Consider the following 55051-nt stretch of genomic DNA (forward strand, 5'->3'; position numbering starts at 1 on the left):
AGATCGAGAATGTCGGCGGCCACATCAACGCCTACACGGCGCGTGAGAACACCGCCTATTACTGCAAGGTGCTGAAGGAGGATGTGGGCCTCGCCGCCGACATCATCGGCGACATCCTCTGCCACTCGACGCTCACCGCGGAGGAACTCGAGCGCGAGCGCGGCGTGATCCTGCAGGAGATCGGCCAGGCGAACGACACGCCGGACGACATCATCTTCGATCACTTCCAGCATGCCTGCTTCCCCGACCAGGCGATGGGCCGGCCCACGCTCGGCACGGAGGAGATCATCGCCAAGATGCCGCGCGAGGCGCTGACGCAATACATGGCGCGGCATTACGGCCCCTCGCGCATGGTCGTCGCCGCCGCCGGCGCGGTGGATCACGACGCGCTGCTGGAGATGGTGGGCGAGCATTTCCGCGACCTGCCCGCCGTCACGCCGCATGCGCCCGAGCCCGCGCGCTATGCCGGCGGCGAGTTCCGCGAGGAGCGCGAGCTGGACCAGGTGCACCTGGTGCTGGGCTTCCCCTCGACCCACTACACCGACCCGGACCACTACCCGGCCATGCTGCTCTCCACGCTGCTGGGCGGGGGCATGTCCTCACGCCTGTTCCAAGAGATCCGGGAGAAGCGCGGCCTGGTCTATTCCATCTATTCCTTCGCGCACCCCTATGACGATGCCGGCATCTTCGCGCTCTACGCCGGCACGGGCGAGGACCAGGTGGCGGAGCTGCTGCCCGTCGCGATCGAGGAACTGCGCCGCGTGCAGCTGGACGTGAATGAGGATGAGCTGAACCGCGCCAAGGCGCAGCTGCGGGCTTCCCTGCTGATGTCATTGGAATCCACGGGCAGCCGCTGCGAGCAGATCGCGCGGCATCTGCAGGTGCATGGCCGCATCATCCCGACCGAGGAGACGAAGCGGCGCATCGCCGCCGTCACGGTCGAGGATGTGCGCCGTGCCGCGACCCGCATCTTCCGCGGCAAGCCGACGCTCGCGACCATGGGGCCGATCGGCAAGGTGATGCGGCTCTCGGAGATCGCGGAGAGGATGGCGGCATGAGCAACCAGGCGGTTCTGAACGCCCTGCTGGAGGCCGCCCGCCGCGCGGGCGCCGAGCAGGCGGATGCGCTGCTGGTGCATTCCGCCTCGCTCTCGGTGCAGCGCCGCCTGGGCGCCATCGAGGAGCTGGAGCGCGCGGAGAGCACCGATCTCGGCCTGCGCGTCTTCATCGGCAAGCGTGTCGCCATCGTCAGCGGCACGGATGCCTCGCCCTCGGGGTTCGCGGCGCTGGCGGAGCGTGCGGTGGCCATGGCGCGCGTGGTGCCGGAGGATGCGATGGCGACGCTGCTGGACGCGCCCGCGCCGCAGATCAGCCTCGACCTCGGCGATGCGCTGGAGCCCGATGCCGATGCGCTGCTGGCCCGCGCCGCGCTGGCGGAGGAAGCGGCCCTTGCCGTGCCTGGTGTGACCAACAGCGAGGGCGCCTCGGCCGGCTGGTCGCGCGGGACGCGGGCGCTCGCGACCTCCCGCGGCTTCTTCGGGGAATATGCCCGCGCCTCGCATTCCATCTCCGCCACGGCGCTGGCCGGCACCGGCACGGGCATGCAGCGCGACTATGACTACGCGAGCGCCGCGCATCTCGCTGACCTCGATGACGCGGCGCTGCTCGGCCGCCGCGCGGGGGAGCAGGCGGTGGCCCGCCTGAACCCGACGCGGCCGAAGAGCGCGCGCATCCCCGTGGTCTATCACCCGCGCGTCGCCTCCTCGCTGCTCGGCCATCTGGTCAATGCGATCAACGGCGCCTCCATCGCGCGCGGCACCTCCTTCCTGAAGGATGCGATGGGGCAGCAGATCCTGCCGCGCGGCACCTTCGTCATGGATGACCCGCTGCGCCCGCGCGGCCCGCGCTCCCGCCCCTTCGATGGCGAGGGCCAGCCAGGCCAGCGCCGCGCGCTGATCGAGGATGGCGTGCTCACCACCTGGCTGCTGGATGGCCGCAGCGCGAAGCAATTGGGCCTTGGCACCACCGGGCATGCCTCGCGCGGCACGGGCGGCCCGCCCGGGCCCGCGCCGACCAATCTCTGGCTGGAGCCGGGGGCGGAGACGCCGGAGGCCCTGATGGCGGACATCAAGGAAGGTCTCTACGTCACCGAGCTCATCGGCATGGGCGTGAACGGCATCACGGGCGACTACTCGCGCGGCGCGGCCGGCTTCATGATCCGCGACGGAAAGCTGGCCGAGCCGGTGGGCGAGATCACCATCGCGGGCAAGCTGCCGGAGATGTTCCTCGCCATCCGCGCGGCCAATGACCTGGAGTTCCGGCGCGGCACGGATGCCCCGACCATCCGCGTGGATGGAATGACGCTCGCGGGCGCCTAGACCCTGCTGAGAGGATGATTCAGCGTTTCGGCGATTCCGCCTCAACGCATCATGCTCTAGCCCAGCAGAAGATCCCGCGCCTCGTTCACGCGGCTGGCCAGCCAGTCGCTGCCACCGCGATCGGGATGCGCCGACTGCATCAGCCGGCGATGCGCGGCGCGGATCTGCTCCTCGCTCGCACCCTCCTGCAGCCCCAGCACGGACAGCGCCTCGGCCCGTGTCATCTTGCCGCCCGAGGGTGGCGGCGGGGGCGCCACGTCGCGCCATTCGGGGTCGGTGCGGTCGAGCCAGGCTTCGATCAGCGGCACGCTTTCCGCATCCATCGCCTGGCAGTCGCTGAGTAGCGTCATGAGCTCGGCGCGGTCCATGGAGGCGAGGTCCCGCCCCTGGAAGGCGCCGCGCCGCACCCGCCCGGACATGGCGCCGCTGCCGAGATCAAGCCGCATCTCCAGCGTCTCGGTCTCGACGCCGCTCGCCTCGCCGCCCTCGGCCGGGCGGCCGAAGGTCTGGCGCGCGCGCCAGCCGCGCCAGGCCTGGACCAGCGCCGGGCCGAACATGATGAGCGCCCAGAGCGCGTTCGCGCCACGGCCCGTCAGCAGCATGGCGGTGACGCCGACGGCGCCCAGCGTGCCCAGGCCCCAGACCAGCGCGGTCTTCACCGCGGCGGGGCGGGCATGGGCGAAGGCGTAGAGCAGGACGAGAACGGCGAGCAGAAGCGCGGCGCCGAGGGCGATGGCGAACATGGCTCAGCCCTTGGGCGCGGGAAGCTGGCCGGCGATGCGCTGCGCCTCGCGCCCGGGCAGCCGCGTCAGCGCCGCCCGCCCGCCGGCGGCGAAGACGGCGACGGCGCGCAGCAGGGCGCGCAGCGCCTCTGCGCTGCCGGCATCGAAGGGCGCCCAGGCGCCGCCCGAGAGCTTGGCGATCTGGCGGAAGCCCTGCTCGGCCGCGCGGTCATTGCCCTCCTGGAAGCAGAAGATGGGCGTGCCGTGCAGGCCGAGCTGCCCCGCGAGGTGGCAGATCGGGTCCACCGCCTCCTCCAGCGCGTCACCCACCAGGACCAGGGCATTCACGCGCTCGGTTTTGGTTTCGCGCAGCGCATGTTCCAGCACGCGCAGCACCTGGGTCTGCCCGCCCAGGACGGTGACGCCGGACATGCGGCGCGCGAGTTCGGCCGTGTCGGTCAGGAAGGGGGTGGCCGCGAATTCCATGTAGCCGCGCCAATAGGCGAGCTGCACGGCAAGGCCGCCCAGGTCCCGCGTGGCGGAGAACATCTCGGATTGCAGGTGGCAGGCCGTGTCCCAGGCGGGCTGGCGGGAGGCGGTGGCGTCCACCGCGAAGATCAGCCGGCCGCGCCGGGCCGAGACGGGGCGGACGGCCGGCAGCGACTCCACCTTGGCGAGGAAGGCGGCGACGGCGGCATTGGCGGGCTTGGCCGGGAGCTGGCTCATGCCCTCCAGATGGGCCATGGGGGCCGGTTTCGCCAGGGGCGGCGTGGCAGCGTGCGAGGCGACTGGCGCCGCGCCGTGCGGCCGCGCTAGCCTTGCGGCATGCGCCATCTGCTCCTCGCCGCCCTCCTCTGCCTGTCGCCCGGCCTCGCCCGCGCGCAGGAGCCCGCCGCCGTCACGCAGCTCCGCCGCATGCTGGGGCCCGAGGTGACGCTGAGCTTCGACCGCGCGACGGCGACCGATGTCGCCGGCAGCGCCGTGCTGAGCGGCGCCGTGTTGCGCCGCGCGGCCGAGACCATCCGGATCGGCGAGGCCCGGCTGGAGGGGCTGCGCGAGGACGGGGTGGCCCGCCTCTCACTGCGCGGCGTGACGATGGAGGGCGGCGACCTGCCGCTGACGCTGGACCGGTTGGACCTGGAGGGCGTGACCGTGCCGCGCCCGGCCCCCGGCAAGACGCTGATGCCCAGCGAGGTCCGGGTGGACCTGCTCCGGCTGGAGGGCTGGCGCAGCGCGGGCGAGGTGCCGGTGAACATCGGCTCCATCGCCATCGAGAATTTCGGCGGCGGCCGCACCGGCCAGGCCAGCGTCACGGCCATCGAGGTCCGTGCCGGGATGGGCTTCGCCGACCGGCTGACCATCGCCCGCGTCGCCTATTCCGGGCTGGACGCGGCCGAGCTTCTGACGGCGAGCATCGAGCAGCGCGCGCCGCGCTGGGAGGCGGGCCGGCAGAGCCTGGAGATCGAGGGCGTCACCCTCAACCAGGGCGGTGAGGCGCTGGCGCGGCTCTCCGGCCTCACCCTGCGCGGCGAGATCGCGGCGGACCGCGCCCATTCGGGCGATGTGGCGCTGCGCGGGCTGGAGGTGATGCCCGCGCCGCCGCATGCGGAATGGATGCAGCGCCTGGGCTATTCGACCATCGCGGCCGAGGCGCGGCTGCGCGGCGCGCATGACGTGGCGCGCCAGGTGCTGGAGCTGCGCGAGTTCGACATCGAGCTGCGCGATGTGGGCGAGCTGCACCTGGATTTCCGTGCCGACCGCGTGCCCGAGGGCATGGGCGTGGCGACCGCGCCGAATGCGCGGCTGATTGGCGCGCGGCTGCGCTATGCCGATCTCTCGCTGTTCCGGCGCTGGCTGGCGACCCAGGCGGCGCAGGAGCGCATCAGCGAGGCGGCGCTGCGCCAGCGGCTGATCCAGCAATCCGCCGCCGCCCTGCCGGGCCCTGCGCTGGCCGAGGCGCGGGCGGCGCTGGCGCGCTTCCTGCGCGGCGAGGCGACGGTGCTGGAACTGGCCTCGCGGCCGCGGGCGCCGCTGGCCTTCTCGCTGGTCACGGCCAAGCCGCAGACCAGCCTGGAGGGCTGGCGCGACATGTTCGGGCTGACGCTGACGGCGCGCTGACCGCGCCTGCGGCAGCCGCCGGGCGCGGGTCACCCCGCGCCGAACATCGCCAGCACCGCGGCGATGGCCAGCATCTGCACGAGATTGGCGATGACCGAGAGCCGGTGCATCCGGTCGAACTCGCGCTTGGCGTTGGCGTCGCCGGCCTGGGCGAGGTCGGAGGCCTGGTTGATGCGCCGCATCAGCACCTGGCGCAGCCAGAAGGTGAGGCCGGCCGAGGCCGCCATGATGCCTGCCGCCTCCTTCGCCAGCGGGAAGAGCGCCACGGCGGCGGCGGCCGAGCAGGCCAGCACCCAGAGGTAGTAGTTGGGGAAGAGGGCGCGGATGAAGCGCCCCGCATGCTCGAAGGGCAGCTTGGTGAAAACCATGGGCGCCACCACGGCCGCGAAGAAGACCATGCCGCCCAGGGCGAGCGAGAGCGAGAAGAGCGCGATGAGCGCGAGCGTCGTTTCCATGGCCGCCACCTGGGGTGTTTCGCGGAAAGAAAAAGGGCGCGCCCCTCACGGAAGCGCGCCCTGACGTGTTCCCAAGCCCATCCGGCCGCAACGCGGCCGGCGCCGCCCAACCGGGCGCTGTGTTCAGCGCACCCGTGGCGCGGCGAAGCCAAGCGCGCGGAGCGCGCGCCCGGCGTTTGAGGGCTTAATACCTATACGCTTCGGCCTTGAAGGGGCCGGAGGCCGGCACGCCGATGTAGCTCGCCTGGTCGGCGCGCAGCTTGGTCAGCTTCGCACCCACCTTCTCGAGGTGCAGCATCGCCACCTTCTCGTCCAGGTGCTTCGGCAGCACATAGACCTTCTTCTCGTAGGCGCCCGGCTTCGTCCAGAGCTCGATCTGCGCGAGCGTCTGGTTGGTGAAGCTGGCCGACATCACGAAGGAGGGATGGCCCGTGGCGTTGCCCAGGTTCACCAAGCGGCCCTCGGAGAGCAGGATGATGCGCTTGCCGTCGGGGAACTCGATCTCGTCCACCTGCGGCTTCACATTGTCCCACTTGTAGTTGCGCAGCGCGGCCACCTGGATCTCGCTGTCGAAGTGGCCGATGTTGCAGACGATGGCGCGGTGCTTCATCGCGCGCATGTGGTCGGCGGTGATGACGTCCACATTGCCCGTCGCCGTCACGAAGATGTCGGCCTTGGGTGCCGCGTCTTCCATGGTGACGACCTCATAGCCCTCCATCGCGGCCTGCAGCGCGCAGATCGGGTCGATCTCCGTCACCTGCACGCGGCAGCCGGCATTGCGGAGCGAGGCGGCGGAGCCCTTGCCCACATCGCCATAGCCGCAGACCACGGCGACCTTGCCGGCCATCATCACGTCCGTGCCGCGGCGGATGGCGTCCACCAGCGACTCGCGGCAGCCATAGAGGTTGTCGAACTTCGACTTCGTCACGCTGTCGTTCACGTTGATGGCGGGGAAGAGCAGCTTGCCCTCCTTCGCCATGTTGTAGAGGCGGTGAACGCCCGTCGTCGTCTCCTCGGAGACGCCCTTGATCGCCTTGGCGAGCTTGGCGAACCAGCCCGGCTTCTCGGCCAGGCACTTCTTGATCAGCGCGAAGAAGACGGTCTCTTCCTCATTCGTCGCCTTCTCCAGGAAGGCCACGTCGCCCTGCTCGGCGCGCAGGCCGTAATGGACCAGCAGCGTCATGTCGCCGCCATCGTCCAGCAGCATGTTGGGCTCGCCGCCATCACCCCATTCGAGGGTCTTGCGGACGTAGTCCCAGTATTCCTCCAGCGTCTCGCCCTTCTTGGCGAAGACCGGCACGCCCGCGGCGGCGATGGCGGCGGCGGCGTGGTCCTGCGTGGAGAAGATGTTGCAGGAGGACCAGCGGACATCGGCGCCGAGCGCCGTCAGCGTCTCGATCAGCACGCCGGTCTGGATGGTCATGTGCAGGCAGCCGGCGATGCGGGCGCCCTTGAGGGGCTGGGCATTGCCGTATTCCGCGCGGGTCGCCATCAGGCCGGGCATCTCGTCCTCGGCCATGTTGAGCTCCTTGCGGCCCCAATCAGCGAGCGAGAGATCCTTGACGATGTATTCAGCGGCGACCGGCATGCGGTGGCTCCTCATGGAATAGGTGTGGGTGCGGCGGGCCGTAGCATGGCCCGGCCAGCATGCCTAGAGGCATAAGGATATCTTTATGCCTTCTGAAGGCGTCCGCTACTCCAGCCGCGTCCCCGAGACCCGGACCAGCTCCGCATGGCGCCTGATCTCGGCATCCAGCAGGGTGGTGAGCCGAGCCGGCGGGCCACCGATGATGTCCAGCCCCTGGGCGGTGAAGCGCGCCCGGCTCTCGGGCTCGGCCAGGATCTCATTCACCAGGGCGTTCAGCGCCTGGACGATGGGCGCGGGCGTGCCTTTGGGCAGCATCAGGCAGAACCAGCTGCCGAATTCCATCCCGGGCATGCCGAGTTCGGCCATGGTCGGCACGTCCGGCAGCACGGCGGAGCGCTGGTCGCTCAGCACCGCGATGGGCGTGACCTGCCCCGCGCGCACCTGGGGCGCGGCACCGGTGACGAGGTTGAACATCACCTGGATTCGGCCGGTGAAGAGATCCGTGAAGCCCTGCTGGATGCCGGCATAGGGGATATGCACCATCTCCGTCCCCGTGGCCTGGCGATACAGCTCGCCAGCCAGGTGCATGGAGCTGCCATTGCCGGAGGAGCCATAGGAAAGCCGCCCCGGATTGGCCCGCACATAGGCGGTGAAGGCCGCGAGGTCGCGGATGCCGAGGCTGTTGTTCACCACCAGGATGTTGGGAACATTGCCCAGCAGGATCACCGGCTCGAAATCGCGCTGCGGGTTGAAGGCGAGGTCGCGATACAGCGCCGGGCTGGTGGCCATGGTGCCGGCCCAGGTGAAGAGGATGGTGTGGCCATCCGGCGCCGAGCGCGCGGCGGCGGTGGCGCCCACATTGCCGTTGGCGCCCGGGCGGTTGTCCACCAGGGTGCGCTGCGGCAGGCGCTTGTCCATCTCCTGCGCCAGGATGCGGGCCAGCGTATCCGCCGTGCCCGCGCCGCCGGCGGCGGGCAGGATGATGCGCAGCGGCCGCTCGGGCCAGCCGGCAGGGAGCGTGACATTGGCCTTCGCGGCGCCAGGCATGGCGGCGAGACCGGTGAGCATGAGGCGGCGCGACGGGAAGGGCATGGCGGTCGGTGTCCCCTGGGATGATGGCGATTTCATGGGGGGAGCGCATCTTTCCGCATCCGCGCGCGCAGCGCCACATGGACAGCGCGGCGGGTGGGTGACACGATGAATGCCGCAATGCAGCAAAGTGGCGCCGCATGAACCAGACGACGCGGATCATCCCCCGCAACATCCCCGGGGGTCTCGCACGGCACGAGGCGCAGGTGGCGCGGGATCTCGAGATGCTGAACCTGCCGCCGCGCGCCTGGGTGCCGCCGCTCGCGCGGGACGGCGTGGATGTGCGGGACGTGGTGGTGATCGGCGCCGGCATGAACGGCATCGCCGCCGCCGGTGCGCTGATCTTCAAGGGTATCCGGAACATCGCCGTGCTGGAGGAAAGCGCGCCCGGCCAGGAAGGCCCCTGGGTGACAACAGCGCGGATGGACACGCTGCGCTCGCCCAAGACGCTGCCGGGCCCCTGCTTCGGCATCCCCTCGCTTACCTTCCGCGCCTGGTATGAGGCGAGCTTCGGCCTCGAGGCCTGGGAGGCGCTCTACAAGATCCACAACGCCACCTGGCAGGATTACCTGAGCTGGCTGCAGCGCGTGCTGCGCCTGCCCGTCAACCATGGCGTGCGCGTCACGCGCATCAGCCCGGCCGAGGGGCTGCTGCGCCTCACGCTCTCGGATGGCCGGAGCATGCTCGCCCGCCGCGTGGTGATGGCGACGGGCCGCGCCGGCGCCGGTGGCCTGCATCGCCCGAATTTCGTGGCACCGGACCTCTTCCCCGAGCTGGCCGCGCTGGCCCCCACGCCGATCGATTTTGCCGCGCTCCGTGGCAAGAGCCTCGGCCTGATCGGTGGCGGCGCCTCGGCCTGGGACAATGCGGCGACGGCCTTGGAGCAGGGCGCCGCCGAGGCGCACATGTATGTGCGCCGCGCCACCCTGCCGCAGATCAACAAGGGCCGCGGCAGCGCCGGCCCCGGCTTCCACATGGGCTGGGACGCGCTGAGCCTGGAGGAGCGCTGGAATCTCATCGTCTACATGCATGACGCGCAAGCGCCGCCGCCGCATGAAACGGTGAAGCGCGCGCTGAAGCTGCCGGGCTTCCACATCCATCTTTCCAGCCCGACGAAAAGCGCGCGGCGCGGCGGCCGGGGCGTGGTGATCGAGCTGGCGGACCGCGAGGTCACGCATGACTTCCTCATCATCGGCACCGGCTTCGTCGTGGACATGGACCGCGTGCCGGAGCTGGCGGATTTCGCGCCGCACATCGCCCGCTGGCAGGATCGCTACACGCCGCCGGAGGCGCTGCAGCGTCCGGAAATGGCGGCCTTCCCCTTCCTCGGCCCCGGCCTGGAATTGCAGCCGCGCGATGCATCCGCCCCGCCGGAGCTGGGGCTGATCCATCTGATGAATTACGGCGCGCATGCGACCCATGGCGGCATCGCGAGCGACATTCCGGGCGTTGCGGTGGCGGGTGAGAAGGTCTCCACCGCCATCCTGCGCCATCTGTTCCAGGCCGAGATCGGCGCGCTGCGGCGCGAGCTGGAGGCCTTCGACGAGCCGGAGCTGGAAGGCACGCCATTCTTCGTGCCGCGATAACAAGAGGAAGTGGCCATGCGGGATCTGATTGACGAGTTGGCGGGCATCACGCCCGGCAGCAGGCTGGACGGGTTGCGCGCGCTGCGCCCCGATGTGCGCGCGAGCCTGGCCGGCTACGAGGCCGCGATCTTCCAGGGCGCAAGCGGCCTCACCACCGCCGAGCGGCACGCGGTGGCGCGCCATGTGGCCGAGCTGAACGCGGAAGCCGCGCTGGCCGCGCATCATCAGGCCCGCGCCGGAGGGTCGCCGCGCCTTCCCGTGCTGCTCGACTACGCGACCCTGATCACCCGCACGCCCGACCGCGCCTCGCCCGAGGCGATCGGCACGCTGATGGCCGCCGGCCTCGCGCCGCGCGACGTGGTGATGCTGGGGCAGCTCATCGCGCATGTGAACATGCAGGCCCGGCTGCTGGCCGGCCTTCGCCTGCTGGAGGACGCGGCATGAAGAGCACCCATGATTTCGGCTTCCCGATGCAGAGCCTGAACTGGAAGGCCTGGGCACCCGTTCTCGACATCGCCAAGGCCACGCCGGACGAGATCAAGGTGCTGGAGGAGAGCCACGCCAAGGCGAAGGAGAACCCCTACTACCTGCTGCTGGTGCAGGAGGCGGAGGTGCTGCGCCAGCGCTCCAAGCTGTTCAACACCATCATGTATGGCCCGCGCGGCGCCTCCCGCGCCGAGCGCGAACTGGCCGCCACCGCCGAATCCCGCCTGAATGGCTGCCCCTATTGCGCCAGCGTGCACGCGCTGCGCTACGTGCAGATGAAGGGCGACGCCGACCTGATGCAGCGGCTGATGAAGGATGGCGTGGAGGTGGAGATGCCCTCCCGCCCGCGCGCCATCGTGGATTTCTCCGTGAAGCTCGCCGCCACGCCTTCCGCCGCCAGCAAGGAGGACGTGCAGCGCCTGCGCGATGAAGGGATGGAGGATGCCGAGATCCTCGACATCATCCTCTCGGTCGCCATGTTCGCCAACGCCAACCGCCTGATGCAGACGCTGGGCGAGGCGGTGATGCCATGAACGAGCTGACGCAAATTGCTCACCGGGTTCTTCCCGCCGGGCATTTCGGCAACCTCGCGAGTGACCTCGCCATGGTGCGCGGCGAGGGCGCCCATGTCTGGGACAGCGAGGGCCGCGAATACATCGATTACCTGCTCGGTTCCGGCCCCATGTTCGTGGGCCACGCGCATCCGGAGGTGACGGCAGCGGTGATGGCGCAGGTGCCGCTCGGCACCACCTTCTTCGCCAATAATCCAGCCGGTATCCAGCTCGCCGCGCGGATCGTGGATGCGATGGCCTGTGCGGACCAGATCCGCTTCGTCAGCTCCGGCTCTGAGGCGGACATGTATGCGATGCGCGTGGCCCGCGCCTTCCGCGGGCGGGAGAAAATCCTGAAGTTCGAGGGCGGCTATCACGGCATGAGCGACCACGGGCTGATGAGCCTCTCGCCCAAGCGCGCCGCCAATTTCCCGCAGGCCATCCCGGACAGCGCCGGCATCTCCGCCCGGGTGCGCGATGAGGTGCTGGTGGCGCGCAGGAATATTACGGCGTGACGCCGGATCTCTGCACGCTCGGCAAGATCATCGGCGGTGGCTTCCCGCTCGCCGCCATCGCCGGCCGCGCCGACATCATGGCGCATTTCGACCGCGCGCGTGTCGGCGATGACGGCTTCCTGATGCAGGTGGGTACGCTCTCGGGCAATCCGGTCGCCTCGGTCGCGGGGCTGGCCACGCTCGACATCCTGCAGCGGCCCGGTGCCTATGAGGGCGCCTTCGCGACGGGGCATGCGCTGATGGACGGGCTGACGCGGCTGCTGCGCGATGCCGGCCTGCCCGGCCAGGTGGTGGGCGAGCCGGTGCTGTTCGACGTGGTCTTCGCCGAGGGCGAGATCCGCAACTATCGCGACATGCAGCGCGCGGATGCGAAGCTGGCGGGCCATTTCAACCGGCATCTGCGGCAGGCCGGAATCCTGAAGGGCGACAGCAAGTACTACATCTCGCTCGCGCACACGGCGGACGACATCGCGGCGACGCTTGAGGCCTTCCAGGGCGCGGTGCGCGCGCTCTAGCCGAGCAACTCCGCCAGGAGCGGGTTGGGGAAGCGGCGGCTGCGCGTGATCGCGTAGAACCCCTCCACCAGCCCCGGCACCTGGCAGCGCTCCACCAGGATTCCCTGGCGCAACTCGTCCCGCACCACCACGGGCGGGACGAGTGCGACGCCCGGGCTTTCGCGCGCCAGCAGGCGGAGCATCGCCATGTCATCCACCTCGGCCAGGATGATGGGGCGGATGCCGGCCTGGTCCAGCAGCAGGTCGAAGCCCGCGCGGATGGAGCTGCCCAGCGCGGGCAGCAGGATGGGCGTCTCGCGCAGGTCGTCGGGGAAGCGGAAGGGCCTGGCGCGCCTGGGCTTGCGGCCGACCAGGCTGACCGACTGCTCGTCCAGCAGGCGGCTGGTCCAGTCCTTCTCGGCATCGCGCGCGACCGGCGCATTGGAGAGGACGGCGTCGAGGGTGAGGGCATCGAGCTGCGCCAGCAGGTCGCGCAGATGGCCGGAATGCACCACCAGCTCCACATCGCCACGGCCGATCAGCGGGCGCAGCAATTCGAGCTGGAAGTTGCGCGAGAGGGTGGTGATGGCGCCGATCCGCAGCACGCGGCGAGCGTCGGGGCCGCGGCCCTTCAGCGTGTCCAGCAGCTCATCGCCCGTCCGGAAGATGGTCTCGGCATGGTCGAGCGCGATGCGCCCGGCCTCGGTGAGTTCCAGTCGCTTGCCGACGCGCGTGAAGAGCTTCTGGCCGAGCTGCGCCTCCAGCGCGGAGAGCTGCGTGGAGAGCGCGGATTGCGCGACATTGAGGCGCTGCGCCGCGCGCGTCAGCCCGCCCTCGCGTGCGATGGCCCAGAAATAGCGCAGGTGGTGGTAGTTCAGGCCGGTCATTCATCGTTCTCCTGAACCGAACGATACCATCCAATCTTTGAATTTTCCAGAAGCATTGCACCCAGTTAACGAGACCCCCGTCTGACTTCGGAGGTTTCCCGCATGCCCTGGATCGCCGCACTGGCGCCCGCCCTGCTTGTCCTCGCCGCAGCCCTGCCCGGTGATTCGCGACGCCGCGTCACCCTCGCGGCCATGGGCGCCTTCGCGGCCGCGCTCATCGTGGCGCTGGGCCTGATGCTGAACGGTGGGGCCAGCGGTTTCCTCCTGCATCTCGATGCCGTCTCGGGCGTGATGCTGCTGCTGGTCGCCTTCATCGGGATGATCGTGACGCTCTACAGCCGCCGCTATCTCGACGGCGATGCGGGCCAGGCGCGCTTCTTCCGCTGGCTGGGCTATACGCTCGCCTCCGTGCTGGCGCTCACCATCTCGGGCAACCTGCTCTTCTTCGCCGCCGCCTGGATCGCGACGAGCTTCTGCCTGCACCGGCTGCTGGTCTTCTACCCCGAGCGGCATGGCGCGCAGCTCGCCGCCCGCAAGAAGTATGTGGCGAGCCGCCTCGGCGATGTCGCGCTGATCGCGGCGCTGCTGCTCATCCTCGGCCGCTTCGGCACGCTGGAATTCGGCGCGATCTTCGCGGCCACGGCGGCGCTCTCGGGCAGTGATGATCCGGGCATCGCGATTCACCTCGCGGCCGTGCTCCTCGCCTTCGCGGCCATCGTGAAATCGGCGCAGTTCCCGTTGCATGGCTGGCTGCCCGAGGTGATGGAAACGCCGACGCCGGTCTCGGCGCTGCTGCATGCCGGCATCATCAATGCGGGCGGCTTTCTCATCGTGCGCATGGCGGACCTCGTGGCCCTCTCGGCGCAGGCGCTCGACCTGCTGCTCGTGATCGGCGCCGTGACGGCGATCTTCGGTGCGGCGGTGATGCTGACGCAGACCAGCGTGAAGGTGGCGCTCGCCTGGTCCACCGTCGCGCAGATGGGCTTCATGATCCTGCAATGCGGCCTCGGCGCCTTCGCCGCCGCCATGCTGCACATCGTGGCGCATGCCATGTACAAGGCGCACGCCTTCCTCTCCGCCGGCTCGGTCATCACGGAGCGCAAGCCGGGCGCGCAGCCGCCGCTGCCGCTGCGCATGCTCATCCCCGCGCTGGCGGTCGCCGTGCTCATGGTGCTGGTGGTGGGTGCGCTCTTCGGCATGCCCTTCCTGGAGAAGCCCGGCGTGGCCGTTCTGGGTGCCACGCTGATGATGGGGCTGACGCCCATGCTTGCCGGCGCGCTGATGGCGCGCGATGAGGCGCGCTTCGTGGCGCTCCGCGTCGGCGGCTTCGCGCTCGCCGTCTGCGTCGCCTATTTCGCGCTCCAGGCCGGTGCCGAGTGGCTGCTCGCCGCGGCCCTGCCGGAGCAGACCGTGCCGCGCGGCCCCTTCGCGCTCTTCTGGGCCGCCTTCACCGTCCTGGCCTTCGCCACGCTGCTGGTGCTGAACGTGCTGCGCCGGCGCGGCCGCGCAGGCCCCGCGTTGCAGGCCTTCTACGTCCATCTGTTCAACGGGTTCTACGTCAATGCCTGGTGCAACCGCCTGGTGGCGAGGCACTGGCCGCTCAAGGGAGGCGTGTGATGACGATGATGGTGACGACGCTGCGGCAGGCCGCGAACCGCATCGCCCCGGTGTGGCCGCTGGCCGATTTCGTGGCGGTGAACCCCTTCCTCGGCCTCTCGGAACTGCCCTTCGGCGCGGCCCAGGCCATGCTGGGCCAGGTCAGCGGCCGCCCCGCCTTGCCCGAGCGCGCGGTCTTCGCTGAGGCCCTCGCGCGCGGCCGGATCACCGAGGCCGACCTCGCCGCTGCCATCGCGGCGGCCAGCGCCAGCCTGACGCCCGATGAATTGCGCGCCGTCGCCCAGCAACCCCGCCCGCCGGCCCCGCTCTCGCCCGCCGCGATGACGGTGAGCGACGTGCTGGACGCGACCCTCGGCACCGACTGGACGCGCGTCACGACGGAGGAAATCGCGAAATGGCTCGCCGCCTGGGCCGATGACGGCCAGGCGAGCTGGGGCATGCCCTGGCGTGGCCAGCCGCTCTACGCCGCCTGGCGTGCCGCGGCCCGGCATGACCGCGCGCCGGAGGTGGCGGGCCTCACCGGGTTCCGCGCCCTCATCGCCTCGCTTCCGGCAGATGCGACAGAGAGTGCGGCAGCGAGCCTCGCCGCCCTCGGCATCGCGCAGCCCGCCGCCTATCTGCACCGCGCTCTGCTCGGCCTTGCTGGCTGGGGCGCCGCACTCCGGCAGCGGGGCTGGATGCGTGAGCTGGACGGCCAGGCGAATGACGGCGTGATCGAGCTGCTCGCCATCCGGCTCGCCTGGGAGCAGGCGCTGCACGCGCATCACACCCAGCCCGCCTTCCGCGCGGCCTGGCAGGCGCGGCTGAACACGCCCGAACCCGCCGCCCCCGATCTCGCGGCCGACCTCCTGCTGCTCGACGCCTATGAGCGCGGCTACCGGCGGGAGCTCGGCGGCAAGCTCGCGCAGCGCAAGTCGCGCGCGGCACCCGCCCCGCTGGTGCAGGCCGCCTTCTGCATCGATGTCCGCTCCGAGGTGTATCGCCGCGCGCTGGAGGAGGTGACCCTGCAGGCCGAGACCATCGGTTTCGCCGGCTTCTTCGGCTTCGCGCTGGAATATGTGCGCCTGGGGGACGCGAAGGGCGCCGAGCAATGCCCCGTGCTGCTCAAGCCCGGCCTGGTCATCTGCGAGGCGGTGCAGGGCGCCACCCCGGCCGAGGAGGCGGAGCTTGCCGCGCAGCGCGGCCTGAAGCGCCGCGCGGCCGATCTGTGGAACAGCTTCCGCAACTCCGCGGTCTCGTCCTTCGCCTATGTCGAGACCGCAGGCTTCCTCGCCGCGCCGGAGCTGGTGCGCGGCACGCTGGGGCGGAGCACGCCCAAGGCCGATGGGCTGGACCCCGCGCTGCTGGCGCGGCTCGGTCCCAGCCTGGAGGCGCGGCCCTGGCAGACGCGCGCGCATGGCTTCGCCAGTGCCGCCCGGCTGGATGCGGCGGAGGCGGTGCTGCGGGCGCTCTCGCTCACGCATGATTTCGCGCCCCTCGTGCTGCTCGCGGGCCATGGCAGCAGCACCGTGAACAACCCGCATGCCGCCGGCCTCGATTGCGGCGCCTGCGGCGGCCACACGGGCGAGAGCAATGCCCGCGTGGCGGCGGCCGTGCTGAACGACCCGGCGGTGCGCGCCGGCCTCGCCCCGCGCGGCATCGTCATCCCGCCCGGAACGCGCTTCCTGGCCGGGCTGCACGACACGACGACCGATGAGGTCACGCTCTACGACGCCGACATGACGGACCCCGCCGTCCGGCAATTGCGCGCCTGGCTGGACGAGGCCTCGAAGCGCGCGCGGCGCTTCCGGGCCGGCAGCCTCGGCATCAGCGGCGCGCCGGATGCGGAGATCGCCCGCCGCAGCACCGACTGGTCCGAGGTGCGGCCGGAATGGGGGTTGGTGAACAACGCCGCCTTCATCGTCGCGCCGCGCAGCCGCACCCAGGGGCTCGACCTCGAGGGCCGCGCCTTCCTGCACTCCTATGTGTGGCAGGAGGACAAGGGCTTCGGCGTGCTGGAGCTGATCATGACGGCGCCCATGGTCGTCGCGAACTGGATCAACCTGCAATATTACGGCTCCACCGTGGACAATGCCGCGATGGGGTCGGGCAACAAGGTGCTGCACAACATCACCGGCCGCCTGGGCGTGCTCGAGGGCCAGGGCGGCGACCTGCGCGTGGGTCTGCCGATGCAATCCCTGCATGACGGCACGGCGTGGCGGCATGAGCCGATGCGCCTGCACGTCGTGATCGAGGCGCCGGAGGCGGCGATGGAAGCCATTCTCGGCAAGCATGCGGGCGTGCGGCAACTGGTCGAGAATGGCTGGCTGCACCTCTTCTCCCTCGGCGAAGATGGCGGCATGCGCCGGTACCATGGTCCGGGGCGCTGGCTGGCGGATTGAGACGGCAGGGGCCGGGGGGAACCTCCTGGCCCGCTTGCCGCGGGGGGCGGCGCGGGGCATAGGCTGCCGCATCCATGCCGGCCTCGCTCATCCTCAACCACCTCCTGCTGGTCCTGCCGCTGGTGGGTCTTTCGGCCCTCGTCGTGATGGCGATGATCCGTTGGCCCATCCTGGACGTGCCCAATGCGCGCAGCGCGCACACGGTGGTCACGCCGCGTGGCGGTGGCCTCGGCCCTGTGCTAGCCTTCGTGGTCGGCATGGTGGCGCTCTACCAGATGGCGGATTTCGCGCGCATCGCCGAGCGGCAGTTCATCGGCGTCATCCTCGCCGCCATCGCCATCGCCGCCGTCGGGCTGCTGGACGACATGCGCGATCTGTCGGCGCGGCTGCGCCTCGTCTGCCAGTTCGGCGCGGCGATGGTCGCGGTGCTGTCCGGCCTCGTGCTGCACCGGCTCTCCCTGCCCGGCATCGGCGTGGTCGAGCTGGGCTTCCTCGGCACGCTCATCACGCTGTTCTGGATCATGGGCTGCACCAATGCGGTGAACTTCATGGACGGGCTGGATGGGCTGGTGGCCGGCACGCTGGTCATCGCCTGCGCCGCGCTGGCCGCCATCGCACTCAGCCTGGGCGGCGGCTTCATCTATGCGGCCTCGCTCTTCCTCGCCGCCGGCTTCCTGGGTTTCCTGCCCTTCAACCTGCACCGCGCGCGCATCTTCATGGGCGATGTGGGCAGCCAGTTCGCGGGCTTCATGCTGGCGGTGCTGGCGGTGGCCGCCGCCGGCTTCGAGCAGAGCCAGGTGAGCTTCCTCATCGTGCCCCTGCTCGTCTTCGGCCTGCTCTTCGACGCCGGCTTCACCCTGCTGCGCCGCGCCCTGATGGGTGAGCGCGTGGGCGCCGCGCATCGTTCGCATCTCTACCAGATGGCGCAGCGTGCGGGCGTGCCCGTGCGCGTGGTGGCCGGGATGCATTGGGGCTTCACCCTGTTCCATGCGGCGCTCGCCGTCTGGTTCCTGAACGTGCCCGCCGAGGTGAAGCCGCTGGTCGGCGCGCCGGCCCTCGCCGTGCAGTTGCTCTGGGCCGGCTATGTTCTGCACCGCATGCGCCGCGCGGGTCTCGGCTGGCGAAGCTGAGCTTGGTTGATCTAGCCTGGGCGCCCACAGCGCGGAGGGCTCCAGCATGGCACAGGCGGTTTCAGACGAGGCGACCCATCCGCTCGATCCGCTGACGCCCGACGAATTCCGCAGCGCCGCCGCCGCCGTGCGCGCCGCCCATGACCTGGGCGCGGGCATGATGTTCGAGACCATCACCCTGGAGGAGCCGGGCAAGGCAGAACTCGCCGCCCCCCGGCCTTGCCCGCGCATCGCCTTCGTCTGCGCCTTCGACCGCACGGATGGCCGCGTCTTCGAGGCGCGGGTGGATTTGCGTGCCAATCGCGTCCTCGCCTGGACGCCGCGGCCGGGTGTGCGCCCGCGCATCCTCTTCGACGATATCCTGCTGGTGGGCCGCGTCGCCCGTGCCGATCCGCGCTTCCTGGAAGCCCTGGCCCGCCGCGGCATCACAGATGTGGAGCGGGTGCAGGTGGACCCCTGGTCCGCCGGCAATTACGGCCTGCCGGACGAGGAAGGCCGCCGCCTCTCGCATACCTTCTGCTGGCTGCGCAGCAGCGCCGATGACAATGCCTATGCCCATCCGATCGAGGGGCTCTGCGCCGTCATCGACCTCGACCGCGCCGAGGTGCTGCGGGTGGATGACTACGGCGTGGCCCCCGTGCCGATGGGTGACCGCAACTACGCCGCCAAGTTCCGCGACAGCTTCCGCGCCGACATCAAGGCGCTGGACATCACCCAGCCCGAGGGACCGAGCTTCACCGTCACGGGCCATGAGGTGCGGTGGCAGAAATGGCGCTTCCGCGTCGGCTTCAACGCGCGCGAGGGGCTGACGCTCCATGCCATCACCTATGAGGACCAGGGCCGCCTCCGCCCCGTCATGCACCGCGCGGCCCTCTCGGAGATGGTGGTGCCCTATGCCCATCCCGGCGGTGGCCATTTCCGCAAGAACGCCTTCGACGTGGGCGAGTACGGCTTCGGTGTGCTGGCCAATTCGCTGACACTCGGCTGCGACTGCCTGGGCGCCATCCGCTACTTCGACGCCTGGCTGAACGACAGCAAGGGCGACCCCTATCGCATCGAGAACGCCATCTGCCTGCACGAGGAGGATCACGGCATCCTCTGGAAGCACACCGACCTGTTCACCGGGAAGGTGGAGGTGCGGCGCGCGCGTCGGCTCGTCATCTCCTCCATCTCCACCATCGGCAACTATGAATACGGGCTCTTCTGGTATTTCCACCAGGACGGCTCGATCCATTTCGAAGTGAAGGCGACCGGCATCATGAACACCGCGGCGCTCATGCCGGGCGAGCAGCCGCGCTTCGGCACCATGGTGGCGCCGGGCGTTTATGCGCAGCTGCATCAGCATGTCTTCAACATGCGCCTCGACCTCGATGTGGACGGCACGGCCAACCGCGTGGTGGAGCTGGACACGGTGGCCCTGCCGATGGGCGCGGAAAACCCCCATGGCAATGCCTTCATGGTGCAGGAGCGCGTGCTGGCGCGCGAAAGCGAGGCCCAGCGCATGGCCGATTTCGCGACCTGCCGCAGCTGGCGCATCGAGAGCATGACGGCGCGCAACGAGATGGGCGCCCCCACCGCCTATCGCCTGCTGGCGCGCGACGTGCTGCCCACCTTCTCGCACCCGCAGGCCATGGTGACGCGGCGCGCCGCCTTCATGACGCGCCACCTCTGGGTCACCGCCTTCGACGCGGAGGAGCTCTTCGCCGCCGGGCGCTATCCGAACCAGAGCGCCGGCGGCGACGGGCTGCCCGCCTATGTCGCGGCGGACCGGCCGCTGGATGGGCAGGATCTGGTGATCTGGCACAGCTTCGGCCTGCACCACATTCCGCGCCCCGAGGATTTCCCGGTGCAGCCCGTCATCACCTGCGGCTTCACCCTGCATCCGGACGGCTTCTTCGACGAGAACCCGGCGCTGGACGTGCCGCCCTCCCGCAGCACGACGAGCTGCTGCGCGGGATGAGTGGTTGCGGTGCTTCCCCGGGCCAGCGAGACTGGCCCGGGGAGAAACCTGAATGATCAGCCCGGGCAGTATCGAGACCCGCTATTCCTGGGTGATCGCGGGCGCCACGCTGGCCATGCTCTCGCTCGCCGCCGGTGGCCCGATGACGGTGGTGATCGGCCTGGTTCCCATTGCCGAGACGCTGGGTTCCGGCCGTTCGCTGCCCTCGCTCGCCACCTCGCTCGCCTATTTCGGCACGGGGATCGGCGGCGTGCTGTGCGGGCTGCTGGCCGGGCGCTTCGGGCAGCGCTTCGTCGCCATGATGGGCGGCGTGGCCATTTTCCTGGGCCTGGCCCTCGCCTCTTTGGCGGAAACCTGGTCGCTGCTGCTGGGCATCGGCGTGGGGGTGGGGCTCTTCGGCAATGGCGCGCTGTTCCCGCCGATGATGGCCTATGTCTCGCTCTGGTTCGACAAGAGGCGCGGCACGGCGCTGGCCCTCGTCTCCTCCGGCCAATACATCGCGGGCTTCCTCTGGCCGAGCGTCTTCGAGCGCAGCATCGCGGCCTTTGGCTGGCAATGGACCATGCTGGTCTATGGCGCGCTGGCCTCGGCCGTGATCGTGGCGACCGCGGCGCTGCTGCTGCGCCCGCCGCCCGTGCAGCCGAGCGGGCCGGGCACGCTGCGCGCCGTGCCGGGGGCGCGCGTGCTGGGCATGTCGCCCAACCTCGCGCTGGGGCTGATCGCGCTGGGCAGCTTCCTCTGCTGCATCCCGATGGCGATGCCGGCCGCGCATCTCGTGGCCTTCTGCGGCGATCTCGGCATCGCCAGCTCGCGCGGGGCGGCCATGCTCTCCGTGCTGCTGCTGGCCGCCTTCCTCTCGCGGCAATTCTGGGGCTGGCTCTCCGACAGGCTGGGCGGCCTCTGGACCGTGCTGCTGGGGGGCCTCGCGCAGACAATCGGCATGATGGGCTTCCTCGTCACGCAGGACGAGGCCGGGCTGTTCTTCGCCGCCGCCGCCTATGGCCTGGGCTTCGCCGGCCTGGTGCCCGCCTATGTGCTGGCGGTGCGCGAACTGTTCCCGGCGGTGGAGGTGACCTGGCGGGTGCCGGCGCTGCTGCTGTGCAGCCTCTCGGGCATGGCCTTCGGCGCCTGGCTGGCGGGCGTGATCTATGACGGCGTGGGCTTCTACGCCGCCGCCTGGTGGGCGGGCATCGCCTTCAACATCGCGCAGATCGCGCTGGTGGGCGCGCTGATCCTGCGGATGCGGCGCGTCGCGGGGGCATGACGTGCCCTCCGCGCTGACGCATCCCGCCCGGCTGGTGCCCCTGGCCTTCCTGCTCGTCATCATGCTCGGCACCGCGCTGCTCATGCTGCCGGTGGCGCGGGCGGACGGGGGCGGGGCGCCCTTCGTCACGGCACTGTTCACCGCCACCTCGGCGCTTTGCGTCACCGGCCTCATCGTGCAGGACACCGCGACCTACTGGTCCGCCTTCGGGCATGTGGTGATCCTCGCGCTGGTGCAGGTGGGCGGCTTCGGCATCATGAGCGCGGCCACGCTGCTCAGCATGTTGGTGACGCGCCGGCTGCGCCTCAGCACGCGGCTCACCGCCCAGGCGGAAAGCCGCGCGCTGGCGCTGGGCGATGTCACCGCCGTGCTGCGGCTGGTGGCGGTGGTGGCGCTGGTGGCGCAGGCCTCGCTCGCCACCATGCTCGCGCTGCGGCTGCGCCTCGCCCATGGCGAGGCCTGGGAGGATGCGCTCTGGAACGGCGCCTTCCACGCGGTCTCGGCCTTCAACAATGCGGGTTTCTCCACCTATTCCGAGGGCATGGCGCGCTTCGCGCTCGATCCGCTGATCCTGCTCCCGGTCATGCTGGGCGTCCTGCTGGGCGGCATCGGCATGCCGGTGCTGCACGATATCCGCCGCGCCCCGCGCACGCCCGCGCGCTGGTCGCTCCACACCAAGCTGACGCTGGCGGGCTCGGCGCTGCTGCTGCCGATCGGCTGGGCCGCCACCCTGCTCTATGAATGGGGCAATCCCGCCACGCTGGGCGCGCTCGACCCCGCGGCGCGGGTGCTGAACGCCGGCTTCCATGCGGTGATGATGCGCTCGGGCGGGTTCAATGCCGTGGATGTCGGCCAGATGACCGACCAGACGCTCGGCGTCACCTCCGCCCTGATGCTGATCGGCGGCGGCAGCGCAGGCACGGCGGGGGGCATCAAGATCACCACCTTCGTCATCATGCTGCTGCTCATCCTGGCCGAGGTGCGGGGCGAGCCGGACAGCGTCGCCTTCGGCCGCCGCGTCTCGCCCGAGGTGCAGCGCCAGGCCGTGACCGTCGTTCTGCTGGCGGTCGGCATGGTGGGCCTCGGCACGCTCCTGCTGCTGAGCCTGGCACAGGTCCATCTGCGGGATGCGATGTTCGAGGTGGTCTCCGCCTTCGCCACCGTGGGCCTCTCCACCGGCATCACGGGGCAGTTGCCGCCCTCGGCGCACTTGTTGCTGGTCGCGTTGATGTTCGTGGGCCGCGTCGGCACCATCACCGTGGCGACGGCACTGGCCCTGCGCGGCCGCCGCAACCCCTTCCGCTATCCAGAGGAGCGCCCCATCGTTGGCTGAGGATCATTCCGACAATGGCGTCGTCGTCATCGGCCTGGGGCGCTTCGGCGGCGCCGTGGCGGAATCGCTCGTGCGCCTCGGCCATGACGTGCTGGCGATCGACCAGAACGAGGAGCTGGTGCAGTCCTGGTCGGACCGGCTGACGCATGTGGTGCAGGCCGACACGACGGACAGCGAGACGCTGCGGCGCCTGGGCGTGCAGGAATTCGGCCGCGCCGTGGTCGGCATCGGCACGGACCTCGAGGCGAGCGTGCTGACCGTGCTGGCCCTGGCCGAACTCGGCGTGGGGGACATCTGGGCCAAGGCGCTGGGGCCCAAGCATGGCCGCATCCTGGAGCGCACGGGCGCGCATCATGTGGTCTATCCCGAGGCGGAGATGGGCGAGCGCGTGGCGCATCTCGTCACCGGCCGCATGATGGATTTCATCGAGTTCGACGACGGCTTCGCCATCGTGAAGACGCGTGCCCCGCGCGAGGCGGTGGGCCGCACGCTGGAGGAATGCCGGCTGCGCTCGAAATACGGGATCACCGTCGTCGGCGTGAAAAGCCCACGGACGGATTTCGTGCACGCGCAGCCCGGCACCACCATCGCCCGCGACGATCTGTTGATCGTCTGCGGGCCGACCAAGCTGGTCGAGGCTTTCGCCGCCCTGACCTGAGGGCTACAGCGCCTGCAGGCGGTCGTACTGCGCGCGCGTCCAGCCCACATTCTCGTTGTGGAGCGGCACGCAGGCGGCGCGGAAGGCCGCGCGGTCGGGCGTCTGCACGGTCTTGCCCTGGGCGCGGAACCAGGCGGCCAGCTCCTGCTCCTGCGTGCGGATCGCCGCACCGCAGCGGTCGGCCGCCTGGGCCAGCACCTCGCGGAAGATGCCGCGCTCATTCTCGTTCAGGCGCCGCATCAGGCCGCCGCCGATGATGGTCAGCAGGCTGTCGGTGATGTGGCCGGTGAGCGAGATGTGGCTTTGCACCTCGAAGAACTTCTTGGCCTGGATGGTGGGCAGCGGATTTTCCTGCGCGTCCACCGTGCCGTTCTGCAGCGCGAGATAGACCTCGGCGAAGGCGATGGGCGTGGCGTTGGCGCCGACCGCGCGCGCGAACATGAGGAAGGAGGGCGCCTGGGGCACGCGCAGCTTCAGGCCGCGCATGTCGGAGGGCTGCATGATGCTGCGGTTCGCCGTCACCATGCGGTCCCCGTAATAGGTCAGCGCCACGGCATGATGGTTGGTCTGCCGGTCATAGCCGGCCACCAGCTCGCGGTGCAGGTCGCTGCCGCGGTAGGCCTGGAAATGCGCGTAGTCGCGCAGCGCATAGGGCGCGTGGCTGATGGCGATGGGGCGGAAGCTGGCGCCGGCGAAGGCCACGCCGGTGTAGATCATGTCCACCGTGCCCAGCGTCAGCGCCTGGTTGATCTGCGGCTCATTCCCGAGCGCCGAGGCGGCGAAGACCTCGATGTTCCAGCGGCCATTGGTGCGCTGCTGGATCTGCTGCGCGGCCCAGAGCGCCTCGGTATGATAGGGCTCGTTCACCTCATAGACATGCGCCCAGCGCAGGCGCGTGCCCTGCGCCAGCGCGGCGTTGGAGACGAAGGGGGCGGCGAGGGCCGAGAGGCCCAGCGAACGACGGCTGATCATGGAAACTTCCTCGGGTTGGTTTTTTCTGGACGAGATGCTGCCGGTTTTCATGCGTCTTTCGCAATGGGGAATCGCAGGGCAGGATGGTCCAAAGCCTTTGGGAGAGATGGCCATGGATGCCCCGGTGATCCGCCTGCATGAGGAAGATGGCGTGGTGATCGCGCGCCGCGCGCTGCCGGAGGGCACGCCGGTCGCGCCCAATGTGGTGGCGCGTGCGCGCATCCCGGCGGGGCACAAGGTGGCGGTGCGCGGGCATGCGCCGGGGCAGGAGATCCGCCGCTACGGGCAGATCATCGGCTTCGCGACGCAGCCCATCGCGCCCGGCGAATGGGTGCACACGCAGAACTGCGCGATGGGCGATTTCGCGCGCGACTATGCCTGGGGCGTGGATGCGCGGCCGACCGAGCCGGTGGCGGTGCCGGAGCATTTCATGGGCATCCGCCGGGCCGATGGGCGCGTGGCCACGCGCAACTACATCGGCATCATCACGAGCGTGAATTGTTCGGCCCATGTGGCGGACCTGATCGCGCGCAGCTTCACGCGCAATCCCTTCACCGATGGGCCGGACCCGCTGGCCGAATTCGGCGCGGTGGATGGCGTGGTGGCGCTGACGCACAAGACCGGCTGCGGCATGACGGAGGGCGAGCCGCTGCGCGTGCTGCGCCGCGTGCTGGCGGGCTTCGCGCGGCATCCGAACTTTTCCCATGTCATCGCCATCGGGCTGGGGTGCGAGGTGAACCAGCTGGGCGGGCTCTTGGAGGAACAGCGCCTGGCCGGGCGGCTGCGCACGCTGAACATCCAGGAGAGCGGCGGCACGCGGCGCACGGTGGAGGCCGGGATCTCCTTCGTGAAGGAGGTGCTGGGCGAGGCCAATGCCGTGCGGCGCGAGCCGGTGCCAGCCAGCGCGCTGAAGGTCGCGCTGCAATGCGGCGGCTCGGACGGGTATTCGGGCATCACCGCCAACCCGGCGCTGGGGGCGGCGAGCGATCTGGTGGTGCGGCATGGGGGCACCGTGATCCTCTCGGAATCGCCCGAGACCTATGGGGCGGAACATCTGCTGACGCGCCGCGCCGTCTCGCCCGAGGTGGGGCAGAAGCTGGTGGATGTGATGCACTGGTGGGAGGCCTACACCGAGCGCGAGGGGGCGGAGATGAACGCCAACCCCTCGCCCGGGAACAAGGCGGGCGGGCTGACCACCATCCTGGAAAAGTCGCTCGGCGCCATGGCCAAGGCGGGGACGACGAACCTGGTGGATGTGGTGCGCTATGCCGAGCCGGTGACCGCACCCGGCTTCGTCTTCATGGACACGCCGGGCTACGACCCGGTGGGCGCGACGGGCCAGGTAGCCGGTGGGGCGAACCTGATGTGCTTCACCACCGGGCGCGGCAGCGTGTTTGGCTGCAAGCCCGCGCCCTCCCTCAAGCTCGCCACCAACACCGCCATGTTCCGCCACATGGAGGAGGATATGGACATCAATTGCGGGACGGTGCTGGACGGGGGGGAGAGCGTTTTGGAGTGCGGGGAACGTATTTTCCGGCATATGCTGGCGACGGCCAGCGGCGCGCCCACGAAGAGCGAGGCGCTGGGGTTTGGCGATGCGGAGTTCGCGCCTTGGGTGTTGGGGGCGACGATGTGAGTGAGGGTTATCGGCCGGAGTATCTCGAAGGCTTGAACCTGCTGGCTCGGGCCTGCACCCTCCTGGCCGAACGCGGCCTGCCGTTACCGATCCTGGTCGGCGGCGCGGTGGTGGAGTTTGATACGGCGGGGCAGATCCACACGGGCGATTTTGACGTGCTTTCCTCTCTGGATTCCGAACTGCGCGAGGCCGTTCTGGCCGTCGGCTTCGTCGAGGAGAATCGTCCGGGGCGGCGGCTTGGCGGCTTCTATCATCCAACACTGCCCTTGGGTCTGGAGGTGGTGTCGAAGGCTTATTTCGACGGGCATGGTGACCGGACGCGCATCCGGCTTATCGAGATGCCGGGCGGCAGCGTCCCGATGGCCCCGACCGAGGAACTCATCGCCGACCGCCTTGGCCAATGGATTGCCTCGGATCGGCGGGATATGGAGCTGCTCATCCAGGCCAAGACCATGTTCGCCCTGGCATCGGGCCTGGCGGAGGACTATCTTGACCAGCGTATCCGGCAGGACACGGCCGGGACCATGACCCTGTCGGAGTTCCTCTCCCTTGACCCTGAAGCGCATCACCCCTGAGCAGCGCTGGGCGGAAATCTCCGCCAAGCTCGCCGCCGGCGTGCGCCTTCCGCCGCCGGAGGTCATGCGCAACAGCGGCCGTCGCCGCACGCCCGAGAAGAAGGCGCTGTTGGAGCGCATCGCCAAGAACCGCGAGAACCAGCCCGGCTAGGCACCCAGCCCCCCGCTGGCTAGCCTTCCCGTATGCAAGAAAAACTCACCGTCCTCGAACCCGAATCCCTCTACCCCGACACGCTGCTGGAGCAGCGCGTGATGGGGGACACCGTCCGCATCCTCCAGGGCAACGCCAAAAAGGCGCTGATGGAGCTCCCGGATGAGCTCTGCGCCCAGGCCGATGGCCTGATGACGCTGCGCCTCGCCGTCCCCCGGGAGGCACTGGAGAAATTCCCCAAGCTCAAGGTCGTGATCCGCATGGGCGTGGGTTATGACCGCGTGGACCGCGCTTATTGCGCCGAGCGCGGCATCACCGTCTGCAACATCCCCGATTATGGCACGCAGGAGGTGGCGGATACGGCCGTCACCCTCGCCGCCACGCTGCGCCGGGGCATTCCGCTTTATCACGACGCCATGCGCGGCCCCTCGCCCTGCGCCTGGGGCGTGATCCAGAACCCCATCGTCCGGCGCTTCGATGTGCAGACCTTCGGCGTGCTGGGCCTGGGGCGTATCGGCACCGCGGCGGCGCTGCGGGCCAAGGCGCTCGGCTTCCGCGTGGTTTTCTACGATCCGCATCTGCCCAATGGCGCCGACCGCGCGATCGGCGTGACGCGGCTGGAAAGCCTGGAGGCGCTGATGGAGGCAAGCGACGTGCTCTCCATCCACACGCCGCTCACGCGCAACACGCGCGGCCTGGTGGGCGCGGCGGAGCTGGCGCGGCTGAAGGAGGGCGCGGTGGTGATCAACACCGCGCGCGGCCCCATCCTGGATCTCGATGCGCTGGAGGCCGGCCTGCGCTCGGGCCGGATCGCGGCGGCGGGGCTGGACGTGCTGCCGGTGGAGCCGCCGGTGCCGGAGCCGCCCTTGCTGCAGGCCTATCGCGCGGGCGAGGATTGGCTGCGCGGCCGCCTGATCATCCTGCCCCACATCGCCTTCCACAGCCCCGAGGCCTGGGATGATATTCGTTTGAAGAGTGCCGAGACGATGCGTGACGTCCTGGTCCGCGGCCTCCGCACCAACGTCATCCCGCCTGATTCGGATTGAATGAAGGTCGAGGAAACTAAGTTTCCTCGTGGGGTTTAAGGGGCAAAGCCCCTTATTGCCTGTACCCCGGCGGTTTCTGCCGCAGCGTCAGCCCCGGCAGGATCGCGATCAGGCAGAGGATGCCCACGATCAGGAAGGCGTCCCGGAAGCCCAGCATTTGCGCCTGGGCTTCCACCATGCGCGTCATGAAGTCGTGCGCCGCGTCGCGCCGGATCACTTCCGGCAATCCGCCCTGGGCGTAAAGGTTTTCCAGCAATCGGCGCGCTTCCAGCGTGGCGCTGCCGCCATCCACCAGCGGCCCGAGGGTTTCGGCATGCAGCTGCGTGCGGCGTTCGAGATAGACGGCGAGGAGGTTGGTGCCGAAGGCGCCGCCCAGCATGCGGAAGAAGTTGATCGCCCCCGCGCCCTGGCCGAACAGGGCGGGCGGCAGCGCGCGCATGGCGCCCACATTCATGTTCGGCATGGTGAGGCCGAGGCCCACGCGCCCGATCAGGATCCAGATCGCCAGTTCCCAGAAGGGCGTATCGGTGCCGACCAGGCGCATCAGCCAGCAGGAGAGGGCGAAGATGCCAAGCCCGAGGCAGACCGGAATCCAGGGCGGCACGAAATCCGCCATGCGCCCGGCCATGAGGAAGACGAAGGCCACGACCAGGCCGCCCGGCATCATGATCAGGCCCGAGCGCGTGGGCGTGTAGCCCTGCACCACCTGCACCAGCAGCGGCAACAGGTAGGTCGAGCCGAAGATGGCGCCGCCATAGATGAAGGCGACCAAGGCGGCCGCCGCGAAGCCGCCATGGCGGAAGACGCGCAGGTTCATCAGCGGCGCGGGCGTGATGCCCTGCCAGATCAGGAAGGCGAGGATGGCGACGAGCGCCACGGCGAGCTGGCCGATCACGCGGTCGGAATTCCAGCCATCATGCTGCCCGTCGGTGAGACCCGAGAGCAGCGTGCCGATGGCGATGGCGAGCAGCGCGCAGCCCAACCAGTCGAATTGCCGCGCGGCGCCGGTCGCCAGCCGCCCCGGCATGAAGAAGGCGCTCATCAGCAGGCCGAGCGCCGCGGTGGGCAGGCTCAGGAAGAAGACCGCGTGCCAGGAGAACTCATCCACCAGGAAGCCGCCCAGCGCCGGACCGATGGCGGGCGCCATGACGACGCCGAAGCTGAAGAGGCCCATGGCGGTGCCCCGCCGCTCGGGCGGGAAGACGAGGAAGATCACCTGCATGGAGAGGGGCTGCAGCAGGCCGGCGGCGGCCCCCTGCGCCACGCGGCAGGCGACCATCACGCCCGTCGAGGTCGCGATGCCGGCCAGCATCGAGGCGATGATGAAGACGGTGATGGCGAAGCCGTAGGTGCGGCGGAAGCCGAAGCGTTCCACCGCCCAGGCGTTCAGCAGCATGAAGCCGGTATTCGCGGCCAGGAAGCCGGTCGAGAGAAGCTGCCCCTCCTCATACCCCATGCCCAGCGCGCCCACGATATCGGGCAGGGCGACGACGACGATGGTGGAGGAAAGGATGGTGGAGATGGTGCCGGTCAGCGCCGTCAGCGTCACCCACCAGCGGAAATTCGGCCCGTAGCGGGCGAAGAGCTCCTCGACGGTGGGGCCGTCCTTCACCCGCGCGCTTCGCCGGTCACGCGCACCAGCATGCCCGGGCGCAGCAGGCCGGGCGGCGGCGGGGGATCAAGGCGCACGCGCAGCGGCAGGCGCTGGGTGATGCGGGTGAAGTTGCCCGAGGGGTTGGCGCTGGGCAGCAGGGCGAATTCGCTGGTCGCGGCCTCCACCATGCGGTCCACCACGCCGGCGAAGACCTGTCCGGGCCAGGCATCCACGCGGACCGTCACGGGCGAGCCGGGGCGGAAATGCCGCACGTCGGTTTCCTTGACATTGGCCTCGATGCGGATCTGCGCGGGGCTGTGCACCATGATGATGCGCTGCCCGGCCAGCACATATTCGCCGGGGTCCATGAAGATGCGGTCCACCACGCCGTCGAAGGGCATGCGGATGGTGCGGTCGGCCACGTCGAGGGCGGCGCGGTCGCGGGCGGCGGTCATCTCGCGCTCCTGGGGCCCGAGCGATTCGAGCTGGCGCGCGATGACCTGCATCTCCTCCCGGGCGGCCTGGGCCAGGGCCATCAGCGCCTCGGCGTTGCGGATCTCGGCGGCAGCGGCGATGGCGCGCTGGCGGGCGGCGTGCAGGGCGGCGCTCAGCATCTCGACGCGCTGGCGGGTGCCGGCGCCGGTCTGGATCAGGCGCTCGGCGCGGCCGAGCTCGGCCTCCGCGAAGTCGCGCTCGGCCTCGGCGGCGGGCAGGGTGGAGCGCGCGGCGTCGAGCTTGGCCAGTGCGGCGGCGTGCTGGCTGGCGGATTGCCGGTCCACCATGGCGAGGCGCGCCTCCAGCTCGGCACGGCGGGCGGCGATGCCGGCGAGGCGGGCGTTCAGCTCCTCGACGGCCAGCGTGGCTTCGCGGGCATCAATCTGCACGAGCAATTCGCCCTCGCGCACGGAATCGCCGGCGGTGACGGGCAGGGCCTGCACCCAGCCGGGGACGCGGCTGGCCAGGATGACCATGTCGGAAGCGACACGGGCGTCATCGAGGACGACATGGGTGAACTGGAAATGGAGCCAGCGGGCGCCGAAGCCCAGGCCGATGAGCAGGGCGAGCGCGGCACCCGCAAGCCGCACCCGCCGGCGCAGCGCCATCCCCCTGATCTGCCCGACGCCGCCGCGTGTTGCGCGGTCGGCCGGCCCGATATCCATCGCCGCATCCTTCCTGGCGCGCAGTCGCGCGACCCTGGCGCGCGCGGGGCGCGACCATTCGGCAGCATAGGCACGCTTTGGTTGTCAGGACAATTCAGCGCCGCGCTTTAAACGCGGCCGCCAGCGTGCCGTCATCCAGCACATCCAGTGCGCCGCCCATGGGCACGCCCTGCGCGAGCCGCGTCACCGGCACGCCCAGCGGGCGCAGCCGGTCGGCCAGGTAATGCGCGGTGCTGGCGCCCTCGACCGTCGCGGGCAGGGCCAGGATCACCTCGCGCACGCCGGGCAGGCTCGCGCGTTCCAGCAGCGGCGCGATGGAGAGTTCCTCCGGCCCGATTCCCGCGAGTGGCGAGAGCGTGCCGCCCAGCACGTGATAGAGGCCGTGATGCGCGTGCGCGCGCTCCAGCGCCCAGAGCTCACCCACACCTTCCACGACGCAGATCAGGCCCTGGTCCCGGTCGGGCTCGGTGCAGATGCGGCAGGGGTCGGAGGCGTCGAGGTTGCCGCAGCGCGAGCAGGGCTTCACCGCCTCCGCCGCCGCGCGCAGCGCATCGGCCAGCGGCAGCATGCGCGTCTCGGGCGCCATGAGCATCCGCAACGCCGCCCGCCGCGCGCTGCGCCGGCCGAGGCCGGGCAGCTTCGCCAGCAGCTGAATCAGATGCTCAACAGGATCATTCGGCCGCACAGCCCACCATCCCAACCAGCCCCCTCACCGCGGGCGCAGCCTGCCTTCCGCCCCCCGGTGCCCCGAAGCGGCTCCGCCGCGAGGGCGGAACTCAGTCCCCAGGATCAGCGCCAACCCGGGGCCCCCGGAAAATCGCGCAGCGTTTTTTGGGGAATATCAGAAGGGAAGCTTCAGGCCGGCCGGCAGGCTCATGCCGGCGGTGGCCTTCTGCATCTCCTCCGCCATCATCGCCTCGACCTTCTGCTTGGCATCGCCATGGGCGGCGACGATCAGGTCCTCCAGCACCTCGCGATCCTCGGCCGTCATCAGCGAGGGATCGATGGAGATGCGGCGTAGTTCGCCCTTGCCGGTCAGCTTCACCTTCACCATCCCGGCGCCCGCTTGGCCCTCGACCTCGGTGGATTCGAGCTTGGCCTGCATCTCCGCCATGCGGGTCTGCATCTGCTGGGCCTGCTTCAACATATTGCCGAGATTCTTCACTCAATCCTCCTCTGGAAGGTCAAACCCCGCGGATTCGGCCTCGGGCGGCGCGAATTCGGGGAAATCGGGTTCTTCGTCCCGGATGATGGGCTTCAGGCCGTATTCATCCACGGTCTCGTCGCGCACCGCGTCGATCTGCGCGCCGGGAAAGGCCAGCAGGATGGCCTGGACGATGGGATGGCTCTGCGCTGCCGAACGCCGGTCGGTCTCGGCCGCGCGGGATTGTTCGGCCAGCGTCGGCTCGCCCTCGGCATTGCTCAGCGCGACCGTCCAGCGGGCGCCGGTGCGCTCCTCCAGCAGGGCCTTGAGCTGGGCACCGAGGTCGCGCGGCGCCTGGGGGCGCACGCGGATCTCGACCTGACCGGGCGCGACGCGCACCGGGTGCACGTCATGCAGCAGATGCGCGTGCAGCAGCGCCTGGTTGGCGGCCGAGGCGATGGCCGCGATCTCGCGCCATTGCGTCGGCTGGGGGAGGGCGGCCGGGGCGGGCGCGGCGCTGGCCACGGCCCCGCCGCCCGCCATCATCCGCATGCCGCCGCCGCCACCCGTGGGGGCGGGCGCACCGCCGCCGGCCGGCACGGCGCCGCCCGATTCGAGTCGCTTCAGGATCTCGCCCGGCGTCGGCTGCTCGGCCGCATGGGCGAGGCGGATCAGCACCATCTCGGCCGCCGCGCGGCGGTCGGGCGCGGCCAGCACCTCCTCCAGGCCCTTCAGCAGCATCTGCCAGGCGCGGGTCAGCATGGGGACGGAGAGGCGCGCGGCGAGGGCGGTGCCGCGCACGCGCTCATTCTCCGGCAGGCCCATATCCTCGGCCAGGGCCGGGATGGCGGCGAAGCGCGTGAGCAGGTGCGTCTGCTCGAGCAGGTCCTGCATGATGGTCAGCGGCTCGGCGCCGCGCTCATGCCCCTCGGCCATGCGCTGCATGGCGAGCGGCAGGTCCGCGTTCATCACCGCTTCCAGGATGTCGAAGACCAGGGCGCGGTCGGCCAGGCCCAGCATGTCCCGCACGGATTCGGTGGTGACGGCGCCCGAATCGCCCGCCAGCGCGATCGCCTGGTCGAGCAGGGAGAGGCCATCGCGCACCGAGCCATCGGCGGCGCGGGCCAGCATGGCGACGGCGCCCTCTTCCAGGCTCGCCTGCTCCTTCGCTGCGATGTTGTGGAAATGCCCGCGCAGGCGCTCTTCCGGCACGCGCTTCAGCGAGAAGGTCTGGCAGCGGCTGCGGATGGTGATGGGCACCTTCCGCAACTCGGTGGTGGCGAGGATGAAGGTAATGTTGGGCGGCGGTTCCTCGAGCGACTTGAGCAGGGCGTTGAAGGCCTGCTCCGTCAGCATATGGACCTCGTCCAGGATGAAGACCTTCTGGCGGCCCTGCGCCGGGCGGAAGCGCAGCGCCTCGCGCAGTTCGCGCACATCGTCGATGCCGCGGTTGGAGGCGGCGTCCATCTCCACCACGTCGGGGTGGCGGTCGGCCAGGATGGCGACGCATTCGGGGCAGACGCCGCAGGGGTCGGCCGTCGGGCCGCCCTTGCCGTCCACGCCCACGCAGTTCAGCGCGCGGGCGATGATGCGGGCGGTGGTGGTCTTGCCAACGCCGCGCACGCCGGTCAGCAGGAAGGCGTGGTGCACGCGGCCGCGCGCGAAGGCGTTGCGCAGCGTGCGGACCAGCGCCTCCTGCCCGATCAGGTCGTCCAGCACCTGCGGGCGGTATTTGCGCGCCAGCACGCGATAGGGCGTGGGCTTGGCGGCGGGCGGTGGTGCGGCGATCACCGGCGCTGCGGGCGGCGGCGCGGCGGCGGGCGCGGGCGGTGGATCATCGAAGCCGAAGAGGCCCGGCCCCTCGGGCGGGGGCGGCTCGGGCAGGCCCTCCTCGGGGCTGGGTTCGCCGTAGAGATCGCTGGGCATCATCCAACCGGGGGTGCGAGAGGGGGTGGAAGGCCGGCGGCGACCCGAGCAAGAACCCGTTACGGCTGCTTCCTTCCGGACCTGACCGGGTTGGCGAGGAGCCCGTCCGCACCGACCTTCCGGGATGAGATATAGCACGCGCCGCCCGGCTTGCATCCCGGGGGGCGTAACCTTTGCGGCGCCCCGTCCGTAGTCCGGACATTCCCTTGCGAAGGCTGCCCCCGATGCTCATCCGCCGCGCCCTCTTCGGCCTCCTCCTCGCCTCCCCCGCCGCCGCGCGCAGCTTCGCCGAGCGCGGGGTGGCGGTGCGGGGCACCGATGTCGTCGCCTATTTCACCGAGGGCCGCGTGGTGCGCGGCCGCGCCGAGCATGCCGCCGAGTGGGACGGGGTGCGCTGGCTCTTCGCCTCGGCCGCGAATCGCGATCGTTTCCTGGCCGACCCGGCCGCGCATGTCCCGGCCTATGGCGGCTTCTGCGCCTGGGCCGTGGCGCAGGGCTACACCGCGCCGACCGACCCCCATGCCTGGCGCATCGTGGAGGGGCGGCTCTTCCTCAATTACGACGCCTCGGTGCAGCGGCGTTGGGAGCGGGACATTCCGGGCTTCATCGCCCGCGCCGATCTCAACTGGCCGCGCCTGAACCAGGCCGGGTAGGCAGAAGGCCAAGCCCGCCGCAGGATGCCCCCGCTTCAGGGAGAGACATCCATGCCGAGCCTCGAGATCGACGGCTATCCCATTTCCTATGCCGAGGCCGGCGACCCGGCCGCGCCACCGCTGCTCCTGGTGCATGGCACGCTGGGCGACCAGCGCAGCTTCGCGCCGCAGATGGAGGCGCTGGGCGCCGCCTATCATGTGATGTCGCTCAGCATGCGCCACGCCTGGCCCGGCCGCTGGGAGGAGGGCGGCGACTTCACCATCGACCGCCATGTGGCGGATGTGGCCGGCTTCATCGGGAAGCTCGGGCGTGGGCCGGTGCGGCTGCTCGGCCATTCGCGCGGCGGGCATATCTCCTTCCGCGTGGCGGAGCGGCACCCGCAGCTCGTGCGCGCGCTCGTCCTGGCCGAGCCGGGTGGCGAGCTGGATGAGAGCCTCGGCGGCAAGCCCGCGAGCGGCAAGCAGGCCGGCGGCTTCGCGGCCGCCGCCGCCCTGGTCGCGGTTGGCGACGAGGAGGGCGGACTGCGGATGGTGGCCGAGCAGACCGGCGGCCCCGGCGCCTGGGAGCGCCGGCCCGAAGTGCGGAAATATCTCGGCCGCGACAATGCCCGCACCCTGCTGGGCCAGCTGCACGAACGCCGCGCGCCCTATTCCCGCGCCGCCGCGCAATCCATCGCGGCACCCACGCTGCTGCTCGGCGGCGCCGACAGCCAGCCGCAATTCGGCGTGATCCTCGATGCCCTGGAACAAGCCATGCCCAAGACCCGGCGCGTCACCATCGCGCGCGCCACGCATGGGCTGAACCACGACAATCCGGAGGATTTCAACGCGGCGGTGCTGGCCTTCCTCGCGGCGAACTGAAGCTCATCCGCCGCGCGTGGCGAGGATGGCGGCCGCCAGGTCCTCGCCCGCCCAGCCCACCGACTTGAAGAGCGTGATCTGCGCCGCATCCGTCCGGCCGGGATGCGCGCCGCGGCAGAGATCGGCCAGTTCCGCCACGACATGGGCGCGGGTGACGTGCCCCTCGGCGATGGCCTGCACCAGGTCGCCCGCCTCGGCCAGGCCGCCCGCATAGGTGTCCACCACCACCAGCGCGCGCGCGACGGCGGCCCCGTCCACCTCGCGCAGGTCAGGCCGGTAGGCGCCCACCAGGTCGAGATGCGTCCCCGGCGAGAGATCGGCGCCCTGGACCAGGGGCGTGGCCGAGAGGGTGGCGGCGGAGATGATGTCGAAGCCCTGCGGGTCGGGCCGCGCCACGGCATGGGCGGGCAGGCCATGCGCCGCGAGCCGGCGCGCCAGCGCCTCCGCATTGGCCGCGCGCGGCGACCAGATGGCGATCTCGCTCAGCGGGAAGCGCGCCGCATAGGCCTCGGCCAGCGCGGTGGCGACGCGGCCGGAGCCCAGCAGCAGCAGGCGCCGCGAATCAGACCGCGCGAGGTAGCCCGCGGCCAGCACCGAGGTGGCGGCGGTGCGCCGGTCCGTCAGCTCGCCGCCATCGAGCAGCGCCACGGGCTGGCCGGTGATGGCGTCGGAGAGCAGATAGGCCGCATGCACGGCGGGCAGCCCGCGCGCCCCGTTGCCGGGCGAGACATGCACGATCTTCACGCCCGAATGGGTGGCGCTGGTGGCGGGCATGAGCAGCAGCGTGCCCGATTCCGGCAGCGGGTGGGCATGGCGGAGCGGTGCCTGGCAGCCGGTGGCGAAGATGTCCCGGATCGCCTCGATCAATGCGGGCCAGGGCAGGCGAGCGGCGATTTCAGTCTTGTCAAGATGCTGCACCGCATGGCTCCTGTCGAATGCGCGATTGATCCCGGACGCTTCCTAGCGCAGCATCCGCCTTGCAACGAGCCGCCTAGCGAAGGCGGCATGAGGTCTGGGAGTTCCGAAATGATGCCGATGCGGCGCAGCCTTGCCACCCTGGTCGGTGTGGCCACTACCATCTTCGCGGCGGCCCTGCCGGCCCAGGCCCAGGCGCCCGCCGCCGCGCCGGCCGCCCCCGCCGCCGCCGCGCCCGCGGCGAGCACGCTGGACGCGATCCGTGCCCGCGGCACGCTCGTCTGCGGCGTCAGCACCGGCCTGGCCGGCTTCTCGCTGCCGGACAGCCAGGGCAATTGGCGCGGCTTCGACGTGGATTACTGCCGCGCGCTGGCCATCGCCATCTTCAATGACCCGACGAAGGTGCGCTTCGTGCCCACCACCGCCCAGGTGCGCTTCACCGCCCTGCAGTCGGGCGAGGTGGACATCCTGAGCCGCAACACGACCTGGACGCTGAGCCGCGACACCTCGCTCGGCTTCGATTTCGCCGGGATCAACTTCTTCGACGGCCAGGGCTTCATGGTGAAGCGCAGCCTGAACGTGCAGAACGCCCGCCAGCTCGATGGCGCGACGATCTGCGTGCAGCCCGGCACCACCACCGAGCAGAATCTGGCCGACTGGGCGCGCGGCGCGCGGGTGAACATCCGCCCCGTCGTCATCGAGCGCCTGGAGGACAACGTGGCCGCCTACAATGCCGGCCGCTGCGACGCCTACACGACCGACGTCTCGGGCCTCGCCGCCATCCGCGCCACGCAGCAGAACCCCAATGACCACGTCATCCTGCCCGACGTGATCAGCAAGGAGCCGCTCGGCCCGCTGTATCGCCATGGCGACCAGCGCTTCGGTGACCTGGTGCGCTGGCTGCATTTCGGCCTGATCGGCGCTGAGGAGTTCGGCATCACGGCGGCGAACGCGCAGCAGATGCTGGCGAGCGACCCGCGCCCCGAGGTGCAGCGCATCCTGGGCCGCACGGGTGAGCTGGGCCGCATGCTGGGCGTGGACAACGCCTGGATGCTGAACGTCATCCGTGGCGTCGGCAACTACGGCGAGATCTTCGAGCGCAACCTGACGCCGATCGGCCTGCAGCGCGGCCGCAACGCGCTCTGGACCACGCCGGGCGGCCTGCAATACGCGCCGCCCTTCCGGTGACCTGAAACCGGCTGCGCCGGAGGCGGAATTGCCTCCGGCGCAGGCAGATCCGTTGCCATCCGGCCCGGGTGGAGATTCCTTCATGTTTCAGGCGGTGCGTGTTCTGAGACACTTCCCGCCCATGCCCCGGCCCCGGCCGGGGCGCCTTCCACCCGCAAGGCGGAAGACCGCCACGGGTTTCATTTTTCAGGGATAGGGCAAACATGTCCGGCGTCACCGATCCACGCCTGCTGCGCAAGGCGCCGCCCAGGCCGATCCGCCTGTCCTGGGCGGATGAGCGTTTCCGCAACATCATCTGGCAGGTGCTGGTGGTGGGTGGCGTCTTCGGCGTCATCTACTGGCTCTGGTCCAACACCAGCTACAACCTGGAGGTCCGCCGCATCGCGACGGGCTGGGACTTCCTGTGGCGCGAGGCGGGCCTGCCGATCGGTGAGAGCCTGATCGAATACGACCCCTCGATGTCCTATTTCCGCGCGCTCCAGGTGGGCGTGCTGAACACGCTGAAGGTCGCGCTGATCGGCATCGTGCTGGCGACCATCCTGGGCACGCTGCTCGGCATCGCCAGGCTTTCAAAGAACTGGATGCTCAACAAGTTCGCCGCTGCCTATGTCGAGATCGTGCGCGACCTGCCGCTGCTGCTGCAGCTGCTCTTCTGGTACGCGCTGCTGCAGGGCCTGCCGGGCCCGCGCCAGGCCCTGAACCCGGTGGATGGCGTGTTCCTGTCGAACCGCGGCCTGAAGCTGCCCTTCTTCGTCTGGGAGAGTGCCCATTCCTGGGCGTTGCTGACGATGGTGGCCGGTGTGGTGGCGACGCTGCTCTACCGCCGCTGGGCAAGGGCCGAGCAGGCGAAGGACGGGCAGGCGCGGGCGGTCTGGCCGGCGGCGGTGGCCTTCACCATCGGCGCGCCGATCGCGGTCTGGGCGGCGATGGGGGCACCCTTCACGCCGGACGTGCCGGCGCTGCGCGGCTTCAACTTCCGCGGCGGCATCGATGTCAGCCCCGAATTCTTCGCCCTGCTGCTGGGCCTCACGCTCTATACGGCGGGCTTCATCGCCGAGATCGTGCGCGCCGGCATCCAGGCGGTGAACCAGGGCCAGTGGGAGGCGGCGGAGGCGCTGGGCCTGCCGCGCGGGCGGGTGATGAGCCTGATCGTGCTGCCGCAGGCGCTGCGCGTGATCATCCCGCCGATGACCAGCCAGTTCCTGAACATCACGAAGAACTCGTCGCTCGCGGTCGCCATCGGCTACCAGGACATCGTCAGCATCGCGAACACGACGCTGAACCAGACCGGCCAGGCGATCGAGGGCATCGCCATCATCATGCTGGTCTATCTCACGATCAGCCTGAGCATCAGCCTTTTCATGAACTGGTACAACAAGCGCATCGCGCTGGTGGAGCGGTGACGAGGATGACAAACCAGCGAGAATCCGGCCGCACAGCGGCCGGCGCCGCCCACCCGGCCGTCATGCCGGGTGCACCTGCGGCGCGGCGAAGCCAAGCGCGCGGATGCGCGCGCCCGGCGTTTGAGGGCCAAAAGCAATGAGCCAGATCACGGCGGGCACCACCCTGCATTCCTCGACCACCGCGCGCACCGCGCCGGTGAGCCTCGTCGGTCCCATCGCCTGGATGCGGACCAATCTCTTCGCCAACTGGTGGTCCACCGCGATCACCCTGGCGCTGGGCTATCTCTTCATCCGCCTCGCGGTCAGCTTCGTGGACTGGGCCTTCATCAACGCCATCTGGTCCGTCCCGGTCAGCCCGCAGGGGGTGGCCAACACCGAGGCCTGCCGCGAGGCCAAGGGGGTGGGCGCCTGCTGGGCCGTCATCACGGAGAAGCACCGCTTCATCCTCTTCGGCACCTATCCCTATGACGAGCACTGGCGGCCCATGCTGGTCTGCGTCCTCTTCGTGGGCCTCTACATCGTCTCCGCCATGCGGCGCTTCTGGCGCTGGGAGCTGGCGCTGATCTGGGCGGCGGTGCTGACCGTGATCGGCATCCTCATGTGGGGCGGCGTCTTCGGCCTCAGCTACGTGCCGCAGGAGCGCTGGGGCGGCCTGCCCATCACGCTGATCCTCGCGACATTCGGTCTCGCCTTCGCCTTCCCACTGGCGATCCTGGTCGCCCTCGGGCGGCGTTCCTCGCTGCCGGCGATCAAGGCGCTCTGCGTGCTCTATGTGGAGCTGATCCGCGGCGTGCCGCTGATCTCGCTGCTCTTCATGGCGAGCGTGATGTTCCCGCTCTTCCTGCCGGAGGGGATGAACATCGACAAGCTGCTGCGGGCGCAGATCGCCATCATCCTCTTCGCCGGCGCCTACCTGGCCGAGGTGGTGCGCGCCGGCCTCCAGGCCCTGCCCAAGGGCCAGTACGAGGCGGCGGACGCGCTGGGGCTGAGCTACTGGAAGAAGACTGGGCTGATCATCCTGCCGCAGGCGCTGCGCCTGGTGATCCCGCCCTTGGTCAACACCTTCATCGGCTTCTTCAAGGACACCTCGCTGGTGCTGATCATCGGCATCTTCGACCTGCTGACGGCGGGCAAGACGGCGATCATCGAACCCTCCTGGCAGGGCTTCGGCGTCGAGGTTTACATTACGCTCGGGCTTATCTACTTCATGTTCTGCTACGCCATGTCCAAGTATAGTGCCGGTCTCGAAACGGAACTGAACAAAGGACGGCGGAGGTGAGTGACTGCAACGCCCCCCTCAGGCCGCAAGGCCTGCAAGCCCACCGGCGGCAAGACCGGAACGCCAAGTGCAAGGCTTTGATTCTTCAAGCTGGGAGACCGGATTTCCATGTCGGCTGCTGAAACCCTCGCCTCCTCCGTCCGCGCCGACGCGCCGCCGGCCATCTCGCTCAAGGGCGTGAACAAGTGGTTCGGCGCGCTGCATGTGCTGCGCGACGTGAACCTGGACGTCTCGCTGGGCGAGCGCGTGGTGGTCTGCGGCCCCTCCGGCTCCGGCAAGTCCACCCTGATCCGCTGCATCAACCGCCTGGAGGAACACCAGGAGGGCCAGATCATCGTGGACGGGATCGAGCTGTCCAACGACCTGCGCAGCCTCGACGCCATCCGCCGCGAGGTCGGCATGGTGTTCCAGAGCTTCAACCTCTTCCCGCACCTCACCATCCTCGAGAACTGCACGCTGGCGCCCATCTGGGTCCGCAAGATGCCGAAGAAGGAGGCCGAGGAGCTGGCGATGGAATACCTGACCCGGGTCCGCATCCCCGAGCAGGCGAACAAGTATCCGGGCCAGCTCTCGGGCGGCCAGCAGCAGCGCGTGGCGATCGCCCGCGCGCTCTGCATGAAGCCCAAGATCATGCTGTTCGACGAGCCGACCAGCGCCCTCGACCCCGAGATGATCAAGGAGGTGCTGGACACCATGGTCATGCTGGCCGAGACGGGCATGACCATGATCTGCGTGACGCACGAGATGGGCTTCGCCCGCACCGTGGCCGACCGCGTGATCTTCATGGACCGCGGCGAGATCGTCGAATCGGGCGAGCCGCAGTCGCTCTTCGCCAACCCGCAGACCGAGCGGCTCCAGACCTTCCTGAGCCAGATCCTCCGGGGTCACTGAGCGGGGCGGCCACCGAGTGACCGGGGATGCAAGGGCCTGAGGTTCTTGCCCTGGAGGTCGAGGGGCGAAGCCCCTCGAAGGACTCCCCCCTGTCCGGGGGGCGGAGCCCCGCGATATTGATGCGCCGCAACGCAGCCATGCGGCGCCCATGTTTGATGTGGGACGAGCGCGGGCCTAACGCTGCGCGCCGTTCCATCACAAGGCCTTCCCCGTGAGCGCCCCCAGCAACAAACTCACCGCCGCCACCCTGCTCGGCGTCCTTGGCATCGTCTATGGCGACATCGGCACCTCGCCGCTCTACGCCATGCGCGCCGCCCTGCTGCATTTCGACGAGGGCGGCATCGAGCGGTGGGAGATCCTCGGCATCCTCTCGCTCATCTTCTGGGCGCTGATGCTGACCGTCACGCTGAAATACGTGCTGATCATCCTGCGCGCCGACAACCGGGGCGAGGGCGGCATCATGTCGCTGATGGCGCTCGCCCAGCGCTCGGCCGAGACGCAGCGCGGGCGGCTCATCATCGCCATGATCGGCATCACCGGCGCCGCGCTGTTCTTCGGCGATGGCATGATCACGCCAGCCATCTCCGTGCTCTCGGCGGTGGAGGGGCTGAAGGTCATCAACCCCGCCTTCGAGGAGGGGGTGCTGCCGATCACGCTCGTTGTGCTGGTCGCGCTCTTCCTCGTGCAGTATCGCGGCACGGGCAGCATTGGCGCCTTCTTCGGCCCGGTCTGCGCGGTGTGGTTCGCCGTGCTCGGCCTGCTCGGTCTGATCGAGGCGCTGCACAACCCCGAGGTCTTCGCCGCCATCAACCCCTGGTATGCACTGCACTTCGCGGCGCACTACCACCTCGCCGCCTTCATCGCGATGGGCGCGGTCGTGCTGGCCGTCACGGGCGCCGAGGCGCTCTACGCCGATATGGGGCATTTCGGCCGCCGGCCGATCCAGGTGGCCTGGATCTTCTTCGTGCTGCCGGCGCTGGCGCTGAATTATTTCGGCCAGGGCGCGCTGCTGCTGCGCGATGCGAGCGCGATCGAGAACCCCTTCTACCTCCTCGCGCCCGACTGGTTCCGCCCCTTCCTGGTCGTGCTGGCGACGGCGGCGACCATCATCGCCTCCCAGGCGATGATCTCGGGCGCCTATTCCATCGCGCGCCAATGCGTGCAGCTCGGCTTCGCCCCGCGCCTCGACGTGCGCCACACCAGCGCGACCGAGGAAGGGCAGATCTACATGCCGCAGGTGAACTTCATCCTGCTGATCGGCGTGCTGATCCTGGTGCTGGAGTTCAAGAACAGCGACAGCCTGGCGGCGGCCTATGGCCTCGCGGTCACCGGCACCTTCCTCTGCACCACCTGCCTCGCGCTGCTGGTCTTCCGCCGGCAGTTCGGCTGGAACCCCATCCTGGTCGGCCTGGTCTTCCTGCCGCTGCTGCTGCTCGACATGGCGTATTTCTTCGCCACCGCGCTGAAGATCCCCGAGGGCGGCTATGTGCCGGTCATCATCGGCGGCGTCGCCTTCACGCTGATGTTCACCTGGTATCGCGGGCGGGAGCTGCTCTTCGCCCGGTTCCGGCAGGACAGCCTGCCGCTGAAATCCTTCCTCGCGCGGCTGCCGCAATCGCGCACCACGCGCGTGCCGGGCATGGCCGTCTTCATGACCGGACAGGCGGACTACCTGCCCGGCGCACTGCTGCACAACCTCAAGCACAACAAGGTGCTGCATGAGCGCGTGCTGTTCGTGACGGTCATGAATGACGACATCCCGAGCGTCGGTCCGGACCGCCGCGCGGAGGTGACGGAACTCGGCCCCGACATCCATCGCGTCATCCTGCGCTACGGCTTCCAGGAGAGCCCGAACATCCCGCGCGAGCTGGAACGGTTGGCGCAGCAGGGGCTGATCGGCTTCGAGCCGATGCAGACCAGCTATTTCCTGGGCCGCGAGACCATCGTGGCGGCCGCCGTTCCGAAGATGGCGCGCTGGCAGCAATGGCTCTTCACGCTGCTCAGCCGCAATTCGGTGCCGGCGACCGAGTTCTTCAAGATCCCCTCCGACCGCGTCGTGGAGCTTGGCGTGCGCGTGGCGATCTGATGGTCCTCTTCCTCCGCTCGCTGGTCTTCAACATCCTGTTCTTCGGCGTGGCCGGCGGCTTCGCCGTGCTGGGCTCGCCGCTGCTGCTCGGGCCGAAGCGCTTCCAGCGCCGTGCCATGGGATGGCTCGCCCGGCTGCTGGTCCGCATCATGGAAATCACCTGCAACATCGAGGTGCGGGTGACGGGGCGGGAGCATCTGCCAGCCTCAGGCGCCGCGCTGATCGCCAGCAAGCACCAGTCCGCCTTCGACACGCTGGTCTGGTTCGCGCTCGTGCCGGACGTGACCTATGTGATGAAGCAGGAGCTGTTCCGCATCCCGCTCTACGGCGCCTTCGCCCGCCGCGCGGGGATGATCGGCGTGGACCGCGAGGGCGGCGCCAAGGCGATGCGCCAGATGATGCGCGAGGCCCAGGGCTCGGTGCAGGAGGGGCGGCAGATCGTCATCTTCCCCGAGGGCACGCGCACGACGATCGGCGAGCGCAACGCCTGGCATCCGGGCATCGTCGCGCTCGCCTCGGCCACCAAGCTGCCGGTCATCCCGGTCGCGACGAATTCGGGGAAGTTCTGGGCGCGGCACCACTTCATCAAGCGGCCGGGCGTGCTGGCGATCAACATCCTGCCGCCGCTGCTGGACGTGCCCCGCGACCAGCTTCTGACGACGCTGGAAGAAGTGATCGAGGCGGAGCAGCGAAAGATCGATTGATCAGGCTGGCGCCAGCGCCTCGGCGATCGAGGTGAACATGGGCAGCCCGTCCGTGCCACCGACCAGCGGGTCCACGCAGTTCTCGGGGTGGGGCATCAGGCCCATGACGCGCGCGTTGGGTGAGCAGATGCCGGCGATGGCGTTGATGCTGCCGTTGCGGTTCTCGCCCTCATAGCGCAGGACGACGCGGTTCTCGCCCTCCAGCTTCGCCAGCGTCTCGGCATCGCAGAAGTAATTGCCGTCGCCATGCGCCATGGTGGCGCGGAAGGTGGCGCCGCGCTGGAAATGGCGGGTGTAGGGCGTGTCCGCGCGCTCGACGCGCATGACGCAATCCATGGCGAGGAAGCGCAGCGAGGCGTTGCGCAGCAGGGCGCCGGGCAGCAGCCCCGCCTCGCAGAGCATCTGGAAGCCGTTGCAGACGCCCAGCACATGGCCGCCGCGCTCCGCATGGGCGCGCACCGCCGCCATGATGGGTGATTGCGCGGCCATGGCGCCGCAGCGCAGGTAGTCGCCATAGGAGAAGCCGCCGGGCAGGACGACGAGGTCCGTGCCCGCGGGCAGTTCCGTGTCGCGGTGCCAGAGCATGGCGGGCTTCACCCCCGCCACGCGATGCAGCGCGATGGCCATGTCCCGCTCGCGATTGGTGCCGGGAAACACCACGATGGCTGCCTTCATGCCGAACTCTCCAGACGCGGTCTCATCAGGTGGGGACGCTATACGCCACGCGCGGGCGCGGGGCCATGGCGGCTCAATCGGGCTCGGTCGCCAGGCCGCGATTGGGCAATAGGTGCCGGAACAGCGCCTGACGCTCGCGCACCTGCTCCAGCGTGGGCTTTTCCATCTCGGGGATCTCGCGCTCGGGGCCGGTCAGCGCCACGCCCATCACGCCCGAGAGCAGCAGGATGGGGGCGACCAGCATGCAGGCGGGAAAGACGGTGCGGGGTGTCAGGTCGCGCATCCAGCCAGGGGGCAGCAGCCAATAGGCGATCCACATGAGGGGCAGGGCGGCGATGGCCATGCCGCAGAGCATGGCCGAGAGCACGGCGGCCGGGATCACGGGGAAGAACAGCAGGATGCTGCCCGTACTCATGAGAGCGGGCTCATGAGAGGGGGGTCATCCCTGCAGCACCCTCAGCCAATGCAGCCCGCCGAGGATCACGGTGGTGCCGATGGCGGCGATGGCGGCGGCCGTCACCCAGCGATTGGCCTTGGCCTTCTGCGCCGCGATCCAGCCCTGGCGCGGCTGCGGCTTGCCGAGCGGCAGCCGCTGCTCGCGCCAGCGCAGACCCATGGCGACCAGAACGGTCAGCACCGCCATGATGACGAGCGAGGCCTTCACCATGGGTAGAAAAGCCAGCCGATGGGGTTGCGCCAGCCATCCAGCAGCAGGCTGATCGGCCAGAAGAGGCCGCCCAGGAAGCCCTTGGAGAGCAGGAAGAAGACCTCGGTCAGCCAGTAGTTCGAGACGATGGGCGGGCCGAAGAGCAGATAGGCCGCCGTGGTCAGCACCCGCCACCCGGCGAAGCCGAGGGAGAAGATCACGAACCAGCGCAGCGAGGCCGCGCGGGTTGTCACATCACCTCCACGGTGAAGCTCTCGATCACGGTGTTGGCCAGCAGCTTGCGGGCCATCTCCTCACCCGTCGCCTTGGCGCGGGCGGCATCGGTCTCGGCCAGCTCGACGATCATCACCTTGCCGACCCGCACCTCGCCCACGCCGGCGAAGTCGAGGCCCGCGAGCGCGCGCTCGATCGCCTTGCCCTGCGGGTCCAGCACGCCCGTCTTCGGAAACACCGTCACCTTCAATCGCGTCATCAATCCCTCCGGCCGAACGGCCCCAACCCAAACCCCCGCCAGGAGCTTCCGCCCCCCGGCGCCCTGGCGAAGCTTGGCTTCGCCAGGATGAACCCACCCCGCCGGATCAACACCAATCCGGGGCCCTCGGGAAAACGCCGTCTTCGGCGTTTTCTGGGGAACTACTGTACCGTCTCCGGTCCCTTCATGTCCCGCATGCCGGCCTCGGGCAGGATGCCGAGGCGGCGCGCCACCTCCTGATAGCCTTCCTCGACCTTGCCGAGATCGCGGCGGAAGCGGTCCTTGTCCATCTTCTCGCCGGTCTTGCTGTCCCAGAGGCGGCAATTGTCGGGGCTGATCTCGTCGGCGACGACGATGCGCATCTCGTCATTGTCGTAGAGGCGGCCGAATTCCAGCTTGAAATCCACCAGCGAGATGCCGACGCCGAGGAAGAGCCCGGTCAGGAAGTCGTTCACGCGCAGCGTCAGCTGCACCATGTCGTCCAGGTCATGCGTGGCGGCCCAGCCGAAGGCGGTGATGTGCTCCTCGCTCACCATCGGGTTCTGCAGGGCGTCGTTCTTGTAATAATACTCGATGATGGAGCGCGGCAGGCGCGTGCCCTCGGGGATGCCGAGGCGCGAGGCCAGCGAACCGGCGGCCACGTTCCGCACCACGATCTCGAGCGGGATGATCTCCACTTCGCGCACCAGCTGTTCGCGCATGTTCAGGCGACGAATGAAATGCGTGGGGATGCCGATCTCGCCCAGGCGGGTCATCAGGTATTCGCTGATGCGGTTGTTCAGCACCCCCTTGCCGGTGATGGTGCCCTTCTTCTGCGCGTGGAAGGCGGAGGCGTCATCCTTGAAATACTGCACAAGGGTGCCGGGCTCCGGGCCTTCGAACAGGATCTTGGCCTTGCCTTCATAGATCTGGCGGCGGCGAGCCATGTGGCGTGGTCCTTCTGGAATCCTGCAACCTATAGCAGGAACGACCCTCCACTGGCACCCGTGCGGGCGCCTTGGCTGGTTGCGCGGGGCGCGGGTGAGAGCGGGACGGGCGCGAATTCCACCCGGTCGGGCGGGCCGGGGGCGAAGAGCCAATGCCGCGCGCCCTCCGCCCCGAGTGCCAGAAGCGAGGAACAGACCGTGCCGAAGCCGCCGATCGGGGGCACGTTCAACGCCTCGGCCGTGGCGCCGTCGGAATCGGAGAGCAGCGCGGGCCAGGCGCCCCAGTCCGGCGGGGTGGGCGGCGCGGCGGCCTGGAAGCGCGGCAGATGGCGGGCGGTGCGCGGGCTGCTCACGTCGTTCGGTGGATGGGCCGTGACCATCGAGACGCCCTCGGGCAGGGCGGTCGGCTGCGCGTGGCCCGCGCCGAGGCCGGCCAGGAACCAGGCGGTCCCGGCATCGGCCAGCACCAGGTTGAACGGGCGCCAGAGCCCGGCATCCAGCCTCGCGATGCGTTGGGCGGCGGCGGCGGCGCTGGTTTCCTCCAGCGCGATCAGCGGGAGGTCGCCGCGCGAGCGCTTGGCAGGATCGGGGCCGAGGCTGCCGACACGGTTCAGCACGGCGCAGACCACGCCGTGCCGGTTCATCGCCATCCAGGTGCCGCCGGCCAGCGTGTCACGCCCACCGGTGATGCCGGGCCAATGCTCGGCCGGCGGCACCCAGGCCCGGTCCAGCCGCTCATCCCGGTTGGCGGCCAGCAGCAGCGGCCATGCGGCGCCGGGGCGACGGAGGAGGATCACGGTGCACATGGGGGGCGTATAGCAGGGGCGTGGCGCTTCGCCTTCCGGGGGCGCCCGGCGCCTAAGACCCTTCCCAATCTCATCCGGCCGCAACGCGGCCGGCGCCGCCCAACTGAGCCCACGGCCCAGCGCGCCAGCCGCGCGGCGAAGCCAAGCGCGCGGAGCGCGCGCCCGGCGCCTGAGGGCAAAAAAAGAGGCAGGCCGGGGGGGAGCCTGCCTCGAAGGGGATGCCCGCGATTGGGGGGTAGTGTGCGGGTGTCATCCCGGACCAGCCGGCCTTGTTCCCAGGCCTGGCTGGGCTGGCCCCGGCGGCCAGCCCTTCGTTTCCGGCCCGATCAGCCCTGGGCCGGCATCTCCACCGCGACGAAGGCGCTGCGGCCCTCGCGGAGGATGCGGAGGGCGATGGCCGCCCCCGGGGTGCGCGCCGCCTCGCGGAGCGCGCCCACCGTGGCCTGGACATCACCCACATCGCGGCCCGCGACGCCGACGATCACGTCGCCCTCGCGCAGGCCGGCCTCGGCCGCCGGGCTGTCTGGGCGGATGCCCGCCACGACCGCGCCGCTGGCATGGGCCGGCAGGTTCAGCTGCTGCCGCGCCTGGGGCGTGATGGGGGCCAGCGCCACGCCCACCGGGCCGCCGCGATTCTCGGCCGCGGCCGCCGGCTTGCCGGAGGCGGCCTGGCCGTCCCGCAGCTCGGCCAGCGTCACGCGCAGCTCCTGCATCGCGCCGTCGCGCTGCACCGAGAGCTTCACCTCGCTGCCCGGCCGGGCAGCGCCGATGGCGCGGGCCAGGTCACGCGGGTTGGCCACCGCCGTGTCGCCCACCTTGGTCACCACGTCGCCCGGGCGCAGACCACCCTGGGCGGCGGGGCTGTCCGCCTCGACCTGGCCGACCAGCGCGCCTTCCGGCTTCGTGAGCCGCAGCGAGCGGGCCAGCGCCGGCGTCAGCGGCTGCGTGGAGGCGCCCAGAAAGCCGCGCTCCACCCGGCCATTGGCCTGGATCTGCGCCACCACCTGGCGGACCATGTTCGACGGGATGGCGAAGCCGATGCCCACCGAACCGCCGCTGGGCGAGAAGATCGCCGTGTTCACGCCGATCACGCTGCCATCGAGGCCGAAGAGCGGGCCGCCCGAATTGCCGCTGTTGATGGGCGCGTCGATCTGGATGAAGTCGTCATAGGGCCCGACGCCGATGTCACGGCCGCGCGCCGAGACGATGCCCGCCGTCACCGTGCCGCCCAGGCCGAAGGGATTGCCCACGGCCACCACCCAGTCGCCCGGGCGGGCGGCGTTGCTGTCGCCCAGCGCGAGGAAGGGCAGGGGCTGGCCGGCGTCGATCTTCAGCACGGCGATGTCCGTGCGATCGTCGCGGCCGACGACGCGGGCGTTCAGCTCGCGGCCGTCATCCAGTTTCACCTTCACGACGCTGGCGTTGCGGACCACATGGTTGTTGGTCACGACCGTGCCCTCGGCATCCACGATGAAGCCCGAGCCCAGCGCGTTCGCGGGGCGCTGCGGCTGGCCGCGCATGCCGGGCTGCTCGCCGAAATGGCGGCGGAAGAGCTGGTCCTGCTCGCTGCCCGGCGGGAAGGGCGAGTTGGTGCTGACCTGGGTCGCGCGCTCGGTCGTCGTGATGGTGACGACGGCGGGGCGGACGCGGGCGGCGAGGTCGGCGAAGCCGGGCAGGGCCACGGCGGGCTGGCTGATGGCGGGCACGCTGATCGCGCCGTTCTGGTTCCCCATCTGGGCGTTGGCGGGGTGGCCCTGCCAGAGGATCATGCCGCTCAGCGCGGTGCCGGCCATGAGGGCGCCGGCGAGGCCGGCACGCAGGCGGCGGGTGTTGATCGGGCTCTTCATGGTGGTCTCCATTTCAGGCGCGGGGCGGAGGCCCCGCTGACGGACGCAACCTGACCCGCCGACGCTGGAGGCATTCGGGAAGCACCATGACAAAGTTGTCAGAGTTGTCGTGGCGTGCCGGCCGCGTTGCGGCCGGACTCTCGGAGGGCCGCGCTACTTGCCCGGCCGCAAATCCAGCACCGCGCATAGCCCCGTGCCGCCCGCGCCCGTCTCCAGCCGCAGCGTGCCGCCATGCGCCTTGGCCGCCGCCGAGACCAGCGCGAGGCCGAGGCCCGTGCCCGGCGTGGAGCGGCTGCGGTCCAGGCGATGGAAGCGGCGTGTCACGGCCGCGCGCTCGCTCTCCGGAATGCCCGGCCCGTCATCCTCGACCTCGATCACCGGGCCGGGCCTGAGGCGCAGCGTGATGCGCGGGCCGCCATGGGTGATGGCGTTCTCGATCAGGTTCACCACCGCCTGGCGCAGCAGCCCCGCATCGCCGGCGACGGTGACGCCCGGCGCGATCTCGCGCCTCAGGCCATGGCCCGATTCCTCGGCCACGGCCTCCATCACCTCGGCGCATTCGCCGAGCAGCGTGGTGAGGTCCACCGGCGAAAAACTCTCGCGCAGCACGCCGCTTTCGGCGCGCGCGATCCGGAGCAGCGCCGCGAAGCTCGCCAGCACGGAGTCGAGTTCCTCCAGCGCACGCTCCATCACCTCGGTATCGCGCAGCGGATCGCGCGGCGAAGCGAGCGCGCCCTCCAGCAATTGCCTGAGGCGCGAGAGCGGGCTGCGAAGGTCATGCGCGATGTCGTCCGTCACCTGGCGCTGCGCCTGCATCAGCGCCTCGATGCGGCCGAGCAGCGCGTTGAAGGTGGCGGTCAGCCGGTCGAATTCGTCGCCTCGGCCGGAGAGCGGCAGGCGGCGCGTCAGGTCGCCCTCCATCACGCCGAGCGCCGCGGTGCGCGCGCCGGCGAGCCGCTGCTCCATCCGCCCCGCCGCGATGAAGCCCAGCAGCAGGGCCAGCACCGCCGCGACGCCGCCCGCGATGGGAGGCGTCCAGGCGAGCGCGGAGGCCGCGCGATCCACCGGCGTCAAATCGGCCGCGACCAGCAGCGTGGCGCCGCCGGGCAGGTTGCCGCCCAGCACGCGCAGGCTTGGCCGCTCGCCCGTGCCGGGGAGGTTGGCGAAGCCGCGCAGCGCGGGCAGCGCCTCGGGGATGCGCCCGGCGATAGGGCGGCCATCGGGCGCCAGCAGCGCGACGAAGAGCGGCCCGCGCCGCCGCGTATAGGCCTCGACCGCCAGTGCCAGCCCGCGCAGGCCGAATTCCTCATATTCGCGCAGGAAGCCATCCGCCTCGGCGGCGATGGCGAGGTCGAGCTGCTGGCGCAGCGCCGCCTCCGCCCGCAGCCAGCCCCAGCCCGAACCGAGCAGCGAGAGCACCAGCATCACCACGGCCGAGGCGGTGGCGGCGCGCAGCGCGAAGCTGCCCCCTTTGTTGGTGATGGGCCGGATCACGCTTCGGGCGCCTGCAGCGCATAGCCCGCGCCGCGCACGGTGCGGATCATGGGCGGCTCGCCCGGCAGGTCGAGCTTGCGGCGCAGGCGGCTGACATGCACGTCCACCACGTTGGTGGTCGGGTCGAAGCTGAAATCCCAGACCTTTTCCAGCAGCATGGTGCGCGTCACCACCTGGCCGGCATGGCGCAGCAGGTATTCCAGCAGGCGCCATTCGGTGGGCATGAGGTCCAGCTTGCGCGCGCCGCGGGTCGCCACGCGCGTCAGCAGATCCATCCTGAGATCCCCAAGCGTGAGCACGGATTGCTCGGCCGGTGGCCCGGCCGGGCGGCGGGCCAGCGCGCGGATGCGCGCGCGCAATTCCGCGAAGGCGAAGGGCTTGGCCAGGTAGTCATCGGCGCCCGCCTCCAGCCCCTCCACGCGCTTTTCCACCTCGCCCAGCGCGGTCAGCACCAGGATGGGCGTCGTGATCTTCGCCATCCGCAGCGCGCGGATGATGGAGAGCCCGTCCGGGCCGGGCAGCATGCGGTCCGTCACGATGATGTCGAAGGGCTCGCCCATCGCGAGGAAGAGGCCGTCGCGGCCATTGGCCGCGTGGTCCACCACATGCCCCTCCTCGCGCAGGCCCTTGGCGATATAGGCCGCGGTGGTCTCGTCATCCTCGATGAGGAGGATCCGCACGTCTTGCGCCCCTCGGGGCTCAGCTCAGCATCTGGCCGCCATCCACCACGATGGTGTGGCCCGTCACCCAGCCCGCCAGCGGCGAGGCGAGGAAGAGGACCACATTCGCCACCTCCTCCGGCTTGCCCATGCGGCCGAAGAGGATGGAGGCCAGCGTCTTGTTGTAGAGCGCGGGGTTCTCCGTCTTGCGCTTCTCCCAGCTGCCGCCGGGGAATTCGATGGAGCCCGGCGCCACGCCATTCACGCGGATGCCGTCCGGCGCGTAGGTCGCCGCCTGGGACTGCGTGTAGTTGATCAGCAGCGCCTTCACGGCGGCATAGGCCGGCCCGCGCACCGAAGGCCCGAAGCCCGAGATGGAGGAAAGGTTGATGATGTTGCCGCGGCTCTCCTTCAGCGCGGGCAGGGCGGCGGCGGTGGCGCGGAAGGTGGCCAGCACGTCCACGTTGAGCGCGGCGGCCCAGCCTTCCTCGGTGTCGGTCATGCCGAAGCCGGAGGCGTTGTTCACCAGCACGTCGCAGCCGCCGAGCGCGGCCACGGCCTCCGCGATGTAGCGCTTCACCGCCGCGCCATCGCCCAGGTCGCAGGTCGCCGCATGCGCCTTCGGGCCCAGCTCGGCCTTGGTCGCGGCCAGCGCCTCGGCGCCGCGCGCGCAGATGGACACGGCGGCGCCCGCCTGCGCGAAGCCCAGCGCCACGCTGCGGCCGATGCCCTTGCTGCCGCCACAGACGATGACGCGCTTTCCGGTGAAGTCGAAGCTCATGCGGGGTTTCCTTGCCCAGTGGTTGAAGCGATGGCCGGCCGGCGCCGGCGGAGGCGGGTGAGGCCGTAGGCGAGGGCGATGCCGGCCGCGAGGATCGCGATCCCCACCAGCGGCCGGTAGAACAGCCAGCCGATCGCCATGATGGTCGGCGCGATGACCAGCGCCAGGACCGCCGCCAGCAGGGCCGTGCCGAAGCCCACGATGCTGCCGATGAAGGGAACCACATCGGCGAGGACGCGGAACGGATTGAAGATGACGAGGAAGCCCAGGAACATCAAGACGAGGCCGGCCAGCCGCATCAGCCAGGTGAAAAGGCGGTTCTCGTCATGCGCCTGCTGGAACATCACCGCCGCCGGCACCCGCCCGGGCTGGATCATGAAGAGCGCGTCGCCGGCACGGGTGGCATAGGGGCCGAAGCCATCGCCCATCTGCGCGCCGATCACCGAGAGCGCGCCGGGATTGGCCACGCGCCATGTGATCCGCAGGTCGCCCACGCGCGGGTTGCCGGGGTCCTGGCCGATGTAGCGCCCGCCATCCGCATTGCCGCCGGGAATGGAGAGGGGCGTCTCGGTGGGCACGCCGTTCAGCTGGGTGTCGGAGATCTGGAAGCCGCCCAGCATGACGCGCTCTGCATTGAAGCTGCGCGTCGCGTAGCGGGCCTGCGGGTTCTGGTGCCCGTCCGGCTGGCGGAAATTGGCCGAATCGAAGCGCCCTTCGGCCCAGACGCGGCGATAGCTGTAGGTGGTGACCGTCTCCTGCCCACCGCCGAGGCGCGTGCGCGTCTCGCTGCTCGTCTGTTCCTGCCACTGATACATCTCGACCGTGCGGGTCAGGCGCAGCGTGCCCTCGGGCGGCACCACCTGCAGGTCCGGATCGCGCGGCGTCCGGGCCACGCGCGTCGGCCCCACCACATGCACCAGCATCCCCTCATGCGCCGGATCGGGCCGGTCGGGCGAGACGGTGCGGATCACGCCGGCCCCCTCATCCAGAGAGCGCGCGGTCTGGATGGCGCGGCCCTCGTTCCAGAAGAGGAGGAAGCCCGCGACGGGCAGCAGGATCAGGCCGAACAGGATCCCGACGAGGGCATTGCCCAGGCGCTGAAACCAGGATTGGTGGGTGACCTCCGTGAAACTGCTTCCGCCGCTGCTGTCGCTGAAGCTGTCCTGGTAGGACCCTCCCGGGTCATGACTGCCTGAATCGCCGGACATCACCTTTCCCCTCGCGCATTGCCGCGCAGCAAGGCTTGATCCGCCGGCTTTGTCCAGCCTTGACCTTGCGCCGCGGGCGGGCCATCGCCCCCGCATGGCCGCCCCCCCGCTTCTTCTCCTCGACGCGATCCGATTCACCCTGGGCAATGCGCCGATCCTCTCCGGCGCCGCGCTCTCCGTCTCGCCCGGGGAGCGCCTCGCGCTGGTCGGGCGCAACGGCAGCGGCAAGTCCACCCTGCTCCGCATCGCCGCCGGCGAGCTGGAGCCCGAGGGCGGCACGCGCTTCCTCCAGCCCGGCGCCACGCTGCGCTACCTGCCGCAGGAGCCCGACCTCTCCGGCCATGCGACGGTGGAGGACTATGTGATGTCCGGCCTCGGCCCGGCCGATGACCCGCACCGCGCCCGCGCCCTGCTGGAGGGGCTGGGCCTGACGGGGAACGAGGGCACGGCGCGGCTTTCGGGCGGCGAGGCGCGGCGCGCCGCACTCGCCCGTGCCCTGGCGCCCCAGCCCGACATCCTGCTGCTGGATGAGCCGACCAACCACCTCGACCTGCCCGCCATCGAATGGCTGGAGGCGGAGCTGGCCAGCCTGCGCGGCGCGCTGGTGCTGATCAGCCATGACCGGCGCTTCCTCTCGCGCCTCTCGCGCGCGACGCTCTGGCTGGACCGTGGCGTCACACGGCGGCTCGATCGCGGCTTCGGCGAGTTCGAGGCCTGGCGCGAGGAGCAGCTGGAGCTGGAGGAGCAGGCGGCGCACAAGCTCGGCCGGCAGATCGCGCGCGAGGAGCATTGGCTGCGGCACGGCGTCTCCGCCCGGCGCAAGCGCAACATGCGCCGCGTGGGGGAGTTGCACGCGCTGCGCCAGGCCCGGCGGGACCGCATCCGGCCCACCGGCACGGTGCAGATGCAGGCGGCGGAGGCCGCGTCCTCCGGCCAGCTCGTCATCACGGCCGAGGGGGTCACCAAATCCTGGGGCGAGCGGCGCGTGGTGCGGGACTTCTCCACGCGCATCCTGAAGGGGGACCGCATCGGCATCGTCGGCGCCAATGGCGCGGGCAAGACGACGCTGCTGAACATCCTGATCGGCCAGCTGGCGCCCGATGCCGGGACGGTGAAGCTCGGCAGCAACATCGCCATGGCGACGCTGGACCAGCTCCGTGCCGCGCTGGACCCCGACCGCACCCTGGCCGACACGCTGACCGAAGGCCGCGGCGACCAGGTCTGGGTCGGCGGCAAGCCGCGCCACGTCATCGGCTACATGCAGGACTTCCTCTTCATCCCGGATCAGGCGCGCACCCCCGTGGGCAAGCTCTCGGGCGGCGAGCGCGGGCGGCTGCTGCTGGCGCGCGCGCTGGCGGCACCCTCCAACCTGCTGGTGCTGGACGAGCCGACCAACGACCTCGACCTCGAAACGCTGGACCTGCTGGAGGAACTGCTGGCCGACTATGCCGGCACCGTCCTGCTGGTCAGCCATGACCGCGACTTCCTGGACCGCGTCTGCACCGGCATCCTGATGGCCGAGGGCGATGGGCGCTGGCAGGACTATGCCGGCGGCTACACCGACATGCTCACGCAGCGCGGCGAGGGGGTGACGGCGCGGGTGGTGGCGAGGCCCGCGCGCGAGGCGACGGCGCCGCGCCCGGCCGCCGCGCCGGCCACGCCCGCCCGGAAGATGAGTTTCAAGGACCAGCACGCGCTGGCCACGCTGCCGGCGACCATGGAGAAGCTCCAGAAGGAAATCGGCGTGCTGCGGAACTGGCTGGCCGACCCCGGCCTCTATGCGCGCGACCCCAAGGGCTTCACCCAGCGGACCGAGGCGCTGGCCGAGCGCGAGGCGGCGCTGGCCGCCGCCGAGGAGGAGTGGCTGCGGCTGGAGATGCTGCGGGAGAGCCTGGAGGCCTGAACGGCCCGCCTTCCCGCCGGCCGCGCCGCGTCAGGAACGCCCGCCACGGCCTGGCGCGCCGCCAGCGTCGCGGCCGCGGCCGCCATGGCTGGCCTCGCCCCCCTTGCGCCCGGCCTCGGCGGCCAGCTCGGGATCCTTCGAGAAGCTGCGATCCTCGGGCGCGACGGCCTTGCCGCCCTTGCGTCCCGCCTGGGCGGCGAGTTCGGGGTCCTTCGAGA

Annotated in this window: 54 protein-coding genes and 1 other RNA gene (2 of these 55 running past the window's edge); 28 read left to right on the forward strand and 27 right to left on the reverse strand. The window is 70.3% G+C overall.

What is annotated here, in order from left to right:
• Positions 1-1058, forward strand: the 3' portion of a protein-coding gene (locus R9Z33_RS02945; RefSeq protein ID WP_318649815.1) for a M16 family metallopeptidase. It extends 208 nt beyond the left edge of the window; the window shows 1058 of its 1266 coding nt (coding positions 209-1266); the start codon falls outside the window, past its left edge; the stop codon is at positions 1056-1058.
• Positions 1055-2377, forward strand: a complete 1323-nt coding sequence (locus R9Z33_RS02950; RefSeq protein ID WP_318649816.1) for a TldD/PmbA family protein — start codon at positions 1055-1057, stop codon at positions 2375-2377. Before R9Z33_RS02945 ends, R9Z33_RS02950 begins: the two co-directional genes overlap by 4 nt.
• A gap of 56 nt (positions 2378-2433) precedes the next feature.
• Here the strand turns inward: R9Z33_RS02950 and R9Z33_RS02955 are convergent, their stop codons facing one another.
• Positions 2434-3120: a J domain-containing protein gene (locus R9Z33_RS02955; RefSeq protein WP_318649817.1), complete on the reverse strand. Its 687-nt coding sequence runs from the start codon at positions 3118-3120 to the stop codon at positions 2434-2436.
• Positions 3121-3123: 3 nt separating this feature from the next.
• Positions 3124-3825: a vWA domain-containing protein gene (locus R9Z33_RS02960; RefSeq protein ID WP_318649818.1), complete on the reverse strand. Its 702-nt coding sequence runs from the start codon at positions 3823-3825 to the stop codon at positions 3124-3126.
• Between the two features lie 99 nt (positions 3826-3924).
• On the opposite strand from R9Z33_RS02960, the gene R9Z33_RS02965 reads away from it, so the two are divergent.
• Positions 3925-5217, forward strand: coding sequence for a hypothetical protein (locus R9Z33_RS02965; protein WP_318649819.1), 1293 nt, complete (start codon positions 3925-3927; stop codon positions 5215-5217).
• A 29-nt stretch (positions 5218-5246) separates the two neighbouring features.
• Here the strand turns inward: R9Z33_RS02965 and R9Z33_RS02970 are convergent, their stop codons facing one another.
• The 3 genes from R9Z33_RS02970 to R9Z33_RS02980 all read right to left on the reverse strand — a co-directional run bounded on the left by R9Z33_RS02970 (position 5247) and on the right by R9Z33_RS02980 (position 8352).
• Complete coding sequence (locus tag R9Z33_RS02970) at positions 5247-5672, reverse strand: DUF4149 domain-containing protein (protein ID WP_318649820.1); 426 nt, start codon at positions 5670-5672, stop codon at positions 5247-5249.
• A gap of 184 nt (positions 5673-5856) precedes the next feature.
• Positions 5857-7260, reverse strand: a complete 1404-nt coding sequence (gene ahcY / locus R9Z33_RS02975; protein ID WP_318649821.1) for an adenosylhomocysteinase — start codon at positions 7258-7260, stop codon at positions 5857-5859.
• Positions 7261-7365: 105 nt separating this feature from the next.
• Positions 7366-8352: a Bug family tripartite tricarboxylate transporter substrate binding protein gene (locus R9Z33_RS02980; protein WP_318649822.1), complete on the reverse strand. Its 987-nt coding sequence runs from the start codon at positions 8350-8352 to the stop codon at positions 7366-7368.
• 137 nt (positions 8353-8489) lie between these two features.
• Here R9Z33_RS02980 and R9Z33_RS02985 point away from each other — a divergent pair, with 137 nt between their 5' ends.
• Genes R9Z33_RS02985 through R9Z33_RS03005 form a run of 5 tightly spaced genes read left to right on the forward strand, consistent with a single transcriptional unit; the run spans position 8490 to position 12002 of the window.
• Positions 8490-9935, forward strand: a complete 1446-nt coding sequence (locus tag R9Z33_RS02985) for an NAD(P)/FAD-dependent oxidoreductase (RefSeq protein WP_318649823.1) — start codon at positions 8490-8492, stop codon at positions 9933-9935.
• A 15-nt stretch (positions 9936-9950) separates the two neighbouring features.
• Positions 9951-10379 carry a hypothetical protein gene (locus R9Z33_RS02990; RefSeq protein WP_318649824.1) on the forward strand — a complete coding sequence of 143 codons (429 nt, stop codon included), beginning with the start codon at positions 9951-9953 and terminating at the stop codon, positions 10377-10379.
• Positions 10376-10954 (forward strand): peroxidase-related enzyme, encoded by a 579-nt coding sequence (locus R9Z33_RS02995; protein ID WP_318649825.1) that lies wholly within the window; start codon positions 10376-10378, stop codon positions 10952-10954. Before R9Z33_RS02990 ends, R9Z33_RS02995 begins: the two co-directional genes overlap by 4 nt.
• A complete protein-coding gene (locus tag R9Z33_RS03000; RefSeq protein ID WP_318649826.1) occupies positions 10951-11487 on the forward strand; it encodes an aminotransferase class III-fold pyridoxal phosphate-dependent enzyme in 537 nt (178 codons plus the stop codon). Before R9Z33_RS02995 ends, R9Z33_RS03000 begins: the two co-directional genes overlap by 4 nt.
• Positions 11484-12002, forward strand: coding sequence for an aminotransferase class III-fold pyridoxal phosphate-dependent enzyme (locus R9Z33_RS03005; protein WP_318649827.1), 519 nt, complete (start codon positions 11484-11486; stop codon positions 12000-12002). Before R9Z33_RS03000 ends, R9Z33_RS03005 begins: the two co-directional genes overlap by 4 nt.
• On the opposite strand, the gene R9Z33_RS03010 is transcribed toward R9Z33_RS03005, so the two are convergent.
• Complete coding sequence (locus R9Z33_RS03010; protein ID WP_318649828.1) at positions 11999-12868, reverse strand: LysR family transcriptional regulator; 870 nt, start codon at positions 12866-12868, stop codon at positions 11999-12001. The two genes, R9Z33_RS03005 and R9Z33_RS03010, sit on opposite strands and share 4 nt — an antisense overlap.
• Before the next feature lie 102 nt (positions 12869-12970).
• Here R9Z33_RS03010 and R9Z33_RS03015 point away from each other — a divergent pair, with 102 nt between their 5' ends.
• The 7 genes from R9Z33_RS03015 to R9Z33_RS03045 all read left to right on the forward strand — a co-directional run bounded on the left by R9Z33_RS03015 (position 12971) and on the right by R9Z33_RS03045 (position 23211).
• Positions 12971-14485 carry an NADH-quinone oxidoreductase subunit L gene (locus tag R9Z33_RS03015; protein WP_318649829.1) on the forward strand — a complete coding sequence of 505 codons (1515 nt, stop codon included), beginning with the start codon at positions 12971-12973 and terminating at the stop codon, positions 14483-14485.
• Positions 14485-16866 (forward strand): YbcC family protein, encoded by a 2382-nt coding sequence (locus R9Z33_RS03020; RefSeq protein ID WP_318649830.1) that lies wholly within the window; start codon positions 14485-14487, stop codon positions 16864-16866. The genes R9Z33_RS03015 and R9Z33_RS03020 overlap by 1 nt, the downstream gene beginning before the upstream one ends.
• 74 nt (positions 16867-16940) lie before the next feature.
• On the forward strand, positions 16941-17996 hold the full coding sequence (locus R9Z33_RS03025; protein WP_318649831.1) for a glycosyltransferase family 4 protein: 1056 nt from the start codon (positions 16941-16943) through the stop codon (positions 17994-17996).
• A 46-nt stretch (positions 17997-18042) separates the two neighbouring features.
• Positions 18043-19956: a primary-amine oxidase gene (locus tag R9Z33_RS03030; protein ID WP_318649832.1), complete on the forward strand. Its 1914-nt coding sequence runs from the start codon at positions 18043-18045 to the stop codon at positions 19954-19956.
• Positions 19957-20008: 52 nt separating this feature from the next.
• Complete coding sequence (locus R9Z33_RS03035; RefSeq protein ID WP_318649834.1) at positions 20009-21220, forward strand: MFS transporter; 1212 nt, start codon at positions 20009-20011, stop codon at positions 21218-21220.
• 1 nt (position 21221) lies between these two features.
• Positions 21222-22553, forward strand: coding sequence for a TrkH family potassium uptake protein (locus R9Z33_RS03040; RefSeq protein ID WP_318649835.1), 1332 nt, complete (start codon positions 21222-21224; stop codon positions 22551-22553).
• A complete protein-coding gene (locus tag R9Z33_RS03045) occupies positions 22546-23211 on the forward strand; it encodes a potassium channel family protein (RefSeq protein ID WP_318649836.1) in 666 nt (221 codons plus the stop codon). Before R9Z33_RS03040 ends, R9Z33_RS03045 begins: the two co-directional genes overlap by 8 nt.
• Before the next feature lie 3 nt (positions 23212-23214).
• Here R9Z33_RS03045 and R9Z33_RS03050 read toward each other — a convergent pair whose 3' ends face one another.
• A complete protein-coding gene (locus R9Z33_RS03050) occupies positions 23215-24183 on the reverse strand; it encodes a sialic acid TRAP transporter substrate-binding protein SiaP (protein ID WP_318649837.1) in 969 nt (322 codons plus the stop codon).
• A 112-nt stretch (positions 24184-24295) separates the two neighbouring features.
• On the opposite strand from R9Z33_RS03050, the gene R9Z33_RS03055 reads away from it, so the two are divergent.
• Genes R9Z33_RS03055 through R9Z33_RS03070 form a run of 4 tightly spaced genes read left to right on the forward strand, consistent with a single transcriptional unit; the run spans position 24296 to position 27591 of the window.
• Complete coding sequence (locus R9Z33_RS03055) at positions 24296-25819, forward strand: UxaA family hydrolase (protein WP_318649838.1); 1524 nt, start codon at positions 24296-24298, stop codon at positions 25817-25819.
• Positions 25816-26394, forward strand: coding sequence for a hypothetical protein (locus tag R9Z33_RS03060; RefSeq protein WP_318649839.1), 579 nt, complete (start codon positions 25816-25818; stop codon positions 26392-26394). Before R9Z33_RS03055 ends, R9Z33_RS03060 begins: the two co-directional genes overlap by 4 nt.
• Positions 26369-26545 (forward strand): hypothetical protein, encoded by a 177-nt coding sequence (locus R9Z33_RS03065; RefSeq protein ID WP_318649840.1) that lies wholly within the window; start codon positions 26369-26371, stop codon positions 26543-26545. Before R9Z33_RS03060 ends, R9Z33_RS03065 begins: the two co-directional genes overlap by 26 nt.
• A gap of 32 nt (positions 26546-26577) precedes the next feature.
• Complete coding sequence (locus R9Z33_RS03070; RefSeq protein ID WP_318649841.1) at positions 26578-27591, forward strand: C-terminal binding protein; 1014 nt, start codon at positions 26578-26580, stop codon at positions 27589-27591.
• A 52-nt stretch (positions 27592-27643) separates the two neighbouring features.
• Here the strand turns inward: R9Z33_RS03070 and R9Z33_RS03075 are convergent, their stop codons facing one another.
• From R9Z33_RS03075 to ffs, 6 genes are all read right to left on the reverse strand, one after another.
• A complete protein-coding gene (locus R9Z33_RS03075; protein ID WP_318649842.1) occupies positions 27644-29203 on the reverse strand; it encodes a DHA2 family efflux MFS transporter permease subunit in 1560 nt (519 codons plus the stop codon).
• Complete coding sequence (locus R9Z33_RS03080; RefSeq protein ID WP_318649843.1) at positions 29200-30345, reverse strand: HlyD family secretion protein; 1146 nt, start codon at positions 30343-30345, stop codon at positions 29200-29202. Before R9Z33_RS03080 ends, R9Z33_RS03075 begins: the two co-directional genes overlap by 4 nt.
• A gap of 94 nt (positions 30346-30439) precedes the next feature.
• A complete protein-coding gene (gene recR, locus R9Z33_RS03085) occupies positions 30440-31030 on the reverse strand; it encodes a recombination mediator RecR (RefSeq protein WP_318649844.1) in 591 nt (196 codons plus the stop codon).
• Positions 31031-31186: 156 nt separating this feature from the next.
• A complete protein-coding gene (locus R9Z33_RS03090) occupies positions 31187-31510 on the reverse strand; it encodes a YbaB/EbfC family nucleoid-associated protein (protein WP_318649845.1) in 324 nt (107 codons plus the stop codon).
• Positions 31511-33415, reverse strand: coding sequence for a DNA polymerase III subunit gamma/tau (locus tag R9Z33_RS03095; protein ID WP_318651605.1), 1905 nt, complete (start codon positions 33413-33415; stop codon positions 31511-31513).
• A gap of 24 nt (positions 33416-33439) precedes the next feature.
• Positions 33440-33536: signal recognition particle sRNA small type (ffs, locus tag R9Z33_RS03100), an RNA gene on the reverse strand.
• 103 nt (positions 33537-33639) lie between these two features.
• On the opposite strand from ffs, the gene R9Z33_RS03105 reads away from it, so the two are divergent.
• Together R9Z33_RS03105 and R9Z33_RS03110 are read left to right on the forward strand one after the other, a co-directional pair.
• Positions 33640-34068, forward strand: coding sequence for a YHS domain-containing (seleno)protein (locus R9Z33_RS03105; RefSeq protein WP_318649846.1), 429 nt, complete (start codon positions 33640-33642; stop codon positions 34066-34068).
• A 51-nt stretch (positions 34069-34119) separates the two neighbouring features.
• Complete coding sequence (locus tag R9Z33_RS03110; RefSeq protein ID WP_318649847.1) at positions 34120-34929, forward strand: alpha/beta fold hydrolase; 810 nt, start codon at positions 34120-34122, stop codon at positions 34927-34929.
• Between the two features lie 3 nt (positions 34930-34932).
• Here R9Z33_RS03110 and R9Z33_RS03115 read toward each other — a convergent pair whose 3' ends face one another.
• Positions 34933-35847: an ornithine cyclodeaminase family protein gene (locus tag R9Z33_RS03115; RefSeq protein ID WP_318649848.1), complete on the reverse strand. Its 915-nt coding sequence runs from the start codon at positions 35845-35847 to the stop codon at positions 34933-34935.
• 108 nt (positions 35848-35955) lie between these two features.
• On the opposite strand from R9Z33_RS03115, the gene R9Z33_RS03120 reads away from it, so the two are divergent.
• From R9Z33_RS03120 to R9Z33_RS03145, 6 genes are all read left to right on the forward strand, one after another.
• Complete coding sequence (locus R9Z33_RS03120; protein WP_318649849.1) at positions 35956-37032, forward strand: amino acid ABC transporter substrate-binding protein; 1077 nt, start codon at positions 35956-35958, stop codon at positions 37030-37032.
• A 203-nt stretch (positions 37033-37235) separates the two neighbouring features.
• The gene (locus R9Z33_RS03125; RefSeq protein ID WP_318649850.1) at positions 37236-38435 is read left to right on the forward strand and encodes an amino acid ABC transporter permease; all 1200 of its coding nucleotides are present in this window, start codon (positions 37236-37238) and stop codon (positions 38433-38435) included.
• A gap of 136 nt (positions 38436-38571) precedes the next feature.
• Positions 38572-39714 (forward strand): amino acid ABC transporter permease, encoded by a 1143-nt coding sequence (locus R9Z33_RS03130; protein ID WP_318649851.1) that lies wholly within the window; start codon positions 38572-38574, stop codon positions 39712-39714.
• Positions 39715-39822: 108 nt separating this feature from the next.
• On the forward strand, positions 39823-40605 hold the full coding sequence (locus tag R9Z33_RS03135; protein ID WP_318649852.1) for an amino acid ABC transporter ATP-binding protein: 783 nt from the start codon (positions 39823-39825) through the stop codon (positions 40603-40605).
• A 211-nt stretch (positions 40606-40816) separates the two neighbouring features.
• Positions 40817-42691, forward strand: coding sequence for a potassium transporter Kup (locus R9Z33_RS03140; RefSeq protein ID WP_318649853.1), 1875 nt, complete (start codon positions 40817-40819; stop codon positions 42689-42691).
• Complete coding sequence (locus R9Z33_RS03145; protein WP_318649854.1) at positions 42691-43395, forward strand: lysophospholipid acyltransferase family protein; 705 nt, start codon at positions 42691-42693, stop codon at positions 43393-43395. The genes R9Z33_RS03140 and R9Z33_RS03145 overlap by 1 nt, the downstream gene beginning before the upstream one ends.
• Here the strand turns inward: R9Z33_RS03145 and purQ are convergent, their stop codons facing one another.
• The 12 genes from purQ to R9Z33_RS03205 form a co-directional block, all read right to left on the reverse strand.
• The gene (gene purQ / locus R9Z33_RS03150) at positions 43396-44070 is read right to left on the reverse strand and encodes a phosphoribosylformylglycinamidine synthase subunit PurQ (protein WP_318649855.1); all 675 of its coding nucleotides are present in this window, start codon (positions 44068-44070) and stop codon (positions 43396-43398) included.
• 73 nt (positions 44071-44143) lie between these two features.
• Positions 44144-44485: a hypothetical protein gene (locus R9Z33_RS03155; protein WP_318649856.1), complete on the reverse strand. Its 342-nt coding sequence runs from the start codon at positions 44483-44485 to the stop codon at positions 44144-44146.
• A gap of 24 nt (positions 44486-44509) precedes the next feature.
• Positions 44510-44737, reverse strand: coding sequence for a hypothetical protein (locus R9Z33_RS03160; protein ID WP_318649857.1), 228 nt, complete (start codon positions 44735-44737; stop codon positions 44510-44512).
• Positions 44731-44970 (reverse strand): hypothetical protein, encoded by a 240-nt coding sequence (locus tag R9Z33_RS03165; RefSeq protein ID WP_318649858.1) that lies wholly within the window; start codon positions 44968-44970, stop codon positions 44731-44733. The genes R9Z33_RS03160 and R9Z33_RS03165 overlap by 7 nt, the downstream gene beginning before the upstream one ends.
• Positions 44967-45209: a phosphoribosylformylglycinamidine synthase subunit PurS gene (gene purS / locus R9Z33_RS03170; protein ID WP_318649859.1), complete on the reverse strand. Its 243-nt coding sequence runs from the start codon at positions 45207-45209 to the stop codon at positions 44967-44969. Before purS ends, R9Z33_RS03165 begins: the two co-directional genes overlap by 4 nt.
• Before the next feature lie 161 nt (positions 45210-45370).
• A complete protein-coding gene (gene purC, locus R9Z33_RS03175) occupies positions 45371-46135 on the reverse strand; it encodes a phosphoribosylaminoimidazolesuccinocarboxamide synthase (RefSeq protein ID WP_318649860.1) in 765 nt (254 codons plus the stop codon).
• Positions 46136-46164: 29 nt separating this feature from the next.
• Positions 46165-46941 (reverse strand): NRDE family protein, encoded by a 777-nt coding sequence (locus R9Z33_RS03180; protein WP_318649861.1) that lies wholly within the window; start codon positions 46939-46941, stop codon positions 46165-46167.
• Positions 46942-47267: 326 nt separating this feature from the next.
• The gene (locus R9Z33_RS03185) at positions 47268-48788 is read right to left on the reverse strand and encodes a DegQ family serine endoprotease (protein ID WP_318649862.1); all 1521 of its coding nucleotides are present in this window, start codon (positions 48786-48788) and stop codon (positions 47268-47270) included.
• Between the two features lie 153 nt (positions 48789-48941).
• The gene (locus R9Z33_RS03190) at positions 48942-50282 is read right to left on the reverse strand and encodes a sensor histidine kinase (protein WP_318649863.1); all 1341 of its coding nucleotides are present in this window, start codon (positions 50280-50282) and stop codon (positions 48942-48944) included.
• Entirely contained in the window at positions 50279-50962 is a 684-nt protein-coding gene (locus tag R9Z33_RS03195; RefSeq protein ID WP_318649864.1) for a response regulator transcription factor, read from the reverse strand. Before R9Z33_RS03195 ends, R9Z33_RS03190 begins: the two co-directional genes overlap by 4 nt.
• Positions 50963-50981: 19 nt before the next feature.
• On the reverse strand, positions 50982-51722 hold the full coding sequence (locus tag R9Z33_RS03200; RefSeq protein WP_318649865.1) for an SDR family NAD(P)-dependent oxidoreductase: 741 nt from the start codon (positions 51720-51722) through the stop codon (positions 50982-50984).
• Positions 51719-52930 (reverse strand): TMEM43 family protein, encoded by a 1212-nt coding sequence (locus R9Z33_RS03205; protein ID WP_318649866.1) that lies wholly within the window; start codon positions 52928-52930, stop codon positions 51719-51721. Before R9Z33_RS03205 ends, R9Z33_RS03200 begins: the two co-directional genes overlap by 4 nt.
• 94 nt (positions 52931-53024) lie before the next feature.
• On the opposite strand from R9Z33_RS03205, the gene R9Z33_RS03210 reads away from it, so the two are divergent.
• Positions 53025-54833 (forward strand): ABC-F family ATP-binding cassette domain-containing protein, encoded by a 1809-nt coding sequence (locus R9Z33_RS03210; protein ID WP_318649867.1) that lies wholly within the window; start codon positions 53025-53027, stop codon positions 54831-54833.
• A gap of 30 nt (positions 54834-54863) precedes the next feature.
• Here the strand turns inward: R9Z33_RS03210 and R9Z33_RS03215 are convergent, their stop codons facing one another.
• A protein-coding gene (locus tag R9Z33_RS03215; RefSeq protein ID WP_318649868.1) for a con-10 family general stress protein crosses the window boundary here: on the reverse strand, positions 54864-55051 show its 3' portion. Its footprint extends 118 nt past the window's final position; 188 of the gene's 306 nt are visible here — the last part of the coding sequence; its start codon lies off the right edge, out of view; it ends in the stop codon at positions 54864-54866.

It is taken from the genome of Sediminicoccus rosea, from assembly GCF_033547095.1.
Classification (GTDB): Bacteria; Pseudomonadota; Alphaproteobacteria; order Acetobacterales; family Acetobacteraceae; genus Roseococcus; species Roseococcus rosea.

What these genes read in the sequence shown, in the direction of transcription:
- R9Z33_RS02950 (WP_318649816.1), top strand. Translation starts at nt 1,055, where the DNA reads ATGAGCAACCAGGCGGTTCTGAACGCCCTGCTGGAGGCCGCCCGCCGC.
- R9Z33_RS02990 (WP_318649824.1), top strand. Translation starts at nt 9,951, where the DNA reads ATGCGGGATCTGATTGACGAGTTGGCGGGCATCACGCCCGGCAGCAGG.
- R9Z33_RS03160 (WP_318649857.1), bottom strand. Translation starts at nt 44,737, where the DNA reads ATGGTGAAGGCCTCGCTCGTCATCATGGCGGTGCTGACCGTTCTGGTC.
- R9Z33_RS03080 (WP_318649843.1), bottom strand. Translation starts at nt 30,345, where the DNA reads ATGGATATCGGGCCGGCCGACCGCGCAACACGCGGCGGCGTCGGGCAG.
- R9Z33_RS03130 (WP_318649851.1), top strand. Translation starts at nt 38,572, where the DNA reads ATGAGCCAGATCACGGCGGGCACCACCCTGCATTCCTCGACCACCGCG.
- R9Z33_RS03070 (WP_318649841.1), top strand. Translation starts at nt 26,578, where the DNA reads ATGCAAGAAAAACTCACCGTCCTCGAACCCGAATCCCTCTACCCCGAC.
- purS (WP_318649859.1), bottom strand. Translation starts at nt 45,209, where the DNA reads ATGACGCGATTGAAGGTGACGGTGTTTCCGAAGACGGGCGTGCTGGAC.
- R9Z33_RS02965 (WP_318649819.1), top strand. Translation starts at nt 3,925, where the DNA reads ATGCGCCATCTGCTCCTCGCCGCCCTCCTCTGCCTGTCGCCCGGCCTC.
- R9Z33_RS03030 (WP_318649832.1), top strand. Translation starts at nt 18,043, where the DNA reads ATGGCACAGGCGGTTTCAGACGAGGCGACCCATCCGCTCGATCCGCTG.
- R9Z33_RS03125 (WP_318649850.1), top strand. Translation starts at nt 37,236, where the DNA reads ATGTCCGGCGTCACCGATCCACGCCTGCTGCGCAAGGCGCCGCCCAGG.
- R9Z33_RS03095 (WP_318651605.1), bottom strand. Translation starts at nt 33,415, where the DNA reads ATGCCCAGCGATCTCTACGGCGAACCCAGCCCCGAGGAGGGCCTGCCC.
- R9Z33_RS03105 (WP_318649846.1), top strand. Translation starts at nt 33,640, where the DNA reads ATGCTCATCCGCCGCGCCCTCTTCGGCCTCCTCCTCGCCTCCCCCGCC.
- R9Z33_RS03210 (WP_318649867.1), top strand. Translation starts at nt 53,025, where the DNA reads ATGGCCGCCCCCCCGCTTCTTCTCCTCGACGCGATCCGATTCACCCTG.
- R9Z33_RS03135 (WP_318649852.1), top strand. Translation starts at nt 39,823, where the DNA reads ATGTCGGCTGCTGAAACCCTCGCCTCCTCCGTCCGCGCCGACGCGCCG.
- R9Z33_RS03055 (WP_318649838.1), top strand. Translation starts at nt 24,296, where the DNA reads ATGGATGCCCCGGTGATCCGCCTGCATGAGGAAGATGGCGTGGTGATC.
- R9Z33_RS03200 (WP_318649865.1), bottom strand. Translation starts at nt 51,722, where the DNA reads ATGAGCTTCGACTTCACCGGAAAGCGCGTCATCGTCTGTGGCGGCAGC.
- R9Z33_RS03020 (WP_318649830.1), top strand. Translation starts at nt 14,485, where the DNA reads ATGACGATGATGGTGACGACGCTGCGGCAGGCCGCGAACCGCATCGCC.
- R9Z33_RS03110 (WP_318649847.1), top strand. Translation starts at nt 34,120, where the DNA reads ATGCCGAGCCTCGAGATCGACGGCTATCCCATTTCCTATGCCGAGGCC.
- R9Z33_RS03035 (WP_318649834.1), top strand. Translation starts at nt 20,009, where the DNA reads ATGATCAGCCCGGGCAGTATCGAGACCCGCTATTCCTGGGTGATCGCG.
- purQ (WP_318649855.1), bottom strand. Translation starts at nt 44,070, where the DNA reads ATGAAGGCAGCCATCGTGGTGTTTCCCGGCACCAATCGCGAGCGGGAC.
- R9Z33_RS02955 (WP_318649817.1), bottom strand. Translation starts at nt 3,120, where the DNA reads ATGTTCGCCATCGCCCTCGGCGCCGCGCTTCTGCTCGCCGTTCTCGTC.
- R9Z33_RS02970 (WP_318649820.1), bottom strand. Translation starts at nt 5,672, where the DNA reads ATGGAAACGACGCTCGCGCTCATCGCGCTCTTCTCGCTCTCGCTCGCC.
- R9Z33_RS03000 (WP_318649826.1), top strand. Translation starts at nt 10,951, where the DNA reads ATGAACGAGCTGACGCAAATTGCTCACCGGGTTCTTCCCGCCGGGCAT.
- R9Z33_RS03015 (WP_318649829.1), top strand. Translation starts at nt 12,971, where the DNA reads ATGCCCTGGATCGCCGCACTGGCGCCCGCCCTGCTTGTCCTCGCCGCA.
- ahcY (WP_318649821.1), bottom strand. Translation starts at nt 7,260, where the DNA reads ATGCCGGTCGCCGCTGAATACATCGTCAAGGATCTCTCGCTCGCTGAT.
- R9Z33_RS03155 (WP_318649856.1), bottom strand. Translation starts at nt 44,485, where the DNA reads ATGAGTACGGGCAGCATCCTGCTGTTCTTCCCCGTGATCCCGGCCGCC.
- R9Z33_RS02985 (WP_318649823.1), top strand. Translation starts at nt 8,490, where the DNA reads ATGAACCAGACGACGCGGATCATCCCCCGCAACATCCCCGGGGGTCTC.
- purC (WP_318649860.1), bottom strand. Translation starts at nt 46,135, where the DNA reads ATGGCTCGCCGCCGCCAGATCTATGAAGGCAAGGCCAAGATCCTGTTC.
- R9Z33_RS02960 (WP_318649818.1), bottom strand. Translation starts at nt 3,825, where the DNA reads ATGAGCCAGCTCCCGGCCAAGCCCGCCAATGCCGCCGTCGCCGCCTTC.
- R9Z33_RS02980 (WP_318649822.1), bottom strand. Translation starts at nt 8,352, where the DNA reads ATGCCCTTCCCGTCGCGCCGCCTCATGCTCACCGGTCTCGCCGCCATG.
- R9Z33_RS03205 (WP_318649866.1), bottom strand. Translation starts at nt 52,930, where the DNA reads ATGTCCGGCGATTCAGGCAGTCATGACCCGGGAGGGTCCTACCAGGAC.
- R9Z33_RS03185 (WP_318649862.1), bottom strand. Translation starts at nt 48,788, where the DNA reads ATGAAGAGCCCGATCAACACCCGCCGCCTGCGTGCCGGCCTCGCCGGC.
- R9Z33_RS03050 (WP_318649837.1), bottom strand. Translation starts at nt 24,183, where the DNA reads ATGATCAGCCGTCGTTCGCTGGGCCTCTCGGCCCTCGCCGCCCCCTTC.
- R9Z33_RS03025 (WP_318649831.1), top strand. Translation starts at nt 16,941, where the DNA reads ATGCCGGCCTCGCTCATCCTCAACCACCTCCTGCTGGTCCTGCCGCTG.
- R9Z33_RS03145 (WP_318649854.1), top strand. Translation starts at nt 42,691, where the DNA reads ATGGTCCTCTTCCTCCGCTCGCTGGTCTTCAACATCCTGTTCTTCGGC.
- R9Z33_RS03180 (WP_318649861.1), bottom strand. Translation starts at nt 46,941, where the DNA reads ATGTGCACCGTGATCCTCCTCCGTCGCCCCGGCGCCGCATGGCCGCTG.
- R9Z33_RS02995 (WP_318649825.1), top strand. Translation starts at nt 10,376, where the DNA reads ATGAAGAGCACCCATGATTTCGGCTTCCCGATGCAGAGCCTGAACTGG.
- R9Z33_RS03010 (WP_318649828.1), bottom strand. Translation starts at nt 12,868, where the DNA reads ATGACCGGCCTGAACTACCACCACCTGCGCTATTTCTGGGCCATCGCA.
- R9Z33_RS03120 (WP_318649849.1), top strand. Translation starts at nt 35,956, where the DNA reads ATGATGCCGATGCGGCGCAGCCTTGCCACCCTGGTCGGTGTGGCCACT.